Origin of the sequence: Bacillus badius NBRC 15713 (genome assembly GCF_001591605.1) — a bacterium.
Taxonomy (GTDB): Bacteria; Bacillota; Bacilli; order Bacillales; family Domibacillaceae; genus Pseudobacillus; species Pseudobacillus badius.
Genome location: NZ_BCVF01000027.1, coordinates 1 through 56526 on the forward strand (window position 1 = coordinate 1; position 56526 = coordinate 56526).

Sequence of the window (56526 nt, forward strand, 5' to 3'; positions counted from 1 at the left end):
CTCTTTTCCGATTAGTCATCGGGCGTAGAGGGCCTATTTGGGGACAACCTCATGACAACAGACCAAACTCTGTAGAGCATGAGGACGACTATGATTATTAGCTCTTCCATTGTTGTATACCGTTTATAAGCCGGGAGCTTTCCTGGCTTTTTTCTTTTTAAAACTCCACTTCCACCTTGAGTTTCATCGGAATTTCTTGGGCAACATGAACACTTCTGTTTCCTGCTTCTACTAACTCTTTCACTTTATCCTTGCTTCATCTAAGTACTCAAAGCACTCAACCGCCTTCCAAAAATTAGGGAATTGAATTAGGAGGTTTGTCCAACCAATATTGACTCTGAATTCATAAAGTATAGTGTAAGTTCTTACTAAACAATAAAGGAGGGAATTACTTTATGAATCATAAGAAAAATCGTTGCCACAAACATAAAAGTAATGAACATGAACATAATTGCGATTGTCACAAACATGAACATAAATGCAATGGATGTATTTGTGATCAACTAAGAAAGTTACAAACACAGACAGAAGTAGACGTTTTTTTATCTAGTGGCGAAGTATTAGAAGACGTAGTATTTATTAACTTTGATCGGAATAACTGCTGTGCTTTCTTTATGGATACTGAAACAGAACCAGGCTCAACTCTTATTGTAGACTGTCAAAGAATTGATGCTATTCGTATCGAAGCAAATTAATGTAGTGAAAGGCCAGGAATTTTTCCTGGCTTTTTTATTTTCTTCTTTCCAACTCTGGCTGAACTAAACTAAAGATATATTTCTGATGATCCACATATTCTTCAACTGGATCGCCACAGGCAACATGAGAACCAATACGCCTTTCTGCATCTTCCACAAGCAGCATTAACCCATTTTCTGACAGGCTCTTAATGTGTGATTCTATTAAAAGGCCCATTTAGATCCCTCCTTCGCATTTTCAACGAACTACGTCATTACTCTTCTTTGCTTCCACACCATATTAAATTCCGAAAGCATAAAGTTACAATTATCATCTGTAGAACTAGCCAGCCATTCATTAACCGGTTCGCCAAACTCTAGCCAATGATCTGAAATGCTCGCGAGAACTTCGTTTAATGTCTTCTTCGTATCGTTTTTTGCAGCTTTTATCTCTATTTCGATGACATAGAGATCCCTTATCTTCCAATAGGGTTCAATGATTAATAGTTTTGCCTCTTTTATTAAAGGCTTAAATATGTGCAAAAACTTATTTAAAGCACGTTGAGCTTCCTTCTTGTTTTGGGCATTGGCATACAACCTTACAAACATATCGTTTCCTTTCTTCAGCCGCGGGCTGTTACGCCAGTTAGCGGTCCCTTCTCCGATTCGTCCTTCTATACACAAAGATCCTGATCCCGGCGCTTCACCGGTTTCAGGATCTTTTCTGCTCTATTGCCCGCTATGTTCACGGGCCTCTGTTTCTTATTTATACTTAACTAAATGGTATTTTTTCTTGCCGCGGCGAATAATTGTAAATTCACCTTCCATCTTGTCTTTTTCAGATAAAACATAAGCGGTGTCTGTTACTTTTTCGCCATTAATAGAGACAGCCCCATTTTGAACATCTTCACGTGCTTGGCGCTTTGATGAGGAAATGCCGGCAGCTACAAGCAAGTCTACCAGGCCGATTTCTTCTCCGCTCGCCTGCTCAAACGATGGAACATCTTTAAAGCCTTGTTCAATCTCTGCTGCTGTTAAACTTTTAACATCCCCGCTGAATAAAGCAGCTGTAATTTTTTGAGCCTGCTCCAGTGCCTCATTGCCATGGATTAACCGCGTCATTTCTTCAGCTAACGCTTTTTGGGCTTTTCGTAAATGAGGCTCTTCTTTAACGGAGTTTTCAAGCTCCTCAATAGTTGCTGGTGTTAAGAATGTAAAGATTTTCAAGTACTTCACAACATCCGCATCAGCTGTATTAATCCAGAACTGATAGAACTCGTATGGAGATGTTTTCTTCGGGTCGAGCCAAATGGCACCGCTCTCTGTCTTGCCGAATTTCGTTCCATCTGCTTTTGTTACAAGCGGAATGGTTAAACCATAGGCTTTCTCGCCTTCCGGCTTCATTTTGCGAATCAGCTCCAGCCCCGTCGTAATGTTTCCCCACTGATCGCTCCCGCCAATTTGCATTTTGCAGTTGTGGTTCTCGTATAAATGCAGAAAATCCATCGCCTGCAGAATGGTATACGTAAATTCTGTAAAAGAAATCCCCGTTTCTAACCTGGACGCTACTGTGTCTTTTGCAAGCATATAGTTGACTCCAATATGCTTGCCGAAATCACGCAAAAAGGTCACAATATCCATGGAGCCTGCCCAGTCATAGTTATTAACAAGTTTAGCGCCATTTTCTCCTTCAAACTTAAAAATTTTCTCAAGCTGCTTTTTAATGCACGCCACATTATGCTGTACCATTTCTAGTGTCTGCAGCTTTCTTTCTTCCTTCTTCCCGCTCGGGTCTCCGATTAATCCTGTTGCCCCGCCGACAAGAACGATCGGGCGATGTCCGTTATTTTGAAAGCGGCGCAGCGTCAGAAACGGCAGCAAGTGGCCAATATGCATACTATCCGCTGTTGGATCCACACCGCAGTAAAGAGAGACTTGTTCGTTTTCTAAGAGTGCCTTAATTCCTTCTTCATCTGTTTGCTGGTAAATAATCCCTCTCCATTGTAACTCTTCCAATAATTCCATTTCTCTTCTTCCTTTCTTTTTCAAACCTGCACAAAACAAAAAGCGCCCCTGCAATGACTGCAGGGACGCTATTATGCGCGGTACCACCCAAGCTTGAGAATTAGAGTTCTCCACTCATTTTAGATAACGGTTAATCCGTTTGCTGCTACTAGATGATGTTCACAGCAAAAGCTCCAGGAGGTAATTCATTCAACTATTTGTACCGGTTTCCACCAGCCACCGGCTCTCTTGTAACAGGGATAGCGAACTACTAAGTCCTATCATAGCTCAATATGTAAGTTGTATACGTTATATTTAAACAGAGCCTTTCAGAAAAGTCAAACCCGTTTTTACAGAAAATTGTTAACCGGCCATAAGGCTGATTAAAAAGGGGGGGGAATTGTTTTTCTTATGACGGACAAGCGCGCTAAAGCAAAAAACTTTAACAACCTCGCCCAGCCTTGGATGACAGCGAGGTTGTTATCTTTAAACGGCTTGGTCGTCACTCTGCAAAAACGGCTTTGAAACATCTGAGAATCTGTTTCAAAGCCGTCCATCTTTTTTATTAGTCCTCCATGGTAGACAAGTCACCTGTTGGAAGATCCAGCTCCCATGCCTTCAAGACACGGCGCATAATTTTTCCGCTGCGTGTCTTTGGCAGCTTGTCGCGGAATTCAATTTCCCGCGGTGCTGCGTGGGCAGCAAGGCCAGTTTTGACAAATTGGCGAATGTCTTCTTTCAGCTCCTCGGTTGGCTCATATCCTTCTTGAAGAGCAACAAACGCTTTAATAATTTCGCCGCGTACAGGATCAGGCTTCCCGATAACGCCCGCTTCTGTAACGGCCGGGTGTTCAATTAACTTGCTTTCAACTTCAAACGGGCCGACCCGTTCGCCGGCGGTCATAATGACGTCATCGACACGGCCTTGGAACCAGAAATAACCATCTTCATCCATGTAAGCTGAATCTCCCGACACATACCAGCCGCCCGGCATAAAGTAAGATTCATATTTTTCCGGGTTGTTCCAGATAGCCACCATCATGGACGGCCATCCTTTCTTAATTGCCAGGTTCCCCATTCGGTTTGGCGGCAGTTCATTTCCTTGATCATCAACGATCGCTGCTTTAACTCCCGGAACCGGTTTGCCCATGGAGCCTGGACGAATATCCATGGAAGGATAATTACAAATGACCATCGCACCGGTTTCTGTCATCCACCAAGTGTCATGGATGCGGCGGTCAAACACTTTTGCCCCCCAGCGGATCACCTCTGGATTGAGCGGTTCTCCTACGCTGATAATATGGCGCAGTGAACTTAAATCAAATTTCTTTACGACTTCATCGCCGGCACCCATCAGCATGCGAAAAGCAGTTGGCGCGCTGTACCAAACAGTCACTTTGTAATCTTCAATCGTTTGATACCAGGCTTCAGGCTTAAAGCGGCCGCCAACAATGACATTCGTTGTTCCCGTCAGCCACGGCCCAAAAATCCCATAAGAAGTTCCGGTCACCCAGCCGGGATCAGCCGTGCACCAGTATACGTCATTCCCTTGCAAATCAAGCACCCATTTAGCTGTCATATATTGCTGAACCATAGCCCGGTGAACATGCAAAACTCCTTTTGGCTTTCCTGTTGAACCAGAAGTGTAATGAAGCATCATGCCATCCTCTAAATTCATCCATTCGATCTCAAAAGCTGTATCGGCTTCTTGCATTTTGGCGTTAAAGTCCACATATTTCTCTTCCGACGGCACACTGCCGCCAACGATAAATACCTTTTCTAAAGCCGGCAGTTCATTAACCGGTACGCGGTCAATCAGCTCCGGAGTCGTGACGAGCACCTTGGCGCTGCTATCCGCCAAACGGTCGCGGACAGCGCCTTCCATGAAAGCTTCAAAAAGCGGACCGACAATCGCTCCGGCTTTAATGGCGCCAAGTACAGCAAAATACAATTCAGGTGAGCGCGGCATAAATATAAAAACGCGGTCGCCCTTTTCAACTCCGCCTGCGGTTTTCAGCACATTAGCCGCTTTGTTTGTATATTCTTTCATTTCTTCAAACGTATATTTTTCGTTTCTGTCCGCATCTCTATAATAAAGAGCCACTTTTTGTTTAAGGCCGGATTCCGCATGACGGTCAATCGCCTCGTAAGCAATGTTTATCTTGCCGGTTTCAGACCAGGAAAAGTGGTTCTCGGCCTCTTTCCAATCAAATGAAGCAGATAATTCATCGTAATCTTTTAAATTATAATTTCCCTCTCTTACTGTCAGCGTTTCCAATTTCATACGACCGTTCCTCCCTATGTAAGAATACAGTTTCTATTATAACCCAAATTTCAATTTTTCACAATTTTGAAACAATCTCCCGGACTATTTATCCATCCTTTTAAAACATAGATTTATTCAAAAAATGATTCATTTTCTGCCGGAGACGCCGCCTTTCTCTTCTTTGCATAGACGATTCAGATATTAACGAATAAATGAGCAAAAATCGCTAATTGCGAAAATTTAGTGAAAACGCTTTATTAAACGAAAATTCAGTTATAATACAAGTATGGAATGATGAAGGCGGTGACTTAATGGAGCATAGAAAAGAGTATCACTCGCAAGAAGTAGAAACGTCTAAAGGAGTAATTACGATTGAAGGCCCCGTTTCTGCGGAAGCTTTAGCTGGCCTTACCTTTCACGAAGGGCTGACTGCTTTTCGGCAGCCGAAGCAACAGCATGAGGCCATCATTGAAATTGCCGATCTTCCGGAAGGGCGCATCATTATCGCCCGCAGCGGCACCGTAATCGTTGGCTATGTGACCTATCTCTATCCTGATCCGCTTGAAAGATGGTCTGAGGCCAATCTGGACAACTTAATTGAGCTTGGAGCAGTGGAAGTAGCTCCTCCTTATCGCGGCACTCAGCTTGGCAAGAGCATGATTAAGCTGTCCATGCTTGATGAAATGATGGAACACTATATTATTATTACTACTGAATATTATTGGCATTGGGACTTAAAGGGGACTGGACTGAACGTATGGGAGTATCGAAAAATAATGGAAAAGATGATGAATGCCGGCGGATTGGTCTGGTATGCAACCGACGACCCGGAAATCAGCTCACACCCTGCCAACTGCCTGATGGTGCGCATCGGCAAATATGTCGATCAGGCAGCTATCGAGCGCTTTGACCAAGTGCGCTTCATGAATCGCTTTATGTATTAAACAAAGGGGGATGAATAAATGATTGTGGAACAAATTATGCAGCGGGAAGTACATACACTATCACCGGGCGATAAAATCGGCACCGCCTTACAGTTATTCAGGGATAAGAAAATCCGCCATGTCCCAATCGTTGACGAGCAGGGAGAACTTGTCGGAATCGTGGCCGACCGCGACGTGAAAGATTCTACTCCTTCTATTTTGAAAAAAGATTTAAGCGACGAAGAGCTAAATAAGCCGCTCTCTTTGATTATGCAGCGAAATGTTGTCACCGGCCACCCTCTTGACTTTGTAGAAGATGTTGCGGCTGTTTTTTATGAGCATCGCATTGGCTGCATGCCAATCGTTCAAGGGGGGAAAATCGTCGGAATGGTAACAGAAACAGATGTTCTTCATACCTTTGTAGAATTAACCGGAGCCAACCAGCCGGGCTCGCGCATTGAAATTAAAATGCCGAATAAACCTGGAGAGCTGTTTGATGTGGTCAGCATTTTAAATAAGCGCCGGGCCAACATTCACAGTGTGTTTGTGTATCCGGATCAGGAAGATGAAAATTTTAAAATTGTTGTATTTCGCGTGCGAATGATGAACCCAACCGGAGTGATTGATGATTTAAAGCAGGAGGGGCATATTGTACTTTGGCCGAATATGCCGGGCATTTCTTCATGAAGAAAGAAGCCGTATTCGTCTATTCGGATCAGCTGCTTTCTTATAAATTTTCCGATAATCATCCATTCAATCAATTCCGGCTGACATTAACAATCGATTTGCTCCAAAAGATAAACAGCATTCAAGAAAGCGATATCGTCCCTCCGCGCTTGGCATCCAGCGAAGAACTGCAGCTTATTCATGATGCCGCCTACGTGGAGGCTGTCCAAAAGGCTGGAAACGGCGAGCTGCCGATTGATACGGCAGAAGGATATGGCTTAGGAACAGAGGATACCCCAATATTCAAAGGGATGCATGAGGCAAGCGCTTTACTTGTAGGCGGGACGCTGACAGCCGCTGATTGGGTCATGCAGGAAAAAGCAGCACATGCCCTGCATCTTGGAGGAGGACTTCATCACGGCTTCCGCGGAAAGGCATCGGGCTTCTGCATTTATAATGACAGTTCCGTAGCTATTAAATATCTGCAAGAAAAATACCAAGCACGCGTTTTATATATTGACACAGATGCTCATCATGGAGACGGGGTTCAATGGTCTTTTTACGATGACCCTAACGTATGTACGCTTTCTATTCATGAAACCGGCCGGTATTTATTTCCGGGAACCGGAAACATTAATGAACGCGGCCAAGGAAAGGAAAGGGATACGGTTTTTCTTTCAATCTCCCTTTAGATGCCTTTACTGAAGACGATTCCTGGCTTGAAGCTTACGAAACGTCCATATGGGAAGTAGCTGACTTTTTTAAGCCTGACGTTATTTTAACGCAAAATGGAGCAGACGCTCATTTCTATGATCCGCTCACTCATTTGTCTGCCACGATGAATATTTACCGGCGCATCCCCGAAATCGCCCATCAAGTGGCTCACCGGTACTGCGACGGCCGCTGGATTGCTGTCGGAGGCGGCGGCTATGATATCTGGCGGGTCGTTCCCAGAGCCTGGTCTTATATTTGGCTCGCCATGACCAATCACGCCAATGTATCTGGATCGCTTCCGAAAGAGTGGATAGAAAAGTGGCAGCCTAAAGCTCCTGTACAGCTGCCAGCTGGGTGGGATGATCCTCCCGGTATTTACCCTGCTATCCCGCGAAAGCCGGAAATCGAAGAGAAAAACCGGCTAACACTAGAAAAAATGTTATACCCTCTCAGGCAGCAAAAAAAATAAAAAAAAACGGTCCGGCTGCCCGCTTCCTCCCTTGCCTGCAGCGCAGCAATGGAAAGACAGCACAGCAACCGGCCGCTTTTCTTCTTTGATTGTATTCAAGTAATACGCAAATAGATGAAGCCCTATTCTTTATAAGTTGGATCAGAAATGATAATCTGCACCCGGCGGTTTTTTTGCATATTCTCCTTGCTCGTATTAGGGGCGAGCGGCCGTGTATCTCCATAGCCGACAGCAATGAAGCGGTCCGGCTCCAGGCCGACATCATCTACAAAAAAACGAATGACACTGCCTGCCCGCGCGCTGGAAAGTTCCCAGTTAGAAGGATAAATAGCGTTTTTAATGGGGCGATTATCCGTGTGTCCCTCCACTTTGACCAAATTAGGAATGGTCTTCAATAGATTTCCTGTCTTTTCCAAAAAAGGATAGGCGTCCTCAAGAACAACGGCATCTCCCGTGCTGAAAACGACTTGCTCTTGAAGAATAAGCACAACACCGCGTTCATTTCTTGTCGCTGTGATGGTGTCTTCAAGTCCTTTTTCTTTTAAATATTTCTGAACTTCCTTTGCCAGCTGATCAAGGGATTCTTCATTGCGATCGGCTTCCTGCTCATTCATCTTTTCCGATGGATATTCTCCGGGAACGATAGAATCATTTGACTGAAAAACAGATTGTGCGTTGAACGACTGAGCGATGGTTTTAAATTTAATCATGTCAATCTGCGACATCGAAAAAAGCAAAATAAAGAACACTAAGATGAGTGTGACAAGATCAGAAAACGTCACCATCCATTTAGGGGCTCCTTTTGGTTCTCCTTTGCGGGAGGGACGGCGACGGCTGATCATAGCTCTGCCGCCTCATTTGCAGTCATTGCTTCTGCTCTCTTTCTCTCGCTGCCATCAGAGAATGCCTGCAGCTTTTCCCGAAGGATCTTTGGGTTTTGCCCCGATTGTACGCCAACTACGCCTTCAATCACAATTTCCCGGAAAAAAACCTCTTTCTCTGTTTTCAATGCTAATTTTGCCGCCATCGGTAAAAAAACAAGATTGGCAAGCAATGAACCATAAAGCGTTGTTAATAGGGCAACCGCCATATTCGGACCTAGTGAAGTCGGATCATCCAGATTTTTTAGCATTAGCACAAGCCCGATCAAGGTCCCAATCATTCCCCAGGCTGGAGCATAGTCCCCTGCTTTCTCCAAAAGGCTTCGTTTCTTTCTATGCCGTTCTTCGAGTGCTGTAATCTCAGCATTCATAATATCGACAAGCATATCCTGCTCAATGCCGTCGATCGCCAGCATCATGCCTTTCTTTAAAAACGGATCTTCCTCTTCCTGTACATCTTTCTCAAGTGCCAGCAGCCCTTCACGGCGAGCCTTCTCAGACAGCTCTACAAATCTTTTGATGAGCGCATCCAAATCCATTTCTTCCTCGCGAAATGCCTGTCTCATTACCGTAAAAAGATATTTGATTTCGCTAAATGGGAAATTAATGAGCAAGCCGGCTGTTATTCCGCCAAATACAATTAAGATTGACGGCAAATGAATAAAAGAGGCAAAGCCATCGGTGCCGCCGCTGGTCACAATAGCAAACACTAGCAGAACAAGCCCTGCAAGAATGCCAATAGGTGTCAGTGCATCAAATTTTTTCATCTTTCCTCCCTACCTTCTGCTGCAGAAACAGTCTTCTACTCTTACTATCGGAGGAAATATTACTTTGTTGACCCTCTTTTTTCAATACGATGCGGCAGCACAACAATTGGGCTTTCTACTTCTTCTTTATTCATATATTTTGTTAACAGCCTCATAGCAACTGCCCCGATATCGTACAATGGCTGTACGACAGAGGTCAGCTGAGGGCGGACCATCAATGCAAGCTTGGTGCTTTCGAAGCTAATAACTTCCAGTTCTTCAGGAATTTTCAATCCGCTATCCTGTGCCCCGTGAATAATGCCGAGAGCCATCTCATCGCCATTGGCAAATACTGCCGTCGGCTTGACAGCAGCTGTTTCAAGCTTGTGCCACGCCTCGATCCCTGATTCGTATGTGTAATCTCCATCAATCACTAATTCATCGACAACAGGTAAGTTCGCAGCATCCATGCCTTCCTTATATCCGCGCAATACATACTGGCTGATTGTATCATCCAACGGTCCATCAACAAATGCAATATGTTCATGCCCTTTTTCAGCAAGCGCGCTGATAACATCAACCGCCGCTTCCTCATAATTAATATTGACAGACGGGATTTTTTCAGTAGGCTCCAATGAACCTGCCAAAACAACTGGAACCGGAGAACGTTCAAACTCTTCCACATGCTCCTGTGTGATTCGGCCGCCCATAAATATAAGCCCGTCTACTTGCTTGCCGAGCATCGTATGGATTAAGTGAATTTCCTTTTCCTTATTTTGGTCGGAGTTGCTTAAGATAATATTGTATTTATACATGGTGGCAATGTCTTCAATCCCTCTTGCCAGTTCAGCGTAAAATATATTCGAGATATCGGGGATAATTACGCCTACTGTTGTCGTTTTCTTGCTGGCCAATCCGCGAGCTACCGCATTTGGGCGATAGCCAAGGCGTTCAATGACTTCCAATACTTTTTTTCTTGTAGCAGGCTTTACATTTGGATTTCCATTTACCACACGGGAAACCGTTGCCATAGAAACACTCGCTTCCCGGGCTACATCATAGATCGTTACATTCATTTTTTTATCTTCTCCTTCGAATTAACTTTTTATCTCTATCTTAACAAAAAAAACTCCTGTAAATACACAGGAGTTACGCTTTTACAGGAATAGTTTGAAGAACTTCCTGATAAAATTCATCAAATTGTTGCAAATTCATTTGCTGTGCAGAGTCAGAAAGGGCTACAGCCGGATCAGGATGCACCTCCGCCATGACTCCATCTGCCCCAATAGCAAGCGCTGCTTTCGCTGTTGGAATTAACAGATCACGTCGTCCTGTGGAGTGAGTCACGTCTACAAAGACAGGCAAATGTGTTTCCTGCTTCAAGATTGGCACAGCCGAGATATCTAATGTATTGCGTGTCGCACGCTCGTATGTGCGTATGCCGCGCTCACAAAGTATAATTTGATCATTTCCGCGAGAGATAATGTACTCAGCTGCGTTAATGAATTCTTCAATTGTTGCTGCAAGACCGCGTTTTAAGAGTACGGGCTTCTTCACGCTGCCGGCCGCTTTCAGCAATTCAAAGTTTTGCATGTTGCGGGCTCCAATTTGGATCACATCAATATAATCGCAAGCTACCTCAATATCAGCCGGATTCACGATCTCACTGACAACCGCCAGATCATATTCATCGGCGACTCTCTTCAAGATTTTCAATCCTTCCAAACCAAGACCTTGGAAATCATAAGGAGAGGTACGCGGCTTGAATGCTCCGCCTCGAATTAATTTAAGTCCTTTATTTTTAATGGCTTCTGCTACTGCTGCCACTTGTTCATACGATTCAACAGCGCAAGGTCCGAATACAAATGTCGGAGAACCGTTTCCTACTTTCTCTCCGCGAATATTTACAATCGTATCTTCCGGTTTCTTCTTACGGGAAACAAGAAGCGCCTTGCGATGATCGTCTTGCTGCAGCTCAAGCCCCGCTTTAAAGATTTCTTTAAACAAGTGTTCAATCGTTGAATTTTCAAATGGCCCGCTGTTGCTTTCAACGATTTTATTCAACATCGCTCTTTCGCGGACAGGATCATAACGGTTGACGCCCTGCTTTTCTTTCACTCGCCCGATTTCCTGAACGAGTGTAGCGCGCTCGCTGATAAGATTCAGGAGTTCTACGTTTATTTCGTCAACACGCTGTCTTAACTGATCTAGTTCCTGGTTACTCACAATTATCATCCTTCCGCTTTAATATATTTATATCGCTTTCTCCCCTGCTCAATTGCACGCCTCTCCGTCCGTCTTTCTTTTCCTGGCAGGAAAGAACCAAACGGGAGAGAAGCAAGGTTTCCAATGTTAGGGACTATTATAAAACAAACATTCTGAAATGTCACGAACATTTTTCTTTAATTATTAGACGCTTTTAAGCGTTAAAGTAAAATAGCGAAAATAAGGTTGAAAAAGGCGGATTTTCACCCTTTTCAACCTTGCTTTTTATTTTTTCGAATCAGCGTTTTCCAATTGCTCGCGCGTAATTTTCCAATGAGATGCATGCCAGGAGGGACGCCCGTTTTCAAATAGAAATGCCTGCGGAGATTGATGGATGATATCGTATTCTCCTGCTATATAATTGGAAAGCTCCCTTGAATCCTGAACAGCTAAATAATACCCTTGTTCGTCCGGATGTTCATTTAAAAATGCTTGATATTCATCAAAGGCGCTGGCGCTCACTGGACATGTTGTACTATGCTTAAGGAAAAAGAAACGTTTATTTTCTTCCGCTAATTTTTCAAAATCGGCGATAATCTCTATTTTCTCCACGTTGATCTCCCTTCTGTATTGTAAACTTCCCGCTTTTTTAGCGTGCAGTGGCAAAAAAACAGCGGACAAGCCGCTGCTTTTTTATTTATTATTTTTTTTGTTGTGGGGCTTGCTGCTGTTCGAATTATTTTTATTTGAAGCGTTCGAGCTGTTTTTGACAGGACTGTTAGCTACGTTCTGTCCGCCTTTCTTGGCTTTTTCATCTACACCGACATCTGCCGGGTTGGCATAAACAGACGGTGCTGGCTTTTCAGCTTCTGCTGAACTGCCGGCCGCAGCTTCTCGGCTTGATTGCGAGTCCGCAGATGATCCATTCGTATTGCCAAGGTTTTTCTCGGTTTGATCAAAGGCTTTTTTTGTTTCCTCCAGCTTTTGAGAGATAGAATCCTTGACAGAACCGGCTGTTTCTTTGGCCTGGTCCATCATTTCATTTGCCGCCTCATTAGTTGAATCTGATCCGCCTGTTGGCATCATCGTCTTCACTTTGCCCATTAAGGCACCGGATTGATCTTGGACAGATTGAGACAAAGTAGACGTTTTATCTTTGGCGACAGCAGCAAGAGTGTTTCCTTTTTCTATTGCCATTTCCGTCCAGCCGCTAGCCCGTTCCTTCAATGTGCCCGCCTGTGAATTAAAGTCTTCACGCAGCTCTTTTCCAGATTTCGGAGCCATAAATAAAGCAGTGGCAGCGCCGACTAACCCGCCGACTAATGCACCGATTAAAAAATCTTTCGTGTTCATTGTACCGTCATCGTAGCTGTTTCCTGCCTCATAATTATCGTACTTTACATTCGGCTTTTTCATTTGTCCCATATCAATCTCTCCTTTTCGTTAATAATTTGGCTGGCGAGTTACAGACGAAGCTGATTCCGGAGCAGACAGCTCTCCGGCATTCGCCTGGCGCGGCCGCTCTTCTTTTCCTTCTTTAAACTTTTCAACAAGCTGTTTGACAATGTTTCCCCACTGCACTGCCTGGGAAATTTTATACTGATTTTTTTCCATTTGTGAGGCAACAGTTGTCGTTACTTTATTGATAGACTGGTTCAAGTTTTGAACAGTTAAACCAACATCTTTAACAGCGTATACCACTGTATTCAGTTGTTCAGTTTTATGCTGGACATCCTCGGCAAGGGCATTTGTTTTATGTAATAACTCTGTTGTTTCCGCTGTAATGCCTTGCATTTGTCCTTCTAATCTGTCTACTGTCCGGGAAAGGCTGTCCAGTGTTTTGTCAACTGATTTTAAAGTTTTTGACAAACTCAGGACAAGAATTAAAAAAGCGATCGCCGCTAACGCAGCACTTAAATACAAAATGATTTCCACTGTATGACACCTCCTGCAGTTCTTTTACTATACACTAAAGTTACCCCACAAATAAAAGGTTAAACACTCATAAATTCTCTTAAATGCCTAATTTTCCTGCTTATTTACCAAAAAAGTATAAAATGTTCACCGTTTAGCCACAGCTGCCGCTGAAAAAGAAAACTGCCGGAGAATCTCCGGCAGCCGGCGAGAAAGTGACAGCTGCCACCTTCTCATTATTGTTCATTCAGGTAGTTTTCATACGCAGACTGAAACTTTTGAATATCTCCGGCTCCCATAAAAACCAGCACGCTATCTTTGTGTTTGGCTAGGGAAGAAGTTTCTTCTTCCTTCAGTAAAACAGAGCCGGGAATCCTTTTTTGTAGATCTTCGATCGTCAGCTGGCCATGATGTTCACGGGCAGATCCGAAAATATCACATAAATATACACGATCGGCTCCGTTGAGACTTTCAGCAAAATCGTCTAAGAAAGTCTGTGTTCTAGAGAAGGTATGCGGTTGAAAGATAATAACGATTTCTCTGTCATGATACTTCTGCCGTGCAGAGTTAATCGTTGCTTTGATTTCAGTAGGATGATGCGCATAGTCGTCAATCAGCACCTGGGTTCCGATCACCTTCTCAGAAAAGCGCCGTTTCACGCCTTCAAACGTCAACAATCTTTCTTTGACGATTTCCGTGTCAATTTCCTCGTAATGACAAAGCGCAATGACAGCAAGCGCATTTAAAATATTATGATCTCCGAATGTCGGAATTTTAAATGATGCATAGAATGTATGGCGCACAAAAACATCAAAAGTTGTACCTGTTGCATCATGCTGCACGTTACGGGCCTGAAAATCATTTTCTTCTGCAAATCCATAAAACACGACAGGCACTTTAGCATGAATTCCTTGCAGGTACTCATCATCCCCGCAAGCAAAAATTCCCTTTTTCACCTTGAGAGCCATTTCCTGGAACGCAGAAAAAACGTCTTCTACATCGGCAAAATAATCCGGATGGTCAAAATCAATGTTCGTCATAATCGCATAGTCAGGGTCGTAAGATAAGAAGTGCCGGCGATATTCACATGCTTCAAAAGGAAAATAGATCGCCTCTTTCTCCCCTTTACCTGTGCCATCCCCGATCAGGAAAGAAGTTGGCTTTGCCCCGCTAATCACATGGGCCAGCAAACCTGTTGTTGATGTCTTTCCATGAGCGCCGGTAACAGCAATACTCGTAAAGTTTTGCATAAATTCTCCAAGAAAGCGGTGGTAGCGAATAACAGGAATCTGCAATTCATTTGCCCGCTGAATTTCCTCGTGATCATCGGGAAACGCATTGCCGGCAATTACAGTCATGCCCGGCTGAATATTATCAGCCCGAAACGGCAAGATAGGAATACCTGCCTCCTCCAGTGCTTTTTGAGTAAAAAAAGATTTATCCACATCAGAACCTTGCACGGTTTCACCTTGATCGTGAAGAACTTGTGCAAGGGCGCTCATTCCCGAGCCTTTAATTCCAACAAAGTGGTATGTTGTCATAATAGAACCTCCAGCATTCGTCTATCCGTAAGCATTATATGTATTTTAAGCCATTTTGCCCTTTTATAGACGACGGACAGTTAGCATTTTACATTGAAACATTATAACACTTTTTTTCGCGGCTGACTATGCAGCGTTTTTTTTCTGCCTAAAAAAGGAGGCCGCGTTTGATTGCGGACCTCCGAATCGCATCTTTGCAAAACAATTAATTTCCATGGGAATCATGGAGCGCTTGCAGCTCTTCTTCTGTCAAAAGCACCTCCCGCGGCCTTCCGGCTCGCTGCCCAGATACAAATCCTTGGGTTTCCATCATTTCGATTAAGCGCGCAGCCCGATTATAGCCGATTTTGAAATGCCGCTGCAATAACGAAGTAGAGGCCCCGCCCTGCTGGACCACAAACTCACATGCTTCCGGGAAGAGTTCATCTTCTGTTTCTGAAATAGCTGCTCTTTGAAGAAGCTCCTCCTGCTCAAACAAGTAATTGGGCTCCTGTTCTCTCCGTACGTGCGCCACGATTGTATCAATTTCATCGTCAGAAACAAATGTACCTTGCAGACGTACTGTTTCTGATGCCCCATTATTCAAAAAGAGCATATCACCGCGGCCGAGCAGCTTCTCCGCTCCACCTGTATCAATAATTGTGCGCGAATCTACTTGAGAAGACACAGAAAAAGCGATTCTCGTTGGAATGTTTGCTTTAATTAACCCAGTAATAACATCAACTGAAGGACGCTGTGTCGCTACAATTAAATGAATGCCGCACGCCCGCGCCTTTTGAGCGATCCGGCAAATCGCTTCTTCGACATCCGCAGGTGACATCATCATTAAATCAGCAAGCTCGTCAATGATAATGACGATATACGGCAAATGTTCACTTTTTCTTCCATGCGCCTCCGCTTTCTCATTGTACTTGGTAATGTCCCGAACGCCGGAATGGACAAAGAGCTCATAACGTCTCTCCATCTCTTCTACTGCCCATTTCAAAGCGGCTGTTGCTGCTTTGACATCTGTTATAACCGGACTTACCAGATGAGGAATACCGTTATAAGGCGCTAATTCAACCATTTTCGGATCAATGAGCATCAGCTTTAATTCATGAGGCGCGGCTTTATACAGAAGGCTGACGAGAATTGAGTTAATACAGACGCTCTTTCCTGATCCTGTTGCCCCGGCAATTAAGCCGTGGGGCATTTTCTTTAAATCCAGCACAACCGGCTCGCCGGAAATATCGAGACCGAGTGCTGAAGTGAGCGGAGAGGAATTTTCCGCAAAGGCGGGACTGGAAATAATTTCACTGATCTGCACCGGGCGGCTTTCTTTGTTCGGCACTTCAATCCCGATGACCTGAGTGCCGGGAATTGGCGCCTCAATCCGAATATTCCGTGCAGCCAGGCTCCGTTTAATATCATCCGTTAAATTTGTGATTTTGCTTACTTTTACGCCCCGTTCCGGCTCCACTTCAAACCGGGTAACAGAAGGGCCGACGGTAACGTTAACTACTGACGCCTTCACATTAAAATTCTTGAACGTTTCATTCAACACTTCACTTTGTGCATCGACCAATTCCCGGCTGGCTTCTTTCACAACAGGCGGGGATAAATAGGTTTCATACGGAAAGACATAGTACTCCGGCTCGCTATCGCTGGCGGCCTCCCCCTGCTTTTCCTCAGCAGCTGCAGGCGGCGTCAGACCTTCCTGTTCTTCCTCCTGCGGAAGAGCAAGATCATCTTCTTGGACAGAAAGCGACTCTTCAAGCAGAACAGGCGGCTGTTCGTGCCGTTTCTTCAGCAATTCGCGATCCTGTTTGGACATGATCACATTAAAGGGAGTTTGCCTTCTTTTGTGGCTTCTCTTTTCAGCTCGGGAAACTTTTTTTTCCTCCGGCAGCTTTCCTGTAGGATTTTCAGGCAGCGCCAGCTTTTCCTCAGCCTTTTCTTCAATCTGTTCCTCTGTTTTCTCCTCTGGCACGAACACCGCAGGCTCCTCTTTTTGTGCCGGTTCAGCTACAGTAGCAGCGGCTTCTTCGACTGCGAACAATGGTACAGCTTCTACATCAAATACTTTTTTCTTGTCCTCCGGCTTGAATAAAAGCAGAGGTTCTTCCTTTGGCAGTTTAGGAGCCGGCGCTTCTGTTTCAACCGGGTCAGCCGGAGTAAATAACACCTTTTCCTCTTCTTCAATATTCACTGTTTGCAGCTCCGGCGCCTCTTCGTGAACTATCGGACTACTCTCTTCCTGATGATTCAGCTCTGTCTCAGCTTTTTTATCCTCTGCAGGCATAGGCCGTTTTTGAAATCCGTAGATAGGAGAAGGAACCTCTGTCGGCTTAAAAGGGCCGGAAGGTGGCTTATAAGCCTCTGATGCCTGAACTGGCTGTGCAGAGTACACTTTTTCTTCCGGCTCATAAGTATATCCCTGCTCTGCCTCAAGTGTATTGCCAGGGAAATCTTCCCTTTCTAAACGAATTCTTCTTTTCCGGCGCGGCTGCAGTTGAGCTCTCTCTGGTTGAGAAAGGCCTAATTCCCGAGAAGGGTAGCGATAAGTGACTTTCGCTTTCATTTCCGGCGTTTCTGGAGGCCGCTCATGAAATACATAAGGAGCTGGCTGCTCCTCTGGCTTTTGTGAAACTGGTTTTTCATCTACAGTCGGCTCAGCCGGTTGTTCAAACTCTTCATCATCTATTTCTTCACGAAACAATCCCATTATTTTTTTAAAGAAGCTCATTACAATCACCTTTTCTTTTTAGAAAATCATTTCTTATTTTAACAGCTTTTGCCGCTGTGGCTATAGTAAATCGCAACAATTGAGACTTTTGCACCGAAAGACTGAAAAACCTTGAAAGCGCCGGTCTGCCTTCAAGGTTTTTCAGTCTATTTATTCATCTTCTCTTCCAACAGTCCGGTTTTTAGCCATGATAAAGATAGGTTCCAGCTTTCCTTCTTCATATAAAAATGAGAGAGCAGTAATCGGCACATGTCCGCTCGTAAAAAAGCTCATTGTCATTTGAGCCAGTACGTCATAGCCCGTTTCATTGCGGATATCACCGACAATAAGCACATCGCCATGCGGAACGGATACGGTCATTTCCCCCTCGGCTCTTTCAAACATTTCTTTTAAAAACTTATCATTTAAAATCCGGCTGGCATCATAGCCATCATTCGTATTGAGGAAATAAAATTTGTTGCCGGCCACTTCATCTGTTTTTACATCTGTTTTTAAAGAACGAAGGTTAAATTGAGCGATTTCACGAATATGTTCTTTCGTCCATCCTTCTTTTCTCATCAGCTGTTCATCAATAAGACGATACGTTTTTCCCAGATCCAGTGCATAGTAGATATTGGTCTCCGCTGTATGTTTGTCAATAAAAAATGGCACTTCTTCCGCCGCCTCTTTCGGAAAAGAAGTGGAACGGATTACAGGAAAAACATTTTTTTCTTGCGCCGCCAGCGAATGGTCGGCTCCCATGACAGACAGTGCCTCTTCTGCATAGTAAATGACCTCGTCAATTGCTTTTTCCTTTTTTTCATGCCACTTCGCGACGATCCCCGGGAGTGAGACAGTAATGCCTTTTCCTGACTGTTCATTTTCAATCCGCAGCTCGTCTCTTTCACGATCAAATTTAAACGAGCGATGGCTCTGTTTCAAACGCTCTTCAAGAATGCGTCTTAATTTTTTTGAATCCACACTCTCTCTCCTTTCTCAACAAAGACGCCTGGCCAGCCGACTGCCAAAACAAATCTGCAACCGGCGAGCCAGACGCTCGAATGTTATAAACTTTCAACAAATTGCTCGATTTCTTCCTTTGTCTTCCGGTCCTTGCTGACAAACCGGCCCAGCTCTTTGCCGCTGTCAAAAGCTACAAAGCTCGGAATGCCGAAGATATCCATACTGATACACAAATCGAGGAAGTCGTCACGATCAACATAGACAAAATTGTATTCATTATATTTCTCCTCAATTTCAGGCAGCACAGGTTCAATCACCCGGCAATCCGGACACCAGTCGGCAGAAAACAAAAAGATCTGTTTCCCTGATTCTTTCAGCTGCTGAAATTCCTCGATTGATGCTAGCTTCTTCACTCTTATTTTCCTCCTGTCGAGATGGTCATCTGGCCGGACTTAATCCAGCCCTTCCTTCTCATAGCTTCTGATATGAGTAAGCTTATCACAAGAGGACCGGCAAAATGAAGCAGAAAGACTTGCAGAAAAACCTCTGCTTTAAAGCCCATAACAGAAAACGTCATAATCTGCCCAACAAGTCCCGAGGTCCCCATCCCTGCTCCGGCAGCATTGTTTGCCATTGGCCATATCGTAGTGCCGATTGGTGCCAGTATCGCTCCGGCCACAGTAGGCGGGATCAGTATAAGCGGATGCTGAATAATATTAGGGACCTGGAGCATTGAGGTTCCCAGACCTTGGGCGATAAAGCCGCCCAACTTGTTTTCACGCCAGCTTGCTGCTGCAAAACCGATCATTTGCGCACTGCAGCCAATAGTAGCAGCTCCGGCAGCCAAGCCGTTTAAATCTAACATTAAAGCAATGGCGGCGCTAGATATCGGTGCGGTAAGCGCCAGGCCCATTAATACAGCGACAAGTATGCCCATCGTAATCGGACGCTGCAGCGTGGCCCATTCGATCCAGCCGCCAAACCATTTCATAAATGTATTGATGCCTGGCCCCAACAAAGCCGCTGCGCTATAACCCGTGGCAATCGTCACGAAAGGAGCCACAATAATGTCTACTTTTGTTGTGCCGCTGAGAGCCTTTCCAATCTCCGCTCCCAAAAGAGCCGCAACATAACTGCCTGCAGGACCGCCAAGCGCAGCCCCGGCCGCTCCCGTTGCCACACTGGCGAACAGAACAAGGGGCGGCGCTTTCAAACCAAATGCGACTGCTACTCCAATAGCAGGTCCCATAAGGCTCATCGCCAATTTTCCCATTTCTATAAGAAAAGGCAGGTTCAATTGCTCACCGATTGTTTTGATAATCAAACCGATAATAAGAGAGCTAAACAGCCCGAGTGCCATGAAGCTGAGCGCTTCGACAAAATAAACCTTCGGTGACAAGGTCACTCCTTTTTTTTGCAAATATGCTTTCAAAACGATTCCTCCTTACACCTATATTTACTGGTGTAAAGACAATTATATACTGTTTTCGCGGCAAAAAAAGCCCTTATTTGTCATTGTTCCGCAAAAATTGTCCTAGCAATAGTTTTGCCACATGAAGGAACATTTCATCCCTTGTTACTAAGCCGTTGGAAAAAATCCCAACCGCTCCCTCGTGCTGCCGGATTCCTCTTTTATTCGTAAATTGATCCATGACCGGACCAAGTTCTTGCCCGCTGCGGAGCTGTTCCGCTACTTCTTCAGGCAATAAAATTCGAGCGCCTCCTGCAGTGATAACAGGCTGTTCCTTAACGGCAAGCGCTCCCCAATTGCAAAGGTATAATCCGTCTTCCGTTTCCATGACTCCTCCTTCAAGGCCGATCCCAATATGAGCTTCTGCCTTTTCAAGAACAGCTTTCGCCCGGTTGATTGCCCCTTGTTTCGTTTCTGTATCGGAAAACGGCTGTTCTCTGACTCCGGAAGGAACGGAAAGGGCAATCACTTCTCCCTCTAGATGGGCTGCTTGCACTGCTTTTTCCACTGCCAGCCTCTTAGCCGGATTAGATGAACCGATCGCTATCTTCATGTATACCCCTGCTTTCGTCATAGTATTTTCAGCCCCTTTCGCCAAAGCAAATTCTTATTTCCCGGTCTTTTATCAAATAAAAACAGGCGCTTATTATGATCAGCGCCTGAATATGTTCAGCTTCCTGCTTTTAAGGAATCTACTGTCGCCCGGTCACTTGCTTTGACAAGGCGAATGAGCAGTTCTTTCGCGGCTGCGTAATCATCCACATGGATAATAGACGCATGCGTATGGATATAGCGTGAACAAATGCCGATGACAGCACTAGGCACACCTTCATTAGAGGTATGGACGCGGCCGGCATCTGTCCCGCCTTGAGAAACAAAATATTGATAGGGGATGTGATGAGTTTCAGCTGTATCAAGTATAAACTCTCTTATTCCCCGATGCGTGACCATCGTCCGGTCAAAAATACGAAGCAAGGCTCCTTTGCCCAGTTGGCCAAATTCGGTTTTATCCCCGGAGGCATCATTAGCCGGACTGGCATCCAATGCATAGAAAATATCGGGTTGAATCATTTGGGCAGCGGTTTGGGCGCCGCGGAGACCGACTTCCTCCTGTACGGTTGCACCAGCATAAAGGCGATTTGGCACAGTCTCTCCTTGAAGTTCCTTTAACAGTTCAATGGCTAAACCGCAACCGTAGCGATTATCCCAGGCTTTGGCGAGAATTTTCTTTTTATTTGCCATCGGAGTAAAGAGAGACACCGGCAAAATGGACTGGCCTGGTTTGATGCCAATACTTTTCGCATCTTCTTTATCATCTGCTCCGATATCAATCAGCATATTTTTGATTTCCATCGGCTTCTTGCGCTGTTCTTCATTCAACAAGTGAGGAGGCACGGAACTGATGACCCCAATCACCGGACCATTGTCCGTTATAATTTGCACCCGTTGAGCAAGAAGCACCTGTCCCCACCAGCCGCCAAGCGGTTGAAACCTGATCATTCCGTTATCTGTGATTTGTGTAACCATAAATCCGACTTCATCCATATGTCCGGCAACCATGACTACAGGGTCATTATCTGCTCCCTTTTTTACGCCGAAAATGCTGCCAAGCCCGTCTTGAACAACTTCATCCGCATACATTTCCAATTGCGTGCGCATGAACCGGCGGACATCGTGCTCATTTCCAGGAGCGCCCGGCAATTCCGTTAAAGTCTTAAAGAGGTCCATCGTTTCTTTATTCATGCTCTACTCTCCTTTTAAAGTCTGAACTGCCTTCATTCTACAGAAAATTGGACCAGACTTCCAGTTGGGACTATGGCAATTTTCTGAACATGAAAGACAGAAGTTTCAGCATTTTTCAAATTGATGTATACTTATAGTAATCTATTAAAACAGGGGTGAAAAAAATGAACATTAATTGGGGGGCATTCCTATTGGGAGCTGCTGCCGGAGCAGCAGGCGCCGTCATTGCACAGCAAAACTTGTCAAAAACTACATACGTTTCAGCGGAAAAAGCACTGAAAGAGGTAAAAGAAGCGTTTAAATCAGAAGGACCGATTGATGGTTCCTGGATTAAAATGAAGCCGGAACCATTGAAAAAAGCCGGAATGGACAAAATGGTCTACAAAGGCGGAGTTTCCCGCACAATCGGCCAGGAAAGAGAACAATTTGAATTTGTTGCTGACTCTCGCACAGGCACAATTATGGATGTATACAAAACGTATTAATCATCCTTATAACAGGAAAAGGGCTGTCCTATACGGGCAGCCCTTTTCCTGTCTTCAGCTTTGCACAGCTGCTTTTTCACGTTTGACGGACTCGATGATTTCCCCTTGTTCATTCCATTTTACCGCCCGGTAAACCGCATCATGATAAAAGAAAAACCATGCTTTTCTCTTCATCGCTTCAGGCAGCCACTTTTGCTTGGCTGCAATTGAATCCATTGGATAATCATCATAGGCCAGCACCCAAAGCGCATTTTGATGGGCATGGGTCGGCATGAGATCGGCCATATGAATGAGCCACTCTCCGCCTTGTTCAATTGTAATAATGGAATGGCCATTGCTGTGGCCGCCTGTATGAATCATTTTCACTCCTGTTACCGGCTCTATCTCTTCCTTATATGTTTGCACTTGGTGCGCAATCGCTTCCCAATTTTCCTTCCAATAGGTGTTCCTTGACCGGATATTTGGATGCCGCATTTCTTCCCATTCAGTCTCTGATGTGTAAATAACTGCGTTTGGAAAAGCGGGCACCAGGTTGTCCCCTTCAACCTTTGTTAATCCGAGAGCATGGTCAAAATGCATATGAGTCATCAAAATCATATCAATATCAGCAGGAGTCACCCCTAACTCCGCCAGACCTTCTTCCACTTTTGATTCTTCATTTACGCCATAATTGCGCATTTGCTTCTCGGTTAGCCGGCTGTTGCCAATTCCTGACTCGATTAAAATATTCTTCCCATCAAGCTGAAAAAATATTGGATCTGTCCGCAGTTCAATTTGATTCTTGTCGTTGCTCGCATATTTTTTTGACCAAAGAGGTTTTGGCACAACCCCAAACATGGCGCCGCCGTCCATATTTGTCACACCGCCTGTTAACCATGTAAGCGTTAGTTCTCCTGCCTGCAGTTTCTCCATTTTCTACTCCCCCTTCTTTTGTTCACATTTATTGTAACATTTCTTAAAAAATTGCGACATTGCCAACTGCTGGATAAAACCATGAATGGAGAACGAATTATTTTTAATAAGAGGAAGTTGTTGAAGAAGATGATTGAGGCTTCGGCGGAGTGTGCTGCAGCCGGACGCTTTTTCCAGGAGCCATTTCTTTTCCCAGGCATGAACGAGAAAGAAATCAACACTAAATAATTACAGAGCGAACCGGATAAATCCTTTGTTAACAAGCCTAGGCAGATAGATCTGTCAGCCGATGAATAATTACTGAAGAATCGGTTCATCTTAAAGGTGTACATCACAGAAAGGAGCACTCACCATGATGAAACTAAAGCATATAACTATCGCTTTTTTGCCATTTGTTTTATTGTTTGGATGTAACGCCAATGATGCAGCGAATGAGCGCAAAGGCGTAGACATTGAAAATGCCCGTTATGCCCCTCCAAATACACAAGATTCTAATGGGGTTCGAAACGACATGAACGACCGGAGCAGAGCTCTGACAAATAACGATGATAATAACATGATTGACAACAACGATAATAACGGCATGGAGGTATCTGACCGGGCAGAAAAACGGCTAGAGAATTTAAAGGAAATACAAACAGCCAAAGTTATCGTTACTGACCACAACGCTTATGCCGCAGTTGTTCTAAACGACGGATCAAAAGGCAATTTGAGCAATAAGCTTGAAGATAAAATTGCTGACGAGGTAAGAACAGCAGACCGCAGCGTCCATAAGGTGTATGTGTCCGCAAACCCTGACTTTGTACAGAGAATGCAAGGATATGGGGACCGTATCCAAGCCGGCCATCCAATCTCCGGTTTGTTTGACGAATTTTCCGAAACTGTGCGCCGGGTATTTCCAGACGCCCGTTAACAAGCTGAACATTCCGCAGTCAAAGTAAAACATGCCTCCATCTAGATGGAGGCATGTTTTTTTGAACGGCCTATTTCACCGGTATTTGGCTTCAACCCGGTAAATCCGCTGGCCTTTTTGCGAAAATTTCTCTTCATACTCTGTCATAATATTGCCTTCAAAATCACTTTTGTGCAGATCAAGGCTGAGGAACGTCAGGAGCATTCCGTAAGCCGAGAAGCTTTGCAGGGAGTACTCAAATAGCCCCTGGTTATCTGTTTTAAAATGGATTTCTCCGCCATTAGGCATGATGTCTTCATATAGCTTTAAAAACGTCCGGTAAGTTAATCGCCGTTTATCATGGCGCTTTTTCGGCCATGGATCGGAAAAATTTAAATAGACGCGACTAACATCCCCTTTTGCAAAATATTGGGCCAGATTTCTGGCGTCAGCATTCAGCAGCTTTACATTCGGAAGTTCTGCTTCAATCAGGCGGTCCAACGCTGTAACAATGACACTTTCATACAGCTCGATGCCGATAAAATTCACATCTGGATGGGCTTTCGCCATTTCTGTAACAAACTGGCCTTTGCCCGTTCCTACCTCGATGTATATGGGATTATCGTTATGAAATACTTCCTTCCAATTGCCCCGGTAATCTTCCGGATTAGGGACAATATATTGTGGATAGGCCTCGATTTTTTCCTTGGCCCATGGTTTATGTCTTAATCGCATGGCGGCACCTCATTCAAAAATATTTCGTTCAAACCATATCATGCTTATCTTTCACATTCAAGACAGAATATGCGATAAATCATGAAAGCCTTCTTTCATTTCCCGCAGGCGGCCGGTTTCCTTGTTCCATTGAATCGATAAAAGTGTTTGAACCAGAACATACCACTTCATTCGCAAGGCAAGGTGCGGTGTATAAACAAGACCATATTGAGCCAGCCAGTCTTCCCAGCGGCTTTCTTCAATATATGTGTATAGCATCATCCCGAGATCCACAGCCGGATCAGCAATTAAAGCTCCGTCCCAGTCAATGAGATATAGCTCATCTTCCTCCGACAGCAGCCAATTGTTATGATTAATATCGCCATGGCAAACAACATATTCCCCGTGACCGACCTCCGAAAGCTGGCCTTGGAGAAATTGAAGGGTCCTTTGAACATCTTCATGGTTTTTTATTTCTTCATCAAGCTGCTGTTCAATTTCGGCTAGGATCATTTTCGGCTCCATTGGCTCTTTTCCCAGCTTTTCGAGCATGGACAACAGCGGCTGGGAAGAATGAATTTTGCTCATCAGCCTCGCTACCCGGCTGTCCCCCATTTCGACCGGGGCAAGCTCACGGCCTTTAAGCCAATGCTGGGCTGTGATTACATCTCCATTTTCCAATCGTTTTGTCCAGATCAGCTTAGGAACAATCCCTTCAACCGACAAAACGGCCAAAAAAGGAGACGAATTTCTTTTTAAGAATAATTGCTGTCCTCCATGCTTAGCTGCATAAGCCTTTCCCGTTGCTCCGCCGGCTGGAGTGATTTCCCAATCTTGTCCAAGTAAGTGTTCCACCGTTAGTCACCTTCATTTTTGTTTGGCTCGTTCCAAGCCCGAATAAAAAAGACAGCTATCGATGGATCATAACAATAGCTATCTTCGTACTATGACAGGATTTATTTTTCATCTGCCATTTACGCGTTCATTTTAAAAGTTACCTCATATTTTATCACGAAATACTTTGTTCGGCTAGGTATTTCGCGCATACTGGCAAATAGCCGGTTTATGGAAAGAAAGCTTTCATCAGTCTTCTGAGTCCTCTGTTTCATTGAGAAACAAAAAATCACTGTCCTCATCCCACTCCGGACGGCGGATGCTCGTGGTCTGCCCAAAATCCAGCACACTCTTTGCCGCTTTTAATTGCACCGTTTTTAAAGGAGAGGGCATACTCCTCATTCGGGCAAGCCACTCCGAAAACATGCGGCTGTCTAAAATATCCAATCCAAACGGCGCACCCGGATAGTCCACAAAGCCATTGCGGCATACGATTGCTTTTCTGATGGGAAAATCCAGCTGCTGCCGCTGAAATAAGTTTTTCAGCACAGCCTCCATTCGGCTAACAGCAATCGTAGGGTTCAGCACCCGTCCTTCTTCCTTGCCATTCCGCTTAGCCCAAAAGTGATCCGCAGACCCAATGTAGACGGCCTGGTCTTCTTCTTCCAGAAAAGTAAGACACCAGGCTTCCGTCGGTGTCAACACCAGCACGTCCAGCTCCATTGGTGCTTTCTTCAGCTGGAGAACTGGTTCATACAATAGAAGAAAGCTATCCGGAAGGCGCTGCATTAAAAATCTTAGCCGCTCATCCTGAAAATACCGCGGATCAATATATGACTTTTCTCTTACCGTCGAACTGGCCCATTTCATTTGAAAGGTAAAAAGCTGATCGAGAAACTTGCGCTTTAACTCTTCAAGATTGGCTGCTGAACCGATATCGATGCTTTCAAACATAGAGGGCTCTTCCTCTTCAACAGCAGCCGATTCCTCTGCTCTTCCGCGCCAAAAAAAGGACTTTAGCTTTTGCATTACTTTTTTGTCTTCGTTCTCTTCTTCGGGTTCTTCAGACAGGAAGAATGCTTCCTCTTCCTTTCGGCGGTTCTGCTCCCAAAATCGCCTGATGCTCTCCCACTGCTGTTTTTTCAGCCGGGCAAAACGGGAGGGGTAATGAAAAATATCTGTTTCATATCTGGAAATATAGTCCTGTAGCTTAATCAACTGCGCCATGTTTCTTTATTCCTTTCCCTTACCTGTATGTAATTGAATTATTTGCTTTACTTTATATTTCGGACTCTTATCCAAATAAGTTTCGTATAAAACGACAGTTTCTGCTAAAAATTTTTGATTGACCTCTAACTGCGGGAGTTGAAAGAGCGATTCACCCTTCCATTTTCTAGCTAGTGTGATGTGTGGACGAAATGGTCTGTCATCGATGCTGAATCCGGCTTCCCGGCAGGCAGAGCTGACAGCTGATTGCAATGTATCCAGCCGCTGTTCCTCCTTTACCCCTGCCCAAAAAATACGCGGCTCGGTCTTTTTTCCAAAAACGCCGAGAGAATTGATAACAAGCGGAAAGGCTTCCAATTCCTGTACCGACGAAGCAACAAGCGAACGAGCTGCTTGCAGCTGCTCTTCGTCGGCTGATCCCAAAAACGCCAGCGTAAGATGCAAATCCTGCTCATGCACAAACCTTGCAAATGGAAGCTGTTGTTTTTGAATGCACTGATGCAGTGATTGTTTTAATTCATTCGGCAAAGGAAGGGCGAAGAAATAATGATTTTGGCTCATGTTAGCTACCCCTTATAATCGATTTTCCATCTATTTTACCAAATATGCCAGCGGTTTCACAAATGGACCAAAAACATTGAATTCCTCTCTGTATTGATTGGATTAATACGAATTAATGTGATAATAATAGAAGTAGGAAAAAGAGAAGAAAGGATGAGCAGCAATGAAAACAGTGAACAATATCGCTGAATTAATTGGAGATACGCCCCTTGTCAAACTAAACCGTCTCGCCCCTGAGCATGGAGCGGACGTTTATTTAAAACTGGAATTCTTTAACCCGAGCAAAAGCGTGAAGGACCGAGCCGCCTTCAATATGATCATTGAAGCCGAAAAAGCAGGCCTGTTAAAGCCTGGCGCCACCATTATCGAGCCAACGAGCGGCAACACAGGCATTGGCCTGGCGATGAATGCGGCTGCCAGAGGCTATAAAGCTATCTTAGTCATGCCCGATACGATGACAAAAGAGCGGATCAACCTTTTAAAAGCTTATGGAGCCGAAGTTGTGCTGACGCCAGGCGATCAAAAAATGCCGGGAGCAATTCACAAGGCTGAAGAGCTTGCCGAAAGCATTCCCAACAGCTTTATTCCCATGCAATTTGACAATCAAGCAAACCCGGACGCCCATCGGAAAACAACGGCTGTAGAAATCCTGGAAGCGGCAAAGGAAATTGGCAAAACTCTCGGTGCTTTTGTCGCTACCGCAGGCACAGGCGGCACCATCACCGGCACAGGTGAAGCGCTGAAAGAACATATTCCCGGATTAAAAGTACATGTAGTGGAGCCAGCCGGTTCGCCAGTCTTATCCGGCGGCCAGCCCGGCAAGCATAAATTAGTCGGCACAAGCCCGGGCTTTATTCCAAATACGCTCAACGAAAAGGTATATGATCACATTTACCGGATCAAAGATGAGGAAGCCTACGAAATGGTGCACCGTCTCGCCCGGGAAGAGGGAATCCTTGTAGGGCCGTCTTCAGGCGCCGCTTGTTACGCAGCTATTCAAACCGCAAAAACCTTGACGAAGGATGACATGGTTGTATGCATTGCCTGCGATACGGGTGAACGCTACTTATCAAGCGACTTATTCCAATCATAAACAACGATCCCTCTTTCATTTTGTTGAAAGAGGGATCGTTGTTTATCGCCTATACTAATGAAGATTCTCCGGCCAGCTCCCAAATCGCTTGGGCATAAATCGCTGTCGCTTTCAGTAAATCTGCAATGAACATATATTCATCCTTTTGATGGGCAACATCCTCCCGCCCAGGAAACAGAGCACCAAAGGCAACCCCGGTTTCCAAGCTGCGCGCATACGTGCCGCCACCGATGGACAGCAGCTCTGCTTTCTCTCCGGTTTGCTCTTCATATACTTTGCAAAGGGTTTCAATAAACGGATGATTTTGATCCACATGATGAGGAGCGCTGTCAGAGAAGTTTTCAATTCCAAACCTTTCCTCTGCAAGCCGCTTTGTCAGCAGCTCTTGCTTTTCCTTTAGCGGGAATGTAACCGGGTAGCGCATATTCAACCCGAGACGGCCGCCGGTTTTTTCATTAAATAACAGCTTTCCTACATTGATCGTCAAATCTCCGGTGATCTTGTCCGAGTAATCAATCCCTAACTTCCTGCCGCGGGATTCCTCAAAGAAAAACCGGCTCGCAAATCCGAAAAACTGGGCCGCTTTCTGATCAAGCTCCCTCCCGGCTAAAAATTCAGCCAGATAAAGTCCGGCGTTTTTTCCAAGATCCGGCTCCATTCCATGGGAAGAGACCCCTTTTAATTCTAAAATCAGCTTTCCGTTGTCGATATGGAAGCGGCCGTCTAATCCGTGCTCCTCCACAAATGCCCCGTAGCTTTGAATCACCTCTGTTTGCCCCCGTTGGACGGTGACTGCTGCTTTGGCATAATCCGGCACCATATTATACCGTCTTCCTGATTCAAAAGAATGGACGGTCATTTCTTCGGATGGCTTATGAGCCTGCTCATCGGCTTGCTGGACAATATCAAAATCAGCAATTCCTTTTTCCGCATAAATAATTGGGAAATCAGCATCCGGTGCAAACCCGACAGCCGGCATTTCTTCGCTTTCAAAGTAACGGTCCACACAGCGCCATTCACTTTCTTCATCCGTGCCAATGATCATTCGCACTCGTTTATTAAGCGGCAGCCCTAGCTCTTTGATCATTTTCATTGCATAGTAAGCAGCCATTGTCGGTCCTTTATCATCAATGGCCCCGCGTCCGAATATTTTCCCGTCCTTTATCTCTCCTCCGAACGGATCGGTTGTCCAGCCATCGCCTTCCGGCACCACGTCTACATGGCACAGAATGCCGACAAGCTCCTCGCCTGAACCAAATTCTAAGTGGCCCGCGAGATTGTCCACATTTTTCCCGGCAAATCCGTCTCTCTCCCCAAGCTCCAGCATGAAATCAAGCGCTTCCTTGACCCGCTCGCCAAGTGGGGCTGACGCGGTTGCTTCTTCTTCATTTAACACGCTTTTAATAGCGATTAACGATTGCAAATCATGAAGGAGTGCTTCTTTCCTCTTCTCTGCTTCAACTTGCCAATTTATTTCTTTCATTGACTTCTTCCTCCCATCCGTCGTTTTCTTTATTTTACCTGTATCTCTCAGGAAAAAGAATGGATAACTTCCAATAAAACCTTACTTTATTGTTAGTTTAGTGAAAAAAAAGGGTAAACAACATATGAAGTTTTAGAAAATCAAGCATTTTTTCTAGAAAAATAAATATAAATGAGGTAAAATACAATTGTCAGACATCTTACACACTTAAGTAAAGGAGCTGTCTGCGGGACATTAACTACATAGTCAATGAGAAGCATGAAACTTCTCGCTCACCGTCGTCTGTTGTATTGCCTCTGTGAAAAAAGATGAGGGAGTGGTTATTTGAAACCTTCAACAAATCGGATGCTAAATCGGATCAAATCAGTCTATATGTTTATTAAAGAAAACGGGACTGTTTCGACTCAGGAAATTGTGGATGAATTTGGTATCACTCCTCGCACCATTCAAAGAGATTTGAATGTGTTAGCTTACAACGACTTGGTCATCAGTCCAAGCCGTGGCAAGTGGACAACGACACAAAAGAAAGTAAGAATGACTTCATGAACAAGCCCCTGCCTTAACTGGCAAGGGCTTTTTTTGTTGCAAGTTGGATAAATCCCAGCTTACTCTTTTCCGCCGTTTTTCAAGAGGGCAACTTCCTCCTCTGTCAGCTCCCTGTATTCACCGAGATTTAACTCTTCATCCAGTTGAAGCGGTCCCATGGAGATTCGCTGCAAATAGACAACTCTCTTGCCAACAGCTTCGAACATTCTTTTCACCTGATGGAATTTTCCTTCAGTAATGGTCAGTTCAATATCTGAACGCGGACCGCTTTTTAAAATGTTTAATTCTCCCGGCTTGGTCAAATAACCGTCATCTAACGTCACGCCCTGTTGAAAAGCTGCTGTATCTTCTTCCGTGACTTCTCCCTCGATAACAGCGAAATAGGTTTTAGGCACATGCTTTTTGGGAGAAAGCAGCTGATGGGCGAGAACTCCATCGTTTGTCAGAAGCAGCAGCCCCTCCGTATCTTTATCAAGACGCCCCACCGGAAACGGCTGGAACACCGCGTGATCCGCTTCAAGCAAATCAACCACCGTTTCATCCTTCACATCTTCTGTAGCTGAAATAACACCTGGCGGCTTATTCATCATCAAATAAATAAACTCCCGGTAATATACTTCTTCATCGTAGAGCATTATCCGGTCTTTCTCTGGATCAACGTGCGTCTTTGCGTCTTTAACGGCTTCTCCATTGACCGTGACTGCGCCAGCCTTTAACAGCTGTTTTACTTCCTTGCGGCTTCCGTAGCCGATATTAGCCAGCAATTTATCAATTCTCACTCAGATCCCTCCATTGATCATTTTGCCCGTGACAGCATCAGGACGGTTACGATAATACAAACGGTGCCGAGCCACTCTCCAAATCCAAATGGAACACCTAACAGAAAAACAGATAAAAAGACAGCAGACAACGGCTCCGCACAAGCTAAGAGACTCGTTTCCGATGCACGCAAATAATGAAGGCTCTCTAAATAAAAATAAAAAGCAAGCAAAGTGCCGAAGAGAATAACAAAACTAACAGCCGCCACTGTCGCAAAGGACATTGTCCCTTCGAATTTCCATGGCGGGTGGACAAAGCTGAAAAAGACGCCGGCTGCCGTCATAGCCCAGCCAACTACTAGGATAGATCCCCATCTCTTTAACAGCTTGAGCGGATACAAAGTATAAAAAGCAAGCGCCACAGCTGAACTCAGTCCCCAGAATAAAGCCGTTCCCGAAATAGTCAGCTCATTAGGATTCCCCCCTGTCACAAGAAAAAACGTCCCTAATACCGACAGCAGAACCGCAATGATTTCTTTTCCGGCCGGTCTCGCTTTTGAACGGATGGCAAGGTACAAAACGATCAGCACTGGAGCCAAATATTGGAGAACCGTAGCAGTAGCTGCATTTCCGCTATTAATGGCCGAAAAGAATGTATATTGAACGCCCAGCATGCCGAAAAGACTGAACAACACGAGTGACGGCCAGCTGAAGCGATCCTTCCACATATCAAAGATCGACTGTTTTTCTTTTACTGCCGCAAAAAGCAGCAGCAACAATCCGGCGGCCAGCAATCTCGCTGTGACTAGCCACTCTACCCCGACTCCCTGCTTTTGAAAAAGAAATTGGGCGATTACTCCTGATGCGCCCCAAAACAAGGAACTGGCAAGAACCATGATAATCCCCTTTGTTCTTGATGGATAAGCAAGATCTTTCTCCATCTTTTTCCTCCTTTCTTCCCAATGAGAAAAGCAGTTTCCTTAGAAAGGAAGCCTGCTTTTTTCACGAATCATTAAGCTTTTGCTCTTTTAAATTTATTTTTCAATCCGTTAAGCCGTGTGCCGAACAAAGCATCGGCAAGCCCGCTGCGGAAGCTGAAGAAGAAATATACGGCCGCACCGGCTATGGCGCAAATAGCAATCAAAAGCGTGCTTTGTATTTTGCTGTCTGCATTGAACAGCGGATGCATCACAAAGTATAAGAGCAACACCGCTGCTGCCATAATGATATTATACCAAGCAATTTGGCCAATCTTTCCAGCAATAGAGCGAAGCGAATAATCGGCATAATACCTGATAACAAGTAAGTTAATAATGATAGAGGCACCGTATCCGATCGCTGTCGCATAAATAGCGCCTTCTCCTTGAAACAGCTTAATCAGCGGGATATTAAGGACCAGCTTCAGCAAAATACCGACCAGCAAGCTGAATACTGTAAAACGCTGCTCATTAATCCCTTGCAAAATGGCGGCCGTGACAGTGAATAACGCAAACAAAATAGCCACTGGCGCATACACCCGCAAAATATCTGTGCCGAGGCTGCTATGCTCATAAAAGGCGGTATAAAACGGCTCGGCCAGGAGCATAATGCCGACAACGGCCGGAACAGTTAAATACAAAAGGACTTGAAAGGTCTGATCCAGCTGTTTTTTCACTTTATCTGAGCTCCCGGATACAAAAGAGCTAGTGACAAGCGGCACAAGTGTCATCGCAAAAGCGGTAGCTAATGAAACAGGAATAATAACAATTTTCTGCGTACTGAAATTAACAATTCCAAAGACGGTATCCGCCACTTTCGCTTGGCCGATTTCTGCCATCGCCCGGTTAAAGGTGACCGTATCAACCAGTTGATAGAGAGGGATCGCAATACCAACGAAAATAAATGGAATAGCGTAGACAACAATCTCACTGTAAATATCAAACAGCTTGACATCGGCACTGCTTTCATCCTTCTCAAGCAGCTCATTTAAATGATGTTTACGCTTTTTCCAGTACCAAAACAAGACAAGCAAACCGAACACTGCACCGACAAAAGCCGCAAAGGTCGCTACACCGATCGCATGCACCACAGTGCCGTTAAAAACGTTCAACACAATATAAGCGCCGGCTAAGAGAAAGATAATGCGGGCAATTTGCTCAACCACCTGAGAAACGGCGGAAGGCCCCATGGATTGATGCCCCTGGAAAAAGCCGCGCATTAAGCTCATAAATGGAACAATGATGAGAGCGAAACTGACTGCGCGAATCACGTAAGCCACTTCATCGACTGTATAAATTTGATCTTTATCGACAACCATAATGCTAGCGAACCATGGTGCACAAATGTACATGGTCAGAAAGGCTAGAAACCCTGTAATCGACATAATGACAAGGCCGGATTTAAACAGCCGGCGGCCGACGGCATACTCGCCGAGAGCATTGTATTTGGCGATAAACTTAGACACTGCGAGCGGCACTCCCGCCGTCGCTATACTAATAAAGATCGTATACGGCACATAGCCATATTGATAAAGTGACGTCGCTTCTTTTCCAACAATCGAATAAAATGGTATAACATAGAACAATCCAAGAAACTTGGAGATAAATGTCCCTAATGTTAGAATAAACGTTCCCCTGATAAGCTTCGAAGACATAAAGATTCCCTTTCTATTCCATTAAAATAAATACAAACGCTAAAAATCAGTTTACCTCTTTCATACCGTTCAGGCAATTTATTAGGCAAAAATTTTCGCTAGTATGTAACAAAATAAATAATTAAAGGAATGAACGGTGCGTTTGTCATAGCCGCCATTTTGACCGTTGCCGCTCTCGTATTGGCCTTCTTCCTCCCCTCCAATAAAGAAAAAACTGCTTAAGAGGATCTTTAGGGTCCTCTTTTTTCTATGATTGACAACTAGTTAATAAATCAACTACTATGAAAAGAATTGTTCAGGAAAGAAGGGAGCTTATAATGGAGTATGATGTAATTATTGTTGGAGGCGGTCCTTCCGGTTTAATGGCGGCCATTGCAGCCGGCGAACAGACAAAGCGCGTGCTGCTCGTCGATAAAGGCAGCAAGCTTGGAAGAAAGCTCGCCATCTCGGGCGGCGGCCGCTGCAATGTAACCAACCGCCTGCCTGTTGATGAAATTATCAAGCATATCCCCGGCAACGGCCGTTTTTTATATAGCGCCTTCTCCGTATTTAACAACGAAGATATCATCCGCTTTTTTGAAAATCTCGGGATTGCTTTAAAGGAAGAAGATCATGGCCGCATGTTTCCGGTAACGAATAAAGCCCAGTCAGTCGTTAATGCTCTCCTGAATCGGATGCAGGAGCTAAACGTGGAAGTAAGAGTGAATACGGCCGTGGCTGATTTGCTGTTCGAGAATGGCCGCACCGCCGGCATCATGCTGCGTGACGGGCAAACGATCCATAGCCGCGCTGTCGTTATTGCTGCAGGCGGCAGTTCCGTTCCTCAGACAGGTTCGACAGGGGATGCGTATCCCTGGGCGGAAAAAGCCGGTCATACAGTAACAGAGCTTTATCCAACTGAAGTGCCGGTTACTTCACAAGAACCTTTTATTAAAGAAAAGAAGCTGCAAGGACTTTCACTTCGCGATGCAGCCGTCAGTGTCTTAAACCTTAAAGGCAAACCGATTATTACCCACCGGATGGATATGATCTTCACCCACTTCGGGCTGTCGGGACCGGCCGTGCTTCGCTGCAGCCAGTTCGTTGTGAAAGCACTGAAGAAAAGCAAGACTGGCGACGTATGGATGGCAATCGACTGCTTGCCTGATAAACGTGAAGACCAATTGTTTCGCGAGGTGCGCGAGCTGCTTGCCGCCCATCCGAAAAAATCAGTAAAAAACAGCTTGAAAGGACTGCTTCCGGAGCGTTATTTGCTGTTTTTGCTTGAAAGAGCGGAGATTGATGAGGAAGCGCCCGGCAACAACATCAGCATAGAAAAGCTGCGGCAATTTGTCCATCTATGCAAGCACTTCCGCTTTTCTGTAAATGGCACCTTGCCGCTTGAAAAAGCCTTTGTTACCGGCGGCGGCATCTCTATTAAAGAAGTTGATCCGAAAACAATGGCGTCGAAAAAAATGCCCGGCTTGTTTTTTTGCGGAGAAGTGCTCGACATCCACGGTTACACGGGAGGATATAATATTACTTCCGCACTCATTACCGGGCGGCTGGCTGGTTCAAATGCCGCCCAATGAAAAAAGCAGAGAGACCTTCTCTCTGCTTTTCGTATTAACAAAACCGGTTTTCATTGGAGACACTCTGATTAATCCGCGTCCGCAGGGACACTTCCGTGTGGCCGTTCACCTGGGAATTCGTACGTTTCGGCCTCGTCCAATTGTGGTGAAACTTCTGAGAAGTCGGATCAAGCCAATGTTTTTTGCTCATTATCCTCACCTCACCGGAAATTTGTCAACAGGTATTCACTAGTGAATACCTGTTTAGCTTGTGTTAAAAAAATTGAAATATGTCGTTTCTTTTGAGCGAGACCCCTCTTCTTAACAGTTGGCGGCTCAGGATATCCTTTCCATGCCGCACGCTTTAACTAAGATCGCCTTTCTTCCCCCAATATGTTCCAAGCCCTATTCATAAAAAAGCTGCTCCCTCCTATTAGAGGGAACAGCAGGCTGCCTTATTCTGTTTCTCCAGTCCAGTCAAGCATGCCGCCTGTCATATTGCGCACTTTAAATCCTTGGTCACGCATATAATAGCAGACATTTTCGCTGCGGCGCCCGGAGCGGCAAACAAAAATATACTCCTTCTCTTTGTCAAACTGATCTAAATGCTCAGGGATCGTTCCCATAACGATATGTTTTGCTTGCGGAATCTTGCCGCCGGCTACTTCCTCTTCTTCCCGAACGTCAACGACTTCAAGGTTTTCTCCATTTTCTAACCTTTGCTTCAGCTCTTCTGCAGTAATCTCTGGAATTGGCTCCATCTGTCCCATCCTTTCTTTAGTTCGCTACGATATTAACAAGCTTTCCTGGTACCGCAATAACTTTGCGGATTGTTTTTCCGGCAATTTGCTCTTGCACCTTCTCTTCATTCATAGCCAATTGTTCCATTTCTTCTTTTGTGGCTTCTTTGGAGACCATCAGTTTCGTTTTCATTTTGCCGTTTACTTGAACGACAATTTCCACTTCATCATCAACAAGCTTAGACTCATCATATGTTGGCCATGGCTCGTAGCTGACTGTGCCTTGATGCCCAAGTTTTTCCCACATTTCTTCTGCCAGATGCGGAGCAACCGGGGAAAGCAGCTTAACAAAACCTTCGACATATTGTTTTGGAATGGCCTCCGCTTTATATCCTTCATTAATAAACACCATCATTTGCGAAATAGCTGTATTGAAGCGCAAATGCTCGTAGTCTTCTGTCACTTTCTTCACGGTCTGATGATACACTTTTTCTAAATTATTTCCAGATGCCGTGACTTTATCGCTTAACTCACCATTTTCTTGAATGAACAAGCGCCAGATGCGGTCAAGAAAACGGCGCGCGCCATCCAGACCGGTTGTAGACCAGGCAATCGAGGCGTCAAGCGGTCCCATGAACATTTCATAGAGACGAAGTGTGTCCGCTCCATGGCTTTCAACGATTTCATCAGGGTTGACCACGTTCCCCTTCGACTTACTCATTTTCTCATTATTTTCACCAAGAATCATGCCTTGATTAAACAGCTTTTGGAACGGCTCTTTCGTATGAACCAAGCCAATATCGTATAGAACTTTATGCCAGAAACGAGCATACAGCAAGTGAAGAACCGCGTGCTCGGCTCCTCCGATATAAATGTCAACCGGCAGCCATTCCTTCAGCTTATCCTTATCAGCAAGCGCTTCTGTGTTGTGCGGATCGATGAAGCGTAAATAATACCAGCAGCTTCCCGCCCATTGCGGCATTGTATTTGTTTCACGGCGGCCTTTTTTGCCGGTTTCCGGATCGACCACATTCACCCACTCATCAATGTTGGCAAGCGGTGACTCACCTGTTCCACTCGGTTTAATTTCTGTTGTAACAGGAAGCACAAGCGGCAATTCCTCTTCTGGCACTGTGCTCATTGTGCCGTCTTCCCAATGGATGATCGGGATTGGTTCACCCCAATACCGCTGACGGCTGAACAGCCAGTCACGCAAGCGATAGGTCACTTTCTTAGTGCCAATGCCTTTTTGTTCAAGCCACTCAATCATTTTCTGAATAGCTTCCTCTTTATTCAAGCCGTTCAGGAAATCAGAATTAACGTGCTCGCCATCTCCTGTATAAGCCTCTTTGTCAACCTCTCCGCCAGCAACAACTTCCCGAATCGGCAGATTAAACATTTGAGCAAACTCATAGTCGCGTTCATCATGCGCCGGAACAGCCATAATTGCGCCGGTTCCGTAGCTCATAAGCACATAATCTGCAATCCAGATCGGCATTTTTTCGCCGTTGGCTGGATTGATGGCATAAGCACCGGTAAACACACCGGTTTTTTCTTTCGCAAGATCCGTACGCTCCAGGTCGCTCTTTGACTTGATTTTATCTAAATAAGCGGCAACAGCATCTTTTTGTTCATCAGTTGTGATTTGGGCGACAAATGGATGCTCAGGCGCCAAAACCGCGTATGTAGCCCCGAACAGTGTATCAGGACGCGTAGTAAATACAGTAAATGTTTCCTTATGCCCGTCGATTGTAAAAGTGACTTCTGCGCCTTCTGAGCGGCCAATCCAGTTGCGCTGCATGTCTTTAATGCTTTCAGGCCAGTCAAGCTCTTCTAAATCATCCAACAAACGATCCGCATATTCGGTGATTTTCAGCATCCACTGCTTCATTGGCCGGCGTTCCACCGGATGGTCGCCCCGTTCACTTTTGCCATCAATAACTTCTTCATTGGCAAGCACCGTGCCAAGTGCCGGGCACCAGTTAACCGCTACTTCATCAATATAAGCCAAGCCTTTTTTATATAGCTGAAGGAAAATCCATTGCGTCCACTTATAATATTGCGGATCGGTTGTGTTAATTTCCCGATCCCAATCATAAGAAAAGCCGAGGGATTTAATTTGGCGGCGGAAATTATTAATGTTTTGTTCCGTAAATTCTGCCGGATCATTTCCCGTATCCAATGCATATTGTTCCGCTGGCAAACCGAACGCATCCCATCCCATCGGGTGAAGAACGTTATATCCTTGCATCCGCTTCAGGCGCGATAAAATATCCGTTGCTGTGTACCCTTCCGGATGGCCTACATGAAGCCCTGCACCGGATGGATAAGGAAACATATCAAGCGCGTAAAATTTAGGCTGATCTTTTTGTTCAGTTGTTTTAAAGGTTTTATTTTCTTCCCAGTATTGCTGCCATTTCTTCTCAATCTGCTGATGATTGAAACTCATCTGTAACACCCTTCCCTGTTGAATATTAAAAAACTCCCGCCCCATAATTGGGACGAGAGTATAGTTCCCGCGGTACCACCCAGATTAGTGCCTTTTTTAATAGGCACTCTGCTTTATGTCTTTAACGCGGATCGGCGGCAGGCACTACCTGCTGACTTCCAGCGTTCGCACCTGCGATTCCAAAGGCGAGTTCATGGGATTTCGGACTGGCTTGCACCTTCCGCCAGCTCTCTAATACCGAAAGTCGTCACTACTACTCCTTGTCATCATCTTTTGCTTATTCAATCTACGACTATTTTAGACAAAATTATCTGCAGTTGCAAGCTTAAAGAGAAGAAATGGAAGGAGATGGCACTTCTTTGTTCTTTTTTAACGGCCGGTCATAGACGATGGTCAATCCAAGACTGATGAACAAGAAAGCAATCAGGGTGATAAATAACACCGGCATGCCGTATAAATCAACAAGAACTCCGCCGAGCACCGGTCCAAACATCCGGCCGGCTGTTGCCGTACTGTTAACAATCCCCTGATAAAACCCTTCACGCCCCTTTGGCGACAACTGGCTCGCCACTGTCGGAACAGCCGGCCAAACGAACATTTCACCGATAGTTAAAATAAGCATCGCTGCTAAAAAGCCTTTAAAGTCATTTGCAAATGCCGTGATGCCGAATGACCCCATGAAAATCAGAATGCCAATCACGATTTGCTTTTTCAAATTATCCTGGAAAGCCCGGACGAAAAAGTTTACGAGCGGCTGGCCAAACACAATTAACAAGCCGTTAATCGTCCAAAGCAAGCTGTAATCCCTTAAACTGATATTGACCTCCTGCGTGTAATTGGCAATCGTAGACTGCCATTGTACATACCCCACCCAGCAAAGCATATACGCTGTGCATAAGATAAACAGGGCCGTCAGCTTGCTGCGGCTCTTCACCTTTCCGTTTTCGGCGATCACATTTGTCTGAGCCCCGGTCACATTCGCCATTTGGCGGTAACCGAACACCGCGATAAAAAAGAATACAGCAAACATGGATAAATTGGCTGCAAAAATATAATTAAATGAAAAAGAAGCGACAAAACCGCCCATGGCCGAACCGAGGGCTACTCCAGCATTTTGCGAAATATAAATAGCGTTAAACGCCCGGCGCCCTCCTTGCGGCCAAACCGCGCCGACCAATGCATAGACAGCGGGAAAAATCACTCCTGATCCAAAACCGACAATTGTTAAGAAAACAACGTAATAGGGCCAGTCATGCCACATCGTCATGCCGGCCATCGCAACTAAGTTCATTCCTGCTCCAAGCAAAATCGTCCGGTAGCCGCCAAGCCTGTCAAACAACGCTCCGCCGAGCAAATTGCCGACAACGGTAGCACCAGCATTCAACATTAAAACAATCCCTGCCACCGACAAGGATTTTCCTAACTCACCATGTATGTAAATGGTGTTAAGGGGCCATAAAAATGAAGCACCTGTCACATTAATCACCATGCCGATCACCAACAACCAAACTGCTTTTGGCATACTGCATCCCCTCCTGTTTTCTAAATTATTTCGAGTTCCAAAATAGTATTCTAGAACGTTCAGTTAAATTTTTCAAGCTGTTTGCCGAACTTAAAATTCTGACTAATCCTTCCTTGAATCAAACTCGCTTTCACGGGCTCATTCATGATAAAATTTTCTTTATGCTGACGCTGTGAATCAGCTTTCAGGAGAGAGTGAGTTGAATAAATATGAATCCGTTTCCTTATGCCAATGACAATAAACGCTATCATACATGGAATTACCATTTGCGCAAGCAATTTGGGCATAAAGTATTCAAGGTTGCCTTAGACGGCGGCTTCGACTGCCCGAACCGCGACGGCACTGTTGCCTTTGGCGGCTGCACCTTCTGCAGTGCAGCCGGATCAGGCGACTTTGCGGGACAGCGGACGGACAGCCTGGAAAAACAGTTTCATGAAATCAAAGAAAGAATGCACCGCAAATGGAAGGATGGCAAATATATGGCTTACTTTCAAGCCTATACAAATACCCATGCTCCTGTAGATGTTCTTCGGCAAAAGTATGAAACCGTTCTCCAACAAGAAGACGTCGTTGGTTTATCGATTGCCACGCGTCCGGACTGTCTGCCTGACGATGTGGTTGAGTATTTAGCGGAGCTCAATGAACGAACTTATTTATGGGTGGAGCTCGGCTTGCAAACCGTTCACGAAACGACAGCCCATCTCATCAATCGGGCACACGACTTTTCCACCTATGCAGAAGGAGTGGAGAAGCTTCGCAGGCATAACATCCGCATCTGTTCACACATTATTAACGGTCTTCCTCTTGAAACACCAGAGATGATGATGGAAACAGCTGCCGCGGTTGCTGCTCTTGATGTCCAGGGCATAAAAATCCATTTACTTCATTTGTTAAAAGGCACGCCGATGGTCAAGCAATATGAGAAGGGGCTGCTTGAGTTTTTATCGCTTGAAGAGTACGTTCACCTTGTTTGCGACCAGCTGGAGGTTTTGCCGCCTGAAATGGTCATCCACCGCATTACCGGGGATGGACCGATCCAGCTGATGATCGGTCCCATGTGGAGTGTAGATAAATGGACCGTCCTGAATGCCATCGATGATGAATTAAAGCGGCGTGAAAGCTGGCAAGGAAAAAAATATAAAAAGGCCGGTCTCGCATCCTTATACTAGGATGCAGGACCGGTCTTTTTCATTCGTTCTCTTCTACTAGGTCTTTTACAGCCACTTGCGTTCTTTCTTCCAAGGGACCTCTTAAATGCACCGTTGCCATTTTTTCATCCTCATGAAGCTGGTCAATCCAAACAGAGACTCCTTGAAATGTTATATCGATATCTGCGGACGAGGAAAGAATTTGCTTTGCGCGCTTTATGTCCATCCTGTTTACCTCCTCAATAAGTGAATAAGCTTATTTTTCGAAGGCAGGAACATTTTATACATTCAAGCACCAGAGACTTTCTTGATTTATGAACAGGACAAATATTAGCATGTCTCGAGCTCATGCAATAGATCTTCCAGAACCGCTTCATCCGCCATCGTTTCTTGAAGCTGGCCGACTGCGCGCGCATACATCTCTTCAGGTATTTCTCCCAACGCGCTCCTCGCTTTCTCCTTCTCTTCCAGCTCAAGATAGGCAAGAACTCTTCCGGCATATCCTTCTGCTTTATATGGAGCGGTCTTTATCAGTTCTTCATATTCATGCAGGGCTTGCTCCAGCTTGCCAAGGAATAGAAATGAATCGGCCAGCATATCACGGACATCTCCGTCAGAAGGATGGCGCTTTTTCAGCAAAAGCAACTGTTCGTTTGCTTCCTTCAGATATTTTTCTTTCCCGTTTTCGATTCCATAACTCAAAGCGGCCGCAGCCGCTTTCAAGCGGAAATCATCGTCATCACGGCGCTTCAAGTACAGCTTCAGCACTTTTATTGCTTCATCCAGCACTTCTCTTTCTATATAAAAAGCGGCAAGCTGGTTGTAGCTTTCAGCATGATCGGGGTTCAGTTTGATCGCTTTTTCATAAAGGGCAATCACGGCACTTATCAATCCAATGGACTTCAAGCCGCCGGTAAGCTTTTTCCATAATCCAGGCTCTTCCTCCGGCAACTCTTCCACATACGGTGCGAGAGCGGCACCGCTCTTGCCGTAGACAAGAGCTTCATCCTGCAGGGATAAAGCCATTCCCTTAATGAATTTATCAATTTTCAGGAGTTTTTTGGTGCTGTGAAGAGCTTTCATCCATGGCTCATATAAACGATCATTGGAGGGATCTTCTGATATAAGCGCTGTTAGCAGCTCTAACGCTTTCTTCGTTTGGCCGTTGTCAATATACAGCTCTGCCAGTCTCGCTTTCAAATGGATAGACTCCTCTTTTTCAAGCAAGGAAATAGCTTTCTCGGCGCTTAACACTTCACTCAAAGCCTCCAGGCGCCAACCTTCATCAATTCTTCCCTTTAAATCAACGAGATGCTCGGTTAATTTCTGCTGTTCTTCCGGCGAAGACATCATCTCAGCCAGCTCTCTTATATCACAAGCTTGCGGAATAGCTTTAAAGACACGGAGCCGGTATTTTTTAGCTTCGTCCATCTTCTCTGCTTCCTCATACAACTCTGCTAGCTCCTCGCTGGCGGCTGTAAAATCAGGATCGATAGTCAAGCATTCGAGTAAATGCTGCTCAGCAAGCGAATATTCTTCCATCCTGCGATACAACTTGCCGAGCCGGTAATGCGGAAACGTATGGCGGCTGTCAAGCTGTACCGCTTTAAGCAAAAGCTTTTCAGCAAGAGACCAGTTTTCCAGCTCTTCATGAAAAATCGACTCATAGCAGTACACATCACTGCGCGGATGCTGGCTGCGGAGCCTTTGCAAGAAAGTGAGCGCCCGGTGGACAAATGGCGTGTTCTCTACACACTCGACATAGAGCGAGAGATGGTCCTCCAAGCCCCCTCCTTTCATTAAACCGATTTCCATCAGCTCCAGTCCAATGTCCTTCTTCGGGTCCTCATCCGTTTCCGCAAGGATCATAGCGCCAGCTCTTACATAGACATCCGGTTTTTGATAAGATTCGGCATAACCGCGAATAACTTTCTGAGCCCGCGGCCAATCTCCCTGCTTAATAATCGCCTCCGCCTCATACACAGCGGCCAGCATCTCACCATCAGCATCCAGCTTAGCTGCTTGCTTATAGGCTTCCTCCGCGTGGCTGTAAAGCTCGCGGCCCATTCGCGTATGGCCGATATATAACCACAGAATTCCTGTTTCCTCTTCAGGAACAGCCTCCTCCGCTCCTATTCGCAAATAAGCCTCAGCACGTTCCCATTTCTCTTCTCCCATACGGACTTCGGCTATGCGCATATAAGGATACGGAACAGCCGGATTCATCTCCATCGAGCGCTCCAGCCATTTAACGGCGTCTTTATTATTGCCGGCTTCCATATAACAGCGGCCGACCTCGTAGACATAATAGTGGTCCTCTGGATATTCTTCAGAAAGCTTTTTAAATGCAGCCAGCGCCTCTTGAACGGCCCCTGATTCGAGTAAAACAAGAGCATGAGTCAGGCGGATAAATTCCTCTGTTTCCGCTTGCTCAAGCGCCACAAGCGACCATTGGTGAGCCAATTGAAATTGCGAAAGCTCGGCGCAGCAGCGCGCTAAGTAAGCATAAGCAGACGGCTGAAAAGGATCTTTCTCAATTGAACGCTTTAAGTGGAAAATTGCCCGCTCTGCCTGGTCGTTTTGATAATGCACGACTCCTAATAAAAAGTGCGCATAAGCATTTTTTTGTTTTACCCGTCCCATGGCAGCTTGAAATTTTTCATCCGTTTGATCATGCATGTAATAAGAATGAGCAATCAACAGCTGGATATCCTCATCGTTCTCGCCAAACCGCTTGTTTACGCTTTCCATCCACTTATCCAAAAATGGCTTCGCTTTCTTATGCTGAATCATCGTTAAGCCAATAATAGAGGAAAAGATTTCATCGTCATTTTCTTCTAAGTAGGAGAGAAATTCATCGACTGTCCCGTCTGCATCTTGTTCCATTTTTTCTAAATAAACAAATAACCGCTGAAAAAACTGGTGAGCGTCCGAATCCAATGCTTCAAGCAATTCTTTTTTCTCTTTATGAACGAAAGCGATGGAAAGCCGATCTTTTAGCCGGTAAGCGTGCGCCATTTCTTCATAAGGAATAAGGAGCATCTCCAGCTCATTGGGATCTTGGACAAGCAGCACGCCCAGCCGGTCATCATATCCGACAACCAGCTGGACATGCGAGCTGTGTTCAATCAGCAGATCTAACATGACAGGATAGCCGGCATCGATCAAATACTTATATTGTTCAATGGTTCCTTTAAAGAAGGCGGCGGAAAAGCCAAGCGATGACATGTACTCAATAGCAGTCATCAGGTTGGAGCCGGTTCCCTCAAAAACCCGCTCAGCAATCTCATCTTGTGATAGGTTCCTTTGAGCCGTTTGCAGCATCATGGACAAGGTAGCCGGCACACAATAATTCAGCTTTTGCCGAATCGGCTGGATAGAGATTTGCCGGTGAGCACCGTCGGGGTGAATGGTCCGCTCATGAAACACCGTCTTTTGCAGCACTGTTTGATGGGTGGACATCCATGCCTGCAGCTCCTCCCATTTTTCCAGCTTGTAAAGCGCTTCTGCTTTTAAATAAATAAAATAATCTCTATTTTCATGGAGAGGATATTCTTGGTTCAAGTGATCTACATGATCAAGAATCGCCTGAAAGTTATTCATCAGCCGGTAGCTGCGCAGCTGCTCAAGCTGAAACACAGGATGCTCGGGGAATGCGGCCGCTCCCCCTTGCAGGGCGCGCAACGCTGCTTCGTGGTTTCCTTGCCGCGACAGAAGTTCAGCATAGACGAGCCAGCTGACATCCCCGCGCTCCTTGAAAGTCAAGTGAAGCCCCTTTTTCACTTCCTCCTCAGCCCGATCCCAGTCATTTGCCTCCATGTAAAAATCAGCGCGTTGATCCGGCGACAGAACCCCGCCTTCTTCCTCAATCAAGTGAATATATTCTTCAGCTTCCCGGTAACGATGGAGCTGGCAAAGGGCTCTTGCAAGCAAAAGCCAGGCTGCCGTTTTCTCTTTGATTGTGAGAGACCGGCCTTCTTCAGCGAACAATCGCTGCTTCATTCTTGTTTCAACTTCCAAGCTCTTTCCCTGCTCAAGCAAACTATGACAATACCAGGAAAATGTGCGGACGGAGCGAAAGCGCTTGTCAGCAGCTGTTGCCAGCAAATTGCTGTAACGGTACATTTCCCCGGAATCAGCCAGCCGGATTAAACGGTAGTACTCGCTTTCTGTTTCAATTTGTGCAAGCCACTCTCGCAGCGCACGGTAGGATCTTTTTGACCGGAGCTGCTGGATAACAGCGGTCAAGTCGGCAGCTGTTTGCACATCGGAAGGTTTCATGGAAACTTTATTCACGAGGCCACTCCCTTTCTCTTATTCTATAGATTACATGCATTATACCAACAACGGTTCATTTTAGGTATAATCATCAAAGGATATCTAACGATTTCTTGTAGAAAGAAGGGAAAATAGATGAAGATGGAAGGAATTCTGCCGTTTGCCCGCCTTCTGCTGGAAAAAGCGGTAATGAAGGGCAGCGCAGCTATAGATGCCACTGTCGGCAACGGACATGATACTGTATTTCTAGCCAGGCTGGTTGGTGAAGAAGGACGGGTATTTGGCTTTGATATTCAGGAAAAAGCTCTGATTAATACGACCAGCCGGCTCAAGGAACAAGGACTCAACGAACAGGTGACACTATTTGACCGCGGACATGAGCAGGCTGCTTCTTGTATTCCTCCCGAGTGGAAAAGCCGGCTGACAGGAGCTGTCTTTAACCTCGGCTATTTGCCAAAGGGAGATAAGTCTATTGTCACCAAACCGGAGACAACAATCACTGCTGTAAAGCAAATTTTTGAGATGCTTGTCCCCGGCGGCATCATTGTACTTGTGATCTATCATGGACATGAGGAGGGAAGGGAGGAAAAAGAAAAACTAATCGACTTTGTGGAAAAGATCGATCAGCAAAAGGCGCACGTGCTTCGTTATGAATTTATCAATCAGGCAAACAACCCTCCTTTTATTCTTGCTATCGAAAAAAGATAAATTCAGGAAAGAAGCCGCTCTTATCCAGGCAAAATAAGCAGGCGCAAGCATAAGATGCTTGCGCCTGCTTATTTAACCCCTCTTACCTCACCGCAGTCTCTGTCTGTCGGCCATTTTCATGCAAGAAGCCGATGACTTTTCCGAATAGGCTGCAAAGGCATTTGAAGGGGGACAGGCGTATTGCCGCCTCATTCTTCAATCACGTATCCTAATAAACGGAGACGGTTCTCCACAAATCCTTTTGCATAGTGAAAAACCTCTTCCCTCTCCGGTTCATTAAATATTTCATGATACAAGCCCGGCCATTCCTTGTAATGCATTTCCGACAAATCAAGCCGGTGAAACCATTTTCTGACGGTTTTTTTGTCAACAATCAGATCATGGCCGGCTTGCATGATAAGAAGCGGAACATCCGGCACCTCTCCCGCTTTTAAATCCGCGGTCTTTATTGCCTGCAGCAGTTCGCGGTACCATCGAACGGACACTTTATTAACATAGAGTGCATCTTCCTTATCAGCTTGCCGCACCTCTTCATTTCTTGTCGCCATGTCAACAGTCAGGCCAGAAGAAAACTTTACTGAAGGGGAAAGCGAATTTAATCCATGCGATAGAATATCCATAATTTTTGGTGGTGTATGAATCATTCCCAGACAAGGAGAGGATAAAATAACGCCCGCGGTTTCTACTTCCATTTCCTGCAGCAGGCGAATAGCAACTAGCCCTCCCATGCTGTGTCCCAATATAAACAAAGGCAGATCAAACTGATAAGCCGCCTGTATCCAGTCCTTTACTTCGTCAATGTACTCATTAAAAGATGAAATGTGCCCTCTTTGCGCTCTCGATGTCATGCCCTGGCCAGGTAAATCGCCCATAACCACATGAAAGCCGTTTCTGCGCCACATTTCAATCAGCCAACCGTAACGCCCATGGTGCTCCATTGCTCCATGAATCATCACGATAACACCTTTTGGCTGTTGTTCTGTTTCCCATTTCCACATCACGCATCTTCCTCCGGCTTTTTATAGTCCTATACTTTTTTACCTTCTATTATACAAACCAAATCGTTTTAGATAAAATAATAAGCAAATCCAATTCTATTTTCCTTTGCGGGAACATGAAAGAAGGAGAGAAAACGATGATCTATCCTTACAATAACAAAACACCTGAGATTGCTGAATCTGCCTACATAGCTGATTATGTAACCATTACTGGCGATGTGACAATCGGCGAAGAAACCAATATTTGGTTCAACACTTCGATACGTGGAGATGTCGCTCCGACAGTGATTGGCAGCAAAGTAAGCATTCAAGACAATTCTGTGCTTCATCAAAGCCCAAACAACCCGCTTATCATTGAAGATGAAGTAACAATCGGCCACCAAGTGATTCTCCATAGCTGTAAAATTCGAAAGCAAGCGCTGATCGGCATGGGTTCCATTATTCTTGACAATGCAGAAATTGGGGAAGGGGCTTTTATTGGAGCCGGCAGCCTTGTTCCTCAAGGAAAAGTCATTCCCCCTCATTCTGTCGCCTTTGGACGGCCAGCGAAAGTGATCCGTCCAGTGAATGAGGAGGACAAAAAAGACATGGAACGCATCGTTAGAGAATACGTTGAAAAAGGCCAATATTACAAAAGCATACAAAAAAATCCTGGGGGCTAAGCAGTCCCCAGGATTTTTTCTTTTTATTAATTTGCCGCCTGGCTTTTCAGAATTTCAGCCTTGTCTGTTCTTTCCCAAGGAAGGTCGACATCCACACGGCCGAAGTGTCCGTACGCTGCTGTTTGTTTGTAGATTGGACGGCGAAGGTCAAGCATATTGATAATGCCTGCCGGACGCAAATCAAAGTTGCTGCGCACAAGTTCAACAAGCGCTTCTTCAGAAACCTTGCCCGTGCCAAACGCATCAATCGCAATCGAAACAGGCTGAGCCACACCGATTGCATAAGCAAGCTGAACTTCACATTTATCAGCAAGACCGGCAGCTACAATATTTTTCGCTACATAACGAGCGGCATAGGCTGCTGAACGGTCTACTTTTGTCGGATCTTTACCGGAGAAGGCACCGCCGCCGTGACGTGCATAACCGCCATACGTATCAACGATAATCTTGCGGCCGGTTAAACCAGCATCTCCCTGAGGTCCGCCAATCACAAAGCGGCCTGTCGGATTAATAAAGAATTTTGTATTTTCATCAATTAATTCAGCAGGAACAACCGGATCAATGACATGTTGGCGCAAATCGCTTTGAATTTGCTCAAGCGTCACTTCTGGATGATGCTGTGTGGAAATAACAATTGTATCGATTCTTACCGGCTTGTCGTTTTCATCATATTCAACTGTCACTTGTGTTTTTCCGTCCGGACGCAAATAAGAAAGTGTTTCTTCTTTTCTCACCTTTGTCAGCTGACGGGATAATTTATGAGCTAGGGAAATTGGCAGCGGCATTAATTCTGCTGTTTCATTACAAGCAAAACCAAACATTAACCCTTGGTCTCCCGCACCGATCGCTTCGATTTCTTCATCGCTCATCTGGCCTTCACGTGCTTCAAGCGCAACGTCTACTCCTGCCGCAATATCCGGGGACTGTTCATCAATAGATGTCAGCACGCCGCAAGTATCCGCATCAAAGCCATACTTGGCACGCGTGTAGCCAATCTCTCTGATGGTTTCCCGAACAATTTTATTAATATCGACATAAGAAGAGGTTGTAATCTCCCCCGCTACGAGCACAAGCCCAGTGGTAACAGATGTTTCTGCTGCTACACGTGCATTTGGATCTTTTGATAAGATTTCATCTAGGATTGCATCGGAAATTTGATCGCAAATCTTATCCGGATGCCCTTCAGTGACTGACTCTGAAGTAAAGAGACGACGATTGTTAGTCATGAAACTTCCTCCTTAAAAATGATCAACTGACTGCCGATCGTTAATGGTACGGTACTCATTTCCCCTAAGTTTATCCTTTTAAAATAAAAAAACCCCTCCTGAAATAAAGAGAGGAAAGGTTGGTCTTATCAACATAGGCCTTTCACTCTTATCGTTCAAGGTTTTGCCCTTGCTGCAGGTTAGCACCTTTGTCTTGAATACCACTTATATTTATAAGTACTGACAATCAGGATAACTGACAGTCAATCAAGCAGGTTGCCGGGCTTCATCGGGCCTGTCCCCTCCGCCAGCTCAGGATAAGAGTATCCGTTCAAGGTTACATAATACGAAATCCAATCAGTAATGTCAACTGCTTTGGCGTAAAAAATTCCTTGTTTTTTCAGTTTCTTTTTATAGAAAATCGGACAAGATTAAATAAAAAATGTCACAAAAAAAATAAGTGAATAGTATAGACTATTAAACGTAATGTGTTATACTAATTTTTGAGCAAATACTGAGAGAACAACTACTTAAATTCAGATAAAGGATGGTTATTAATTTATGAAGACTGCAAGCGTTTCAAGCGAAATTCTGGAACTTTTAAAAGGTGGCAACGTAACAATGCAGCCATCTGTACCGTTGCTCGTAGAAAAAGTACTGAATCGCAAAGAAGGCGTGTTAACTGCTTCTGGAGCGGTTCGTGCCGAAACAGGCAAATACACTGGACGTTCTCCTAAAGATAAGTTTATCGTTGAGGAGCCATCAGTAAAAGATAAAATTGATTGGGGCACAGTGAATGAACCGATTTCTGCTGAGGTGTTTGATCAATTATACACGAAAGTGATCAATTATTTAAAGGAAAGAGAAGAATTATTTGTTTTCAAGGGATTTGCAGGAGCAGACCCGGCTCACCGCCTGCCGATCCAAGTCATCAACGAATATGCCTGGCATAACCTGTTTGCCCATCAGCTGTTCATCCGCCCATCGGAGGAAGAATTAAAAAGCCATCAAGCCGGCTTTACGATTGTTTCTGCTCCGAACTTTAAAGCAGACCCTGCAGTAGATGGAACGAGATCAGAAGCATTTATCATCATTTCTTTTGAGCGCCGCATCGTTTTGATCGGCGGAACGGAATATGCAGGAGAAATGAAAAAATCTATTTTCTCTGTCATGAACTTCTTGCTTCCTGAAAACGACATTCTATCTATGCATTGCTCAGCCAATGTGGGCTATGAAGGCGATGTTGCTTTATTCTTCGGACTTTCCGGCACAGGAAAAACAACATTAAGCGCAGATCCAAACCGCCGTTTAATCGGGGATGACGAGCATGGCTGGTCTGCTAACGGGGTATTCAACATTGAAGGCGGCTGCTATGCAAAAACGATTGGCCTTTCCCGTGAAAAAGAACCGCAAATTTTTGATGCGATCCGTTTCGGTTCCGTTCTTGAAAATGTTGTACTGGATGAAAATTCCCGTATTCCGAATTACAACGACAACCGCTTAACAGAAAATACGCGCGCCGCTTACCCGCTGCAAGCTATCGACAACATCGTTGATCCAAGCGTAGCCGGCCATCCAAATACAATTATTTTCTTAACAGCTGATGCGTTCGGCATCTTGCCTCCAATCAGCAAATTAACGAAAGAGCAAGCAATGTACCATTTCTTGAGCGGTTACACATCTAAACTTGCTGGTACAGAGCGTGGTGTGACATCTCCGCAAGCAACCTTCTCTACTTGCTTCGGCTCGCCATTCCTTCCGCTTGAGGCTACACGCTATGCGGAAATGCTCGGCAAGAAAATCGATGAGCACAACGTTCAAGTTTTCCTTGTGAACACAGGCTGGACTGGCGGCGAATACGGTGTCGGTTCCCGCATGAAGCTGGCTTATACACGGGCTATGGTGCAAGCAGCTCTTGAAGGCGAATTAAATAATGTTGAAACTTATACAACTAAAACATTCGGCCTGCAAATTCCGCTTCATGTACCTGGTGTACCTGATGACGTTCTCATCCCTCGCAAAGCTTGGGCTGATGAAGATGCCTTTATGACAAAAGCGGCAGAGCTTGCTGGCAAATTCCGTGAAAACTTCAAGAAGTTCTCCAATGTTCCAAAAGAAATTATTGAACTTGGCGGACCACAAATTTAATAAACCAAACTGAAAGGACATCGCCAATTCGGCGATGTCCTTTTTCTATAAATGGTTCCGGCGCATGCCCGCCCGGTCTTTTTCAAAAACAAGCAGCAAGGAAGGCAGCAGCAAGCCGCGAACAATAAAGGTATCAATTAATATGCCCACAGCAACAATAAAACCGAAAACAAATAAGATTTCAATAGGCTGTGTCATTAATACGGCAAAGGTCGCCGCCAAAATAATACCGGCGGATGAAATCACTCCTCCTGTTTTAGCCACTGCAATGCTTACCGCTTCATCAAGCGGGCGGCTGCCGCGCTCTTCTGTATATCTTGATACTAAAATAATATTGTAGTCGATTCCTAATGCCACAAGGAAAATGAAAGAGTACAGCGGCACACGGGTACTGATGGCATCAATTCCAAACAAAGCTTTAGTTAAAAACATGCCAAGTCCGAGAGCCGCCAGGAACGACAGCAGAATGGTGCCGACCATATAAAGCGGCATTTTCACAGAGCGGGTTAAGAGGACAAGCATCACAAAAATCAATAATGTTTCTAACAAGACAATCACTTTCAAATCACGGCTGTTTAACAGGCGGTCATCCAGCTTCTCAGCTGTTTCTCCGGCAAAATAAAGTGTGCCCTTGGCTTCGGCATTTGTTGCAATGTTCTCTGCCCGTTTCCGAAGCTGGGCAAGAGCATCCATAGCCGGCGACTCATAAGGGCTTCCTGTAAAGGACAAGGAAAGTTCATGTGCTTTCCCGTCTTTCGTGGAGCCTTCTGCTCGTACCTTAGCTACTCCCTCCTGCTTCTCTAGCTCAGCCGCCAGTTTGGCCATATCTCCTTGTCCTTCAAACAGAACGGTCGTTGGAGCTAAATCACCAGCGGCAAATTTTTTCTCAATAATTTCATACCCTTCTAAAGACGGCATATCATCCGGAAAAGATTTCAGCGTGTTAAATTCATATTTTACATTAAATACGTTCAAGGAAGCGAGGAGAAGCAAGATGACGACAGTGCTGCCAATAACAAGCGGTTTGGCTGTCACAAAACGGGCAATGCGTCCCCAGATTCCCTCTTCCGCTTCGATCACGTCCCCTGCTTTCGGCACTCTCGGCCAGAATGATTTTCTTCCAAACAGCACGAACAGTGCCGGAACCAGTGTAACCGAAGCCAGCATAATAACAGCAACGACCGTGGCAAAGATAGGCGCGAAGTTTTGATAGTCGCGGATAACAGCAAAGAAGAGAACAAGCATAGCAGCGAGTACGGTACCCCCCGAAAAGAATACAGGCTCTCCCGTTTCACGCATGGCCTGCTTCATTGCCTCAAATTTGCTCTCCTGGCGTCTTAATTCTTCCCGGTAGCGGGCAAGAACAAACAAGGAATAATCCGTCACCGCTGCAAATAGCAAAATCGTCATAATAGACAGCGATTGGCTGCTCATTTCCAGTCCGGCTTTGCCGTATAGTCCTAAAATCCGGTCTGTTACCGCATAGACCACCATTGATGCCAGCAAAGGAATGAAGGCAAGGAGCGGCGAACGGTAAATAATGATCAACAGCACGAGGATCAGCCCCACGGTTGATAAAAGAAGAACGATATCAGCTTGGGAAAATAACGCTGTTGTATCTACGGCAATGCCAGCTGGACCAGTCACACGCACTTGCAGATCCTCGGTTTCTTCCTTTGCTATGTTCGTTACAGATTGAATTGCCGGCTTCAACTCATCGCTTTCCAGTCCTTCCTGAAAAACCAGCGGAATGGCTGCAGCTGAACGATCCATTGACATAAATTCGTTTTGTGCGGGGGGAGGAAGCTGGCTGAACGGCACAATTTCCTTTAAATTTTTTATTTCCTTGCGCTCAATGGCTGCCATGGCTTTAGCAAGTTGGGCTGTTTCAATTTCCTGATTATCAGCATTAAAAACGAGAATAGCTGGTATGCCTTTATCATTCGGAAAATATTGATCCGTTTTTTCAGCCGCTTCCATCGCTGGAGAATCGCTGGGAAGCGATTGAATAGAAGATGCGCTATACTCACGCGAACTTGGAGCCAAAGCACTTAACCCGCCTGCCAGCAGCAGCCAGATAAGCAGAACGGCCCACATTCCTTTTTTGGTAGAAACCCAATCAGTCACAGGCTTAAGTACTTTCTTCATCTTTGCTCCTCCTCTTCCTTCCATGTCCTTGATCGGACGCCTATTCTTTTTTTATTTAGGCCGGTTCATTAATATAATTGCTGGCTGATGGATAGATTGAAAGGCATTCACCTTTGAAGCCGGAGATCGCTTGCTTCTTACTAAAAAACAGTGCCTATGGAATTACACTTTTTAATAAAAGATAAATGCAAACAAAAGCGGCTGAAAATTATTTCGCCGCTTTTTTCGTCAATTTGTCGAATTCAAAGAAATCAACCTGTATGTAATTTCCGTCTGCTCTTTTTGCCATTCAACTTTTTCAATAATAGCTGTGCCAGTAATATCCCCGTTCTTGGTTTTAAACACATGAATAGGAATATCTATCGGATACAGACGATATCCCTCTTTCGTTAAAGAAAACAAATTTTCCTCTTTTCTTTGCTCTCTTCCTTTTGTTACAATCATCGTATTTAGTTCCATTGGCATCCCCATGCCTTCTCCTCCTCGCCATTGTGAGTCTTATTGTTTTTTCATCCAAGCGCATAAATCCATCACAATCTGCCGGTTCACCGCCGGGGGAAAGTAATGGTCATATTGATTAAAGTACCACGTTTCAGCCGGATGTTCCACCTGCTTCAGCCTCTCTTCCAGGCGAAAAGCATGCTCAGGGGAGACATTCTTATCTCTCAGCCCGTGAATAATCAAAACAGGCGGCTTCAGTCGTTCAAGCTGATAAAGCGGCGTACGCCACTCATAGAGCTCCTCCTGCTTATAAGGGCTGGCGCCAATCACTCTTTTCATCATCCGGCGCAAATCTTTTCTTTCTTCATAGGTCAATCTCATATCAGACACTCCGCCCCATGTCACAACAGAAGCAGCCTCCTCTTTTTCCAAAGCAGTCAGCAACGCCATCACACCGCCTCGGGAAAACCCAAAAATATGTACCCGGCCGGTAACACGCGGATGCGATTGCAGCAGCTCAAAAGCTGAAAAAGCATCTTCTCTGTCTTCACCGGCAAAATCCTCATTTCCCTCCCCGCCGCGGTTGCCGCGGTAAAAAGGGGCAAAAACAATAAAGCCTTCAGAGGCAAACTGGGCAATTCGTGCCGGCCGAACCATGCCTACATTTTTGATGCCGCCCCGCAAGTACAGAAAACCATCGTATAGGCCCTCCTGCACCGGCTCAGCAAGCAGTCCCTTGATCTTTAGGTCTCCTGACCAATAAGTGACCATAGAAAGGTGCACATGCGGATTAGGAGAAGGGAAACGAAAGCATTCAATGATTCTCTCCATCTTATCACCACGTCCATCATCATGTTAGCCGCTGTTCCTCCCGCAAGAATTCCAGCGTTCTTTCGACCACTTCATCTTGCATTAAAAAGCTAAAACGCTTGTCCATTCTCTCTGCAAGCAAATCCTCTCCGAATAGCACTGGACCCTCTGTTTCCAAGTAATGGTCTCTTCTTTCTATTTTCCCTATCTCCGCAAAAAAAATCGCTTTGACGAAAGGAACTTCGGGCTGTTTCACAAAATATTCGCCAATAAATCGCAGCTTTTCAATAACCGCTCCTGTCTCTTCAAACACTTCGCGTCTCGCTGCCTCTTCAACCGTCTCTCCCTCTTCTACTTTTCCTCCGGGAAATTCCAATCCACGCTGCGGATGAAGCGTCAGCAGCCAATCCTGCTTGAAACGGCAAAAAACAATGACATGCCGGGCGGACAATGAAAAGGCGTCCCGCTTAAAAGCAAGCGTCACCCGGCAGCCATTTTTATCTGTAAACTCTATCATGCCTTCCCCCTGCTTCCGTCGTCCACAGTTACAAGCGGCGGCCGCTTGTACAGTTTGACAAGTTTGAGTTTATTATACCTTATTTTGCTTAGCAGGGGCGAACAAAGTCCCGCGAATTAAAAATCCCCCATCTCTTCTATATGCTGCTTCGCCTCTTCGTCGCCAAGCTCATAAATCATCTGATAGATTTTTCGCAGATGGTCATCATATTGGTCATTCCCAGAGTCTTTATGATATTCGCGATAAGGAATATGCGCGCGCAGAAAGTTGCCTATTTCTACCGAGTAATTGGCATCAAACAACTCTCTCAGCGACGTAATTTCTTCATCCGATGCGTAAATTTTAAAGCTCCAAGGAGAGACGGTTGGCTTTCTCATAATTTCTCCCGTCTCGATAGCAATGTAATATACGTTTTTTCCTTCTTCCATGTTAGACACCTCCTTTGCTTATCGTTCCCTGTCCGTTCGTAAAAATGACTGAAATGAAACATTTTCTCTGCTTGCTTATTCATTGGTTTATTTGGCCGAATTGGGGTATAAATGTTAATAAGGAAGAAAAAGAACGCTCATACATTACAGCAAAGGAGAAGGTCCACTTGAAATTAGTAGATGAATTATTTGAAATGTACCGCGGAAAACTTCAAGGTACAGAAGAAGACCTGGACATGATTACGTTGGCAGTGCTTGAACAGCTTTCGCAAAAAGAAATCCTGTCGATCATTAAAGAATTAAATGAAGACGAATTGACGTACTTCTTCCGTCTTTATTTATTTGAAGCATTAAAGCAAAAATTTGATATGGATAGTATGGGGGACAATTTCGACGACAACCGCTTATACCATTAAATACATAATTGATGACCGCTTACGCAATAAAAGGATGCTCTCCGATTGGAGGCATCCTTTCAGTTTGCCGACAAAAGAGAGGAGGAGCGGTCTTGTTCCGAGCCCTTCTAATACGGAAAAAAAGGAGCTTTATCATGCAGCCGCCTCTGACCAATCATAACTAAAAAAGAAAGCAATCACTGCCTTTACGAACCGGATCATTCTGTGTCACACGCTGATCTAGGGCAGGCACTTCCACTTGATCCCGTTGAATGGAATGGTGTTTCGAAAGCCTCTCCCTCACCTCAACCATTTTGTACGTCTACCCTAACTTTATATAACCTGTTGATTGGAATGG

The 56526-nt window shown here is 45.2% G+C and carries 53 protein-coding genes, 1 pseudogene, 1 riboswitch and 2 other annotated features; of the genes and pseudogenes, 14 read left to right on the forward strand and 40 right to left on the reverse strand.

Going from position 1 to position 56526, the window contains the following annotated elements; translation table 11 throughout:
- Positions 1-395 precede the first annotated feature (395 nt).
- On the forward strand, positions 396-695 hold the full coding sequence (locus BBA02S_RS13480; protein WP_370670960.1) for a hydrolase: 300 nt from the start codon (positions 396-398) through the stop codon (positions 693-695).
- A gap of 34 nt (positions 696-729) precedes the next feature.
- Here BBA02S_RS13480 and BBA02S_RS13485 read toward each other — a convergent pair whose 3' ends face one another.
- The 4 genes from BBA02S_RS13485 to acsA form a co-directional block, all read right to left on the reverse strand.
- A complete protein-coding gene (locus BBA02S_RS13485; protein WP_041114015.1) occupies positions 730-912 on the reverse strand; it encodes a hypothetical protein in 183 nt (60 codons plus the stop codon).
- Between the two features lie 29 nt (positions 913-941).
- Positions 942-1358, reverse strand: a complete 417-nt coding sequence (locus BBA02S_RS13490; RefSeq protein ID WP_156136610.1) for a hypothetical protein — start codon at positions 1356-1358, stop codon at positions 942-944.
- A gap of 78 nt (positions 1359-1436) precedes the next feature.
- Positions 1437-2699: a tyrosine--tRNA ligase gene (gene tyrS / locus BBA02S_RS13495; RefSeq protein WP_041097815.1), complete on the reverse strand. Its 1263-nt coding sequence runs from the start codon at positions 2697-2699 to the stop codon at positions 1437-1439.
- Between the two features lie 58 nt (positions 2700-2757).
- Positions 2758-2972, reverse strand: a binding site (T-box leader).
- 271 nt (positions 2973-3243) lie between these two features.
- Positions 3244-4962, reverse strand: coding sequence for an acetate--CoA ligase (gene acsA / locus BBA02S_RS13500; RefSeq protein ID WP_041114016.1), 1719 nt, complete (start codon positions 4960-4962; stop codon positions 3244-3246).
- Between the two features lie 293 nt (positions 4963-5255).
- On the opposite strand from acsA, the gene BBA02S_RS13505 reads away from it, so the two are divergent.
- The 3 genes and pseudogenes from BBA02S_RS13505 (at position 5256) to BBA02S_RS13515 (ending at position 7716) form a co-directional block, all read left to right on the forward strand.
- Entirely contained in the window at positions 5256-5888 is a 633-nt protein-coding gene (locus tag BBA02S_RS13505) for a GNAT family N-acetyltransferase (protein WP_041097820.1), read from the forward strand.
- Positions 5889-5906: 18 nt separating this feature from the next.
- On the forward strand, positions 5907-6554 hold the full coding sequence (locus BBA02S_RS13510) for an acetoin utilization AcuB family protein (protein WP_041097822.1): 648 nt from the start codon (positions 5907-5909) through the stop codon (positions 6552-6554).
- Positions 6551-7716, forward strand: a pseudogene (locus BBA02S_RS13515) (acetoin utilization protein AcuC). The gene BBA02S_RS13510 and the pseudogene BBA02S_RS13515 overlap by 4 nt, the downstream one beginning before the upstream one ends.
- A 122-nt stretch (positions 7717-7838) precedes the next feature.
- On the opposite strand, the gene motS reads toward BBA02S_RS13515, so the two are convergent.
- The 14 genes from motS to BBA02S_RS13585 all read right to left on the reverse strand — a co-directional run bounded on the left by motS (position 7839) and on the right by BBA02S_RS13585 (position 21884).
- Positions 7839-8558 carry a flagellar motor protein MotS gene (motS, locus tag BBA02S_RS13520; RefSeq protein WP_041097824.1) on the reverse strand — a complete coding sequence of 240 codons (720 nt, stop codon included), beginning with the start codon at positions 8556-8558 and terminating at the stop codon, positions 7839-7841.
- Positions 8555-9364 carry a flagellar motor protein MotP gene (motP, locus tag BBA02S_RS13525; RefSeq protein WP_041114017.1) on the reverse strand — a complete coding sequence of 270 codons (810 nt, stop codon included), beginning with the start codon at positions 9362-9364 and terminating at the stop codon, positions 8555-8557. The genes motS and motP overlap by 4 nt, the downstream gene beginning before the upstream one ends.
- Positions 9365-9423: 59 nt before the next feature.
- Positions 9424-10419, reverse strand: coding sequence for a catabolite control protein A (ccpA, locus tag BBA02S_RS13530; protein WP_041097828.1), 996 nt, complete (start codon positions 10417-10419; stop codon positions 9424-9426).
- A 73-nt stretch (positions 10420-10492) separates the two neighbouring features.
- Complete coding sequence (locus BBA02S_RS13535; protein ID WP_041098300.1) at positions 10493-11569, reverse strand: bifunctional 3-deoxy-7-phosphoheptulonate synthase/chorismate mutase; 1077 nt, start codon at positions 11567-11569, stop codon at positions 10493-10495.
- A gap of 264 nt (positions 11570-11833) precedes the next feature.
- Positions 11834-12160, reverse strand: a complete 327-nt coding sequence (ytxJ, locus tag BBA02S_RS13540) for a bacillithiol system redox-active protein YtxJ (protein WP_041097830.1) — start codon at positions 12158-12160, stop codon at positions 11834-11836.
- An 81-nt stretch (positions 12161-12241) separates the two neighbouring features.
- Positions 12242-12973, reverse strand: coding sequence for a YtxH domain-containing protein (locus BBA02S_RS21625; RefSeq protein ID WP_231557201.1), 732 nt, complete (start codon positions 12971-12973; stop codon positions 12242-12244).
- Positions 12974-12991: 18 nt separating this feature from the next.
- Positions 12992-13483 (reverse strand): DUF948 domain-containing protein, encoded by a 492-nt coding sequence (locus BBA02S_RS13550; protein WP_041097832.1) that lies wholly within the window; start codon positions 13481-13483, stop codon positions 12992-12994.
- A gap of 215 nt (positions 13484-13698) precedes the next feature.
- Entirely contained in the window at positions 13699-15003 is a 1305-nt protein-coding gene (murC, locus tag BBA02S_RS13555) for a UDP-N-acetylmuramate--L-alanine ligase (protein WP_041097834.1), read from the reverse strand.
- Between the two features lie 205 nt (positions 15004-15208).
- Positions 15209-17728, reverse strand: a complete 2520-nt coding sequence (locus BBA02S_RS13560) for a DNA translocase FtsK (RefSeq protein WP_041114018.1) — start codon at positions 17726-17728, stop codon at positions 15209-15211.
- Positions 17729-17878: 150 nt separating this feature from the next.
- Positions 17879-18688 (reverse strand): DUF1444 domain-containing protein, encoded by an 810-nt coding sequence (locus tag BBA02S_RS13565; RefSeq protein WP_041114019.1) that lies wholly within the window; start codon positions 18686-18688, stop codon positions 17879-17881.
- An 83-nt stretch (positions 18689-18771) separates the two neighbouring features.
- A complete protein-coding gene (locus BBA02S_RS13570; protein ID WP_041097840.1) occupies positions 18772-19083 on the reverse strand; it encodes a thioredoxin family protein in 312 nt (103 codons plus the stop codon).
- Between the two features lie 2 nt (positions 19084-19085).
- Positions 19086-20102, reverse strand: a complete 1017-nt coding sequence (locus BBA02S_RS13575; protein WP_041097842.1) for a PTS sugar transporter subunit IIC — start codon at positions 20100-20102, stop codon at positions 19086-19088.
- Positions 20103-20175: 73 nt separating this feature from the next.
- Positions 20176-20694 (reverse strand): DUF84 family protein, encoded by a 519-nt coding sequence (locus BBA02S_RS13580; protein ID WP_041114043.1) that lies wholly within the window; start codon positions 20692-20694, stop codon positions 20176-20178.
- 116 nt (positions 20695-20810) lie between these two features.
- A complete protein-coding gene (locus BBA02S_RS13585) occupies positions 20811-21884 on the reverse strand; it encodes a M42 family metallopeptidase (protein WP_041097846.1) in 1074 nt (357 codons plus the stop codon).
- 164 nt (positions 21885-22048) lie between these two features.
- Between BBA02S_RS13585 and BBA02S_RS13590 the strand changes: the two genes are divergently transcribed.
- Entirely contained in the window at positions 22049-22369 is a 321-nt protein-coding gene (locus tag BBA02S_RS13590; protein WP_305954918.1) for a PepSY domain-containing protein, read from the forward strand.
- Between the two features lie 54 nt (positions 22370-22423).
- Here the strand turns inward: BBA02S_RS13590 and BBA02S_RS13595 are convergent, their stop codons facing one another.
- A complete protein-coding gene (locus BBA02S_RS13595; protein WP_041114020.1) occupies positions 22424-23281 on the reverse strand; it encodes a YtnP family quorum-quenching lactonase in 858 nt (285 codons plus the stop codon).
- Positions 23282-23633: 352 nt separating this feature from the next.
- On the opposite strand from BBA02S_RS13595, the gene BBA02S_RS13600 reads away from it, so the two are divergent.
- Entirely contained in the window at positions 23634-24194 is a 561-nt protein-coding gene (locus BBA02S_RS13600) for a YhcN/YlaJ family sporulation lipoprotein (RefSeq protein WP_041097850.1), read from the forward strand.
- Positions 24195-24269: 75 nt separating this feature from the next.
- On the opposite strand, the gene trmB is transcribed toward BBA02S_RS13600, so the two are convergent.
- The 4 genes from trmB to thpR form a co-directional block, all read right to left on the reverse strand.
- Complete coding sequence (gene trmB, locus BBA02S_RS13605) at positions 24270-24908, reverse strand: tRNA (guanosine(46)-N7)-methyltransferase TrmB (RefSeq protein WP_041114021.1); 639 nt, start codon at positions 24906-24908, stop codon at positions 24270-24272.
- A 57-nt stretch (positions 24909-24965) separates the two neighbouring features.
- On the reverse strand, positions 24966-25742 hold the full coding sequence (locus BBA02S_RS13610; RefSeq protein WP_041097852.1) for a phosphotransferase family protein: 777 nt from the start codon (positions 25740-25742) through the stop codon (positions 24966-24968).
- A 228-nt stretch (positions 25743-25970) separates the two neighbouring features.
- Positions 25971-26948: a nuclease-related domain-containing protein gene (locus BBA02S_RS13615; protein ID WP_041097853.1), complete on the reverse strand. Its 978-nt coding sequence runs from the start codon at positions 26946-26948 to the stop codon at positions 25971-25973.
- Positions 26949-26954: 6 nt separating this feature from the next.
- Entirely contained in the window at positions 26955-27509 is a 555-nt protein-coding gene (gene thpR / locus BBA02S_RS13620) for an RNA 2',3'-cyclic phosphodiesterase (RefSeq protein WP_041114022.1), read from the reverse strand.
- A 163-nt stretch (positions 27510-27672) separates the two neighbouring features.
- Between thpR and cysK the strand changes: the two genes are divergently transcribed.
- A complete protein-coding gene (gene cysK, locus BBA02S_RS13625; protein ID WP_041097855.1) occupies positions 27673-28602 on the forward strand; it encodes a cysteine synthase A in 930 nt (309 codons plus the stop codon).
- Between the two features lie 49 nt (positions 28603-28651).
- Here the strand turns inward: cysK and pepV are convergent, their stop codons facing one another.
- On the reverse strand, positions 28652-30085 hold the full coding sequence (gene pepV, locus BBA02S_RS13630) for a dipeptidase PepV (protein ID WP_041114023.1): 1434 nt from the start codon (positions 30083-30085) through the stop codon (positions 28652-28654).
- 324 nt (positions 30086-30409) lie between these two features.
- Between pepV and BBA02S_RS13635 the strand changes: the two genes are divergently transcribed.
- Positions 30410-30631, forward strand: a complete 222-nt coding sequence (locus BBA02S_RS13635) for a DeoR family transcriptional regulator (RefSeq protein WP_041097857.1) — start codon at positions 30410-30412, stop codon at positions 30629-30631.
- A 59-nt stretch (positions 30632-30690) separates the two neighbouring features.
- Here the strand turns inward: BBA02S_RS13635 and BBA02S_RS13640 are convergent, their stop codons facing one another.
- The 3 genes from BBA02S_RS13640 to BBA02S_RS13650 all read right to left on the reverse strand — a co-directional run bounded on the left by BBA02S_RS13640 (position 30691) and on the right by BBA02S_RS13650 (position 34021).
- Entirely contained in the window at positions 30691-31410 is a 720-nt protein-coding gene (locus BBA02S_RS13640) for a pseudouridine synthase (protein WP_041114024.1), read from the reverse strand.
- Between the two features lie 17 nt (positions 31411-31427).
- Positions 31428-32330 carry a DMT family transporter gene (locus BBA02S_RS13645; protein WP_041097859.1) on the reverse strand — a complete coding sequence of 301 codons (903 nt, stop codon included), beginning with the start codon at positions 32328-32330 and terminating at the stop codon, positions 31428-31430.
- 71 nt (positions 32331-32401) lie between these two features.
- A complete protein-coding gene (locus BBA02S_RS13650) occupies positions 32402-34021 on the reverse strand; it encodes a putative polysaccharide biosynthesis protein (protein ID WP_041114025.1) in 1620 nt (539 codons plus the stop codon).
- 317 nt (positions 34022-34338) lie between these two features.
- Between BBA02S_RS13650 and BBA02S_RS13655 the strand changes: the two genes are divergently transcribed.
- Positions 34339-35592 (forward strand): BaiN/RdsA family NAD(P)/FAD-dependent oxidoreductase, encoded by a 1254-nt coding sequence (locus tag BBA02S_RS13655; RefSeq protein ID WP_041114026.1) that lies wholly within the window; start codon positions 34339-34341, stop codon positions 35590-35592.
- A gap of 34 nt (positions 35593-35626) precedes the next feature.
- On the opposite strand, the gene BBA02S_RS20345 is transcribed toward BBA02S_RS13655, so the two are convergent.
- The 4 genes from BBA02S_RS20345 to BBA02S_RS13670 all read right to left on the reverse strand — a co-directional run bounded on the left by BBA02S_RS20345 (position 35627) and on the right by BBA02S_RS13670 (position 40282).
- Entirely contained in the window at positions 35627-35782 is a 156-nt protein-coding gene (locus BBA02S_RS20345; RefSeq protein ID WP_082028148.1) for a YpzG family protein, read from the reverse strand.
- A 244-nt stretch (positions 35783-36026) separates the two neighbouring features.
- Positions 36027-36332: a rhodanese-like domain-containing protein gene (locus tag BBA02S_RS13660; protein ID WP_041097862.1), complete on the reverse strand. Its 306-nt coding sequence runs from the start codon at positions 36330-36332 to the stop codon at positions 36027-36029.
- Positions 36333-36348: 16 nt separating this feature from the next.
- Positions 36349-38760 carry a leucine--tRNA ligase gene (leuS, locus tag BBA02S_RS13665; protein WP_041114027.1) on the reverse strand — a complete coding sequence of 804 codons (2412 nt, stop codon included), beginning with the start codon at positions 38758-38760 and terminating at the stop codon, positions 36349-36351.
- 45 nt (positions 38761-38805) lie between these two features.
- Positions 38806-39036: a binding site (T-box leader), on the reverse strand.
- Between the two features lie 49 nt (positions 39037-39085).
- On the reverse strand, positions 39086-40282 hold the full coding sequence (locus tag BBA02S_RS13670) for an MDR family MFS transporter (protein WP_041097865.1): 1197 nt from the start codon (positions 40280-40282) through the stop codon (positions 39086-39088).
- A 209-nt stretch (positions 40283-40491) separates the two neighbouring features.
- Here BBA02S_RS13670 and mnmL point away from each other — a divergent pair, with 209 nt between their 5' ends.
- Positions 40492-41451, forward strand: coding sequence for a tRNA modification radical SAM protein MnmL/YtqA (mnmL, locus tag BBA02S_RS13675; RefSeq protein WP_041114028.1), 960 nt, complete (start codon positions 40492-40494; stop codon positions 41449-41451).
- Positions 41452-41470: 19 nt separating this feature from the next.
- Here mnmL and BBA02S_RS13680 read toward each other — a convergent pair whose 3' ends face one another.
- Together BBA02S_RS13680 and BBA02S_RS13685 are read right to left on the reverse strand one after the other, a co-directional pair.
- Entirely contained in the window at positions 41471-41656 is a 186-nt protein-coding gene (locus tag BBA02S_RS13680; RefSeq protein ID WP_041114029.1) for an H-type small acid-soluble spore protein, read from the reverse strand.
- Between the two features lie 104 nt (positions 41657-41760).
- Entirely contained in the window at positions 41761-45726 is a 3966-nt protein-coding gene (locus BBA02S_RS13685) for a tetratricopeptide repeat protein (RefSeq protein ID WP_041114030.1), read from the reverse strand.
- Positions 45727-45843: 117 nt separating this feature from the next.
- Between BBA02S_RS13685 and mnmM the strand changes: the two genes are divergently transcribed.
- Positions 45844-46416 carry a tRNA 5-(aminomethyl)-2-thiouridylate-methyltransferase MnmM gene (gene mnmM / locus BBA02S_RS13690; protein WP_041114031.1) on the forward strand — a complete coding sequence of 191 codons (573 nt, stop codon included), beginning with the start codon at positions 45844-45846 and terminating at the stop codon, positions 46414-46416.
- Positions 46417-46604: 188 nt separating this feature from the next.
- Here the strand turns inward: mnmM and BBA02S_RS13695 are convergent, their stop codons facing one another.
- Complete coding sequence (locus BBA02S_RS13695) at positions 46605-47414, reverse strand: alpha/beta hydrolase (RefSeq protein WP_041097870.1); 810 nt, start codon at positions 47412-47414, stop codon at positions 46605-46607.
- Positions 47415-47551: 137 nt separating this feature from the next.
- Between BBA02S_RS13695 and BBA02S_RS13700 the strand changes: the two genes are divergently transcribed.
- Entirely contained in the window at positions 47552-48076 is a 525-nt protein-coding gene (locus tag BBA02S_RS13700) for a gamma carbonic anhydrase (protein WP_041097871.1), read from the forward strand.
- A gap of 26 nt (positions 48077-48102) precedes the next feature.
- Here the strand turns inward: BBA02S_RS13700 and metK are convergent, their stop codons facing one another.
- The gene (metK, locus tag BBA02S_RS13705) at positions 48103-49302 is read right to left on the reverse strand and encodes a methionine adenosyltransferase (RefSeq protein WP_041114032.1); all 1200 of its coding nucleotides are present in this window, start codon (positions 49300-49302) and stop codon (positions 48103-48105) included.
- Positions 49303-49447: 145 nt separating this feature from the next.
- A riboswitch (SAM riboswitch) is annotated at positions 49448-49605 on the reverse strand.
- 237 nt (positions 49606-49842) lie between these two features.
- Between metK and pckA the strand changes: the two genes are divergently transcribed.
- Positions 49843-51429: a phosphoenolpyruvate carboxykinase (ATP) gene (pckA, locus tag BBA02S_RS13710; RefSeq protein WP_041097875.1), complete on the forward strand. Its 1587-nt coding sequence runs from the start codon at positions 49843-49845 to the stop codon at positions 51427-51429.
- A 45-nt stretch (positions 51430-51474) separates the two neighbouring features.
- Here pckA and BBA02S_RS13715 read toward each other — a convergent pair whose 3' ends face one another.
- The 5 genes from BBA02S_RS13715 to BBA02S_RS13735 all read right to left on the reverse strand — a co-directional run bounded on the left by BBA02S_RS13715 (position 51475) and on the right by BBA02S_RS13735 (position 55773).
- The gene (locus BBA02S_RS13715) at positions 51475-53577 is read right to left on the reverse strand and encodes an MMPL family transporter (protein ID WP_041114033.1); all 2103 of its coding nucleotides are present in this window, start codon (positions 53575-53577) and stop codon (positions 51475-51477) included.
- Positions 53578-53805: 228 nt separating this feature from the next.
- On the reverse strand, positions 53806-54048 hold the full coding sequence (locus BBA02S_RS13720; RefSeq protein ID WP_041097879.1) for a DUF2584 domain-containing protein: 243 nt from the start codon (positions 54046-54048) through the stop codon (positions 53806-53808).
- Positions 54049-54075: 27 nt separating this feature from the next.
- Positions 54076-54849, reverse strand: coding sequence for an alpha/beta hydrolase family protein (locus tag BBA02S_RS13725; protein WP_041114034.1), 774 nt, complete (start codon positions 54847-54849; stop codon positions 54076-54078).
- A 19-nt stretch (positions 54850-54868) separates the two neighbouring features.
- Positions 54869-55345 carry an RNA deprotection pyrophosphohydrolase gene (gene ytkD, locus BBA02S_RS13730; RefSeq protein WP_041097883.1) on the reverse strand — a complete coding sequence of 159 codons (477 nt, stop codon included), beginning with the start codon at positions 55343-55345 and terminating at the stop codon, positions 54869-54871.
- Positions 55346-55461: 116 nt separating this feature from the next.
- Entirely contained in the window at positions 55462-55773 is a 312-nt protein-coding gene (locus BBA02S_RS13735; protein ID WP_041097885.1) for a hypothetical protein, read from the reverse strand.
- A 167-nt stretch (positions 55774-55940) separates the two neighbouring features.
- Here BBA02S_RS13735 and BBA02S_RS13740 point away from each other — a divergent pair, with 167 nt between their 5' ends.
- The gene (locus BBA02S_RS13740; RefSeq protein ID WP_041097887.1) at positions 55941-56189 is read left to right on the forward strand and encodes a DUF6154 family protein; all 249 of its coding nucleotides are present in this window, start codon (positions 55941-55943) and stop codon (positions 56187-56189) included.
- Positions 56190-56526 lie beyond the last annotated feature (337 nt).

What these genes read in the sequence shown, in the direction of transcription:
- murC (WP_041097834.1), bottom strand. Translation starts at nt 15,003, where the DNA reads ATGACAACATACCACTTTGTTGGAATTAAAGGCTCGGGAATGAGCGCC.
- cysK (WP_041097855.1), top strand. Translation starts at nt 27,673, where the DNA reads ATGAAAACAGTGAACAATATCGCTGAATTAATTGGAGATACGCCCCTT.
- BBA02S_RS13720 (WP_041097879.1), bottom strand. Translation starts at nt 54,048, where the DNA reads ATGGGGATGCCAATGGAACTAAATACGATGATTGTAACAAAAGGAAGA.
- acsA (WP_041114016.1), bottom strand. Translation starts at nt 4,962, where the DNA reads ATGAAATTGGAAACGCTGACAGTAAGAGAGGGAAATTATAATTTAAAA.
- BBA02S_RS13735 (WP_041097885.1), bottom strand. Translation starts at nt 55,773, where the DNA reads ATGGAAGAAGGAAAAAACGTATATTACATTGCTATCGAGACGGGAGAA.
- BBA02S_RS13680 (WP_041114029.1), bottom strand. Translation starts at nt 41,656, where the DNA reads ATGGACATAAAGCGCGCAAAGCAAATTCTTTCCTCGTCCGCAGATATC.
- pckA (WP_041097875.1), top strand. Translation starts at nt 49,843, where the DNA reads ATGAAGACTGCAAGCGTTTCAAGCGAAATTCTGGAACTTTTAAAAGGT.
- thpR (WP_041114022.1), bottom strand. Translation starts at nt 27,509, where the DNA reads ATGAGCCAAAATCATTATTTCTTCGCCCTTCCTTTGCCGAATGAATTA.
- pepV (WP_041114023.1), bottom strand. Translation starts at nt 30,085, where the DNA reads ATGAAAGAAATAAATTGGCAAGTTGAAGCAGAGAAGAGGAAAGAAGCA.
- BBA02S_RS13585 (WP_041097846.1), bottom strand. Translation starts at nt 21,884, where the DNA reads ATGAATAAAGAAACGATGGACCTCTTTAAGACTTTAACGGAATTGCCG.
- ccpA (WP_041097828.1), bottom strand. Translation starts at nt 10,419, where the DNA reads ATGAATGTAACGATCTATGATGTAGCCCGGGAAGCGAGTGTTTCTATG.
- BBA02S_RS13595 (WP_041114020.1), bottom strand. Translation starts at nt 23,281, where the DNA reads ATGGAGAAACTGCAGGCAGGAGAACTAACGCTTACATGGTTAACAGGC.
- BBA02S_RS13670 (WP_041097865.1), bottom strand. Translation starts at nt 40,282, where the DNA reads ATGCCAAAAGCAGTTTGGTTGTTGGTGATCGGCATGGTGATTAATGTG.
- BBA02S_RS21625 (WP_231557201.1), bottom strand. Translation starts at nt 12,973, where the DNA reads ATGGGACAAATGAAAAAGCCGAATGTAAAGTACGATAATTATGAGGCA.
- BBA02S_RS13600 (WP_041097850.1), top strand. Translation starts at nt 23,634, where the DNA reads ATGATGAAACTAAAGCATATAACTATCGCTTTTTTGCCATTTGTTTTA.
- BBA02S_RS13650 (WP_041114025.1), bottom strand. Translation starts at nt 34,021, where the DNA reads ATGTCTTCGAAGCTTATCAGGGGAACGTTTATTCTAACATTAGGGACA.
- BBA02S_RS13655 (WP_041114026.1), top strand. Translation starts at nt 34,339, where the DNA reads ATGGAGTATGATGTAATTATTGTTGGAGGCGGTCCTTCCGGTTTAATG.
- BBA02S_RS13510 (WP_041097822.1), top strand. Translation starts at nt 5,907, where the DNA reads ATGATTGTGGAACAAATTATGCAGCGGGAAGTACATACACTATCACCG.
- BBA02S_RS13695 (WP_041097870.1), bottom strand. Translation starts at nt 47,414, where the DNA reads ATGTGGAAATGGGAAACAGAACAACAGCCAAAAGGTGTTATCGTGATG.
- BBA02S_RS13580 (WP_041114043.1), bottom strand. Translation starts at nt 20,694, where the DNA reads ATGAAGATAGCGATCGGTTCATCTAATCCGGCTAAGAGGCTGGCAGTG.
- BBA02S_RS13645 (WP_041097859.1), bottom strand. Translation starts at nt 32,330, where the DNA reads ATGGAGAAAGATCTTGCTTATCCATCAAGAACAAAGGGGATTATCATG.
- mnmM (WP_041114031.1), top strand. Translation starts at nt 45,844, where the DNA reads ATGAAGATGGAAGGAATTCTGCCGTTTGCCCGCCTTCTGCTGGAAAAA.
- BBA02S_RS13505 (WP_041097820.1), top strand. Translation starts at nt 5,256, where the DNA reads ATGGAGCATAGAAAAGAGTATCACTCGCAAGAAGTAGAAACGTCTAAA.
- BBA02S_RS13560 (WP_041114018.1), bottom strand. Translation starts at nt 17,728, where the DNA reads ATGAGCTTCTTTAAAAAAATAATGGGATTGTTTCGTGAAGAAATAGAT.
- BBA02S_RS13660 (WP_041097862.1), bottom strand. Translation starts at nt 36,332, where the DNA reads ATGGAGCCAATTCCAGAGATTACTGCAGAAGAGCTGAAGCAAAGGTTA.
- metK (WP_041114032.1), bottom strand. Translation starts at nt 49,302, where the DNA reads ATGACTAACAATCGTCGTCTCTTTACTTCAGAGTCAGTCACTGAAGGG.
- mnmL (WP_041114028.1), top strand. Translation starts at nt 40,492, where the DNA reads ATGAATCCGTTTCCTTATGCCAATGACAATAAACGCTATCATACATGG.
- BBA02S_RS13590 (WP_305954918.1), top strand. Translation starts at nt 22,049, where the DNA reads ATGAACATTAATTGGGGGGCATTCCTATTGGGAGCTGCTGCCGGAGCA.
- leuS (WP_041114027.1), bottom strand. Translation starts at nt 38,760, where the DNA reads ATGAGTTTCAATCATCAGCAGATTGAGAAGAAATGGCAGCAATACTGG.
- tyrS (WP_041097815.1), bottom strand. Translation starts at nt 2,699, where the DNA reads ATGGAATTATTGGAAGAGTTACAATGGAGAGGGATTATTTACCAGCAA.
- BBA02S_RS20345 (WP_082028148.1), bottom strand. Translation starts at nt 35,782, where the DNA reads ATGAGCAAAAAACATTGGCTTGATCCGACTTCTCAGAAGTTTCACCAC.
- BBA02S_RS13715 (WP_041114033.1), bottom strand. Translation starts at nt 53,577, where the DNA reads ATGAAGAAAGTACTTAAGCCTGTGACTGATTGGGTTTCTACCAAAAAA.
- BBA02S_RS13480 (WP_370670960.1), top strand. Translation starts at nt 396, where the DNA reads ATGAATCATAAGAAAAATCGTTGCCACAAACATAAAAGTAATGAACAT.
- ytkD (WP_041097883.1), bottom strand. Translation starts at nt 55,345, where the DNA reads ATGATAGAGTTTACAGATAAAAATGGCTGCCGGGTGACGCTTGCTTTT.
- trmB (WP_041114021.1), bottom strand. Translation starts at nt 24,908, where the DNA reads ATGCGATTAAGACATAAACCATGGGCCAAGGAAAAAATCGAGGCCTAT.
- motP (WP_041114017.1), bottom strand. Translation starts at nt 9,364, where the DNA reads ATGAAAAAATTTGATGCACTGACACCTATTGGCATTCTTGCAGGGCTT.
- motS (WP_041097824.1), bottom strand. Translation starts at nt 8,558, where the DNA reads ATGATCAGCCGTCGCCGTCCCTCCCGCAAAGGAGAACCAAAAGGAGCC.
- BBA02S_RS13615 (WP_041097853.1), bottom strand. Translation starts at nt 26,948, where the DNA reads ATGGCGCAGTTGATTAAGCTACAGGACTATATTTCCAGATATGAAACA.
- BBA02S_RS13485 (WP_041114015.1), bottom strand. Translation starts at nt 912, where the DNA reads ATGGGCCTTTTAATAGAATCACACATTAAGAGCCTGTCAGAAAATGGG.
- BBA02S_RS13725 (WP_041114034.1), bottom strand. Translation starts at nt 54,849, where the DNA reads ATGGAGAGAATCATTGAATGCTTTCGTTTCCCTTCTCCTAATCCGCAT.
- BBA02S_RS13700 (WP_041097871.1), top strand. Translation starts at nt 47,552, where the DNA reads ATGATCTATCCTTACAATAACAAAACACCTGAGATTGCTGAATCTGCC.